Origin of the sequence: Burkholderia sp. Leaf177 (assembly GCF_001424345.1) — a bacterium.
Lineage (GTDB): Bacteria > Pseudomonadota > Gammaproteobacteria > Burkholderiales > Burkholderiaceae > Caballeronia.
On sequence record NZ_LMPF01000002.1, the window covers coordinates 229253 to 286533 of the forward strand.

Sequence of the window (57281 nt, forward strand, 5' to 3'; positions counted from 1 at the left end):
TCCCCGAATAACCGTCCGAGCCGCCGCATTGCAGACCGATCACGAGATGGCTTGCATCGACACGTTCACGCACGATCTCGTTCGCTTCCACGAGCATGACCTTGATCGCTTCAATACCCGCTGCGACCGTGCGCGCCGTGCCGCCCGTTGCCTGGATCGTCATGGTCTTGAGACGCGCGCCGGTCTCGAGATGCTGCTCCTGCAAAAGCCCGTCGATCTGATTGGTCTCGCAACCGAGTCCGACCAAAAGTACGCCGGCAAAATTCGGATGCCGCGCATAACCGCCGAGCGTGCGGCGAAGCATTTGCAGCGCTTCGCCTTCCGAGTCGACAGCGCAGCCCTGACCATGCGTGAGCGCGACCACACCGTCCACATTTGGAAACGCCGCGAGCGCTTCAGGATGCACATCGCGACGAAAATAATCCGCAATAGCGCGCGCGGCCGTGGCCGAGCAATTCACCGACGTCAGCACGCCAATATAGTTGCGCGTAGCGATACGTCCATCGGGACGGCGGATGCCGAGAAACGTTGCTGGTTGCACCGCGCGTTGCGTCGGTTTTGCATCCTCGCCGAATGCGTAATCGCGGTCGAAATCGCCCATCGCGAGGTTATGCACGTGCACGTGTTCGCCGGCTTCTATGTCGCGTTTCGCAAACCCTATGATCTGCCCGTAACGGCGGACTGCTTGCCCTTGCAATACCGCTTTGACGGCGACCTTGTGCCCCGCCGGAATCAGGCCGCGAACGGTGATGCCGCCATCGGCGAGCTGCATGCCCGCGACGAGCTGATGACGCGCGATAAGGACATCGTCGATGGAGTTCAGACGAACCGTCGCCGAGTTTGATGGTGTTGTTTCAACTGCCGATTTCATATTCGTTGCTCCGTCAATTTAGCGGGAAGCCGTCTTCGATGCCGATATCTGACTCGCTTCCTGCCGGCGCCCTTTCATCCCGATGCTCAACAGCAACAGCACGCCGATCACACCCGCTACCGCCAACGCGCCCATGCCTGCACGCTGGCTCTCGAAGAAGGTCTCCACGGCGGTCTTTAACGTCGGCGCAATGAACCCGCCGAGGTTGCCCAGCGCACCGATCATCGCGATACCGCTCGCAGCCGCGGTGCCGCTCAAATAGGCTGTTGGCAACGTCCAGAATAGCGGCTGCACGACGACGAATCCCACCGTCGCAATGCAGAACGCGAACAGCACGGGCACGAGATGCGTGCCCATTGTCGAAAATCCTATGCCCGCTGCCGCCATGACCAGCATCAGCACCGCGACTTCGCGATGCTTGCCGCGGGCATCGGCGTAACCGGTTACAAAGCGCAATGCGACCAGCGCGCAGAACCATGGAATGGCGGTCAGAAAGCCGACCTTCGCGCCGATCGCCGTGCCCGTCAATTCGGAAATACGCGTCGGCAGATAGAAGATCACGCCATACACGCTGACCTGGATTGCAAAATAGATGGCGACGAAACGCAGCACGTTCCAGTTCGCGAGAGCGGCGAGCGCGGTCGATGGACCATGCGCGACCTTCTGCCGGTCCTCAGCCGCAATGGCCGATTCGAGCGCATCTTTCTCGGCATCGGTCAGCCACTTCGCCTGACGCGGTTTGCTCACGAGATAGAAGAACGCGATCACGCCGACTATTGAAGCCGCGAGGCCTTCAATCAGGAACATCCATTGCCAGTTGCGCAAGCCGAGCAGACCGCCCATGACTTCCATCAGATACCCGGACAAGGGGCTGCCGAGCACGAGCGCGACGGGTACGCCGAAGTAGTAGATGCCGAGCGCCTTGCCGCGTTCGCGCGCGGGAAACCAGTACGTCGAATAAAGGATCACGCCGGGCGAAAAGCCGGCTTCTGCCACGCCGAGAATAAAGCGCAATACATAGAACGCGGTTTCGTTGTGCGCGAACATCATGGCCGCGGATGCAAGGCCCCATGTCACCATGATCCGGCTCAGCCAGACTTTCGCGCCCACGCGATGCAGCATCATGTTGCTCGGAATCTCGAACACCGCATAGCCGATGAAAAAGATCCCCGCGCCCAGCGCGAACGCCGCGTTACCAATGTTCGAATCGACCTGCAATGCTTGCTTGACGAAGCCGACGTTGGAGCGGTCGAGCATTGAAAGCGCGAACATCAGCGCGAGAAATGGCGCAAGGCGCAGCCGCGCCTTGCGCACGGCGCTCGCCAACGGCTGGGACGAGAGGGCTTGAGTCTGCATGTGTGGTGTCTCCATCGTGAGGACGCCGGATCCGCCCCGGTCTATTTCATCTGCACACAGTAAGCCAGCCGCCAATAAACATCCAATCGCTTATTGGCTACAATCGATTCCATCCGGTTATGAGTCGATGCGCGTTTACCCCTCCTTTTACTTTCCATGTCACGACCTTCCTCCGTGCTTCCATCGACCATTCTTGGCCGCCTGCGATACCGGCACCTCCAGCTACTCGACAGTCTTGGACGAACCCGCAACATGCGCGTGGCCGCCGAGCAGATGCATATGACGCAGCCTGCAGCCACGAAAATTCTCAGCGATATAGAAAGCCTGCTGGACGCCCAACTCTTCGAACGCTTGCCGCGCGAGATGCGTCCGACCGAACTTGGCCAGCTCGCGCTGCGATATGCAAATACCGCGCTGGGCGATCTCGGCCGCTTCATGGGCGAATTCACGACGCTGAAAAATGGCGGTTATGGGCACATCACGGTCGGCGCAATATCTGCTTCGGCGGCGCAACTGGTGACGGCGGGTATCGGCGAGATCCGGCGGCAGCGGCCGCAACTCGTCGTCAAGCTGTTCGAACTGAGCAGCGACCAGCTTGCAATCTGGCTCGATGAAAAGAAGATCGATGTCATGGTCGGACGCCTGACCGAGCCACGTCATCATGCGCTGTTCGACTTCGAGGTCCTCGCGGCGGAACCAGTGTGCGTGGTCGCGGGAAGCCATCATCCGTTATTGAAAAAGCCCAAACTGGAATTGGCCGATCTTGCTGCGTGGCCGTGGATTCTTTATCCGCAGGCCACGGCGATCAGGCAGTTGTTCGAGGAGACGTTTGCGGCGGCGGCCATTCCCGTGCCGGTCGGGATGGTGGAACTGACATCGATTTTTTCGGCGCTGGAACTCTTGCAGGCCACCGACATGATCTCGCTGCAGCCGCAAGCGGCAGTGGAGAAGTACGTGAACAACGGCTTGCTGGGACAGATCCCGATACCCATTCGCCGCGTCATGACCAGCTATGGAATCGTGACACGCAAGCACGAATTGCCTGCGCAGCCGGTGCAGGAATTCATCGGTATATTGCGTTCGCTCGCGGTCCGGAAAGAAGCGCCCTGAAAGCCATTCCAATGCCTTATTTCGACGACACCTGAACCAGCGCGTCGATTGCGATTGCGTATCCCTTCACGCCCAGTCCCACGATAATTCCGCGTGCCGCCGGCGATATAAACGAGTGATGCCGGAACGATTCGCGTGCATGCACATTCGAGATATGCAACTCGATCAACGGAACGCTCGCGCCCTTGATTGCATCGTGCAACGCGACCGATGTGTGCGTGTAGGCGCCTGGGTTCATCACGACGCCAAGCATGGTGCCCGCAGCGACTTCGCGGCCGGCCTCATGAATCCAGTCGATCAGCACGCCCTCATGGTTCGACTGCCTGCACTCCACCGCTACCCCGAATTTGTCGCCGGCTTGCCTGCACAGCGTCTCCACGGTCTCGAGCGTGTCGTGTCCGTATTGATCGGGCTCGCGCAAACCGAGCAGGTTCAGGTTGGGACCGTTGATCACCAATACCTTCTTCATGGTTCAGCCTCAATATTTGATCGTGGAAACCGCGCGCAATTCATCCGCCGTGGCCGTGCCGAAACCGAAGAATTCCAGATACGCGGGGATCATCTCGAAGAGCATGTCCGTGCCGACCTGAACCGCGCAGCCCTTCTCTTTTGCTGCACGCAGAAGCGGTGTGTACTCCGACTTCATCACGACCTCGCCAACAAACGTGCTCGGCGAAATCCGGTCGATATCGAACGGTAGAGGATCGCTCTCGTTCATGCCGATAGGCGTTGCGTTGACCACGACGTCGAAGCCTGCCGGATCTTTCGAGCCCGTCGACACTTCGAGTTCAGGATAGTGTTTGCGCAAGCGTGAGGCGAGTGCGTCGGCGGATGCGGTGTTGGTATCGAAGAGCGCGAGTGCACATACCCCCGAAGCTGCCAGCGACGCCGCGATGGCGGAACCCACACCGCCGCTGCCTAGCACAAGCGCTCGCGCGCCCTTCAACGAACGGCCCTTGCGCTCGATACCGCGCGTGAACCCGGCGCCATCGAATTGATCGCCGAGCAAGGTACCGTCCGGGCGCAGCAGGATTGCATTGCAGGCGCCCGCGATTCGCGCGGTAGGCGTGAGTTCATCGACGAGACGGGTAGTCGTCACCTTGTGCGGCATGGTGACGAGCGCGCCGCGAATGTTGCTCAGCCGGAACAACGACTTCAGGAACACAGCGTAGTCGTCGGGCTTGACGCCCATCGGCACCACCACCGCGTCGATGCCCTTCTGCTCGAACCAGGGGTTGTAAATCATCGGCGCCTTGAACGTTTCCGTCGGGTAGCCGAGATGCGCAATAAGGGTCGTTTTTCCGCTGATCATCGTGCATGCCTCTCAGTAAATCAATCTGCAATTTCAACGCGGCGCACATCGCCGACAATGAATATGTACGACAGCGCGCCGACGATCGCCGCCGCGCCCACGTATGAAAGCGCGTAGAAGAACGAACCTGTTTTTGCCACGATCAGGCCGATCACGAGCGGCGTCACGATGCCCGCGAGGTTCGCGCAAAAGTTGAAGATGCCGCCTGTCAGTCCCATCAGGTTCTTCGGCGCAATGTCCGAAATCAACGTCCAGCCAAGCCCGACCATGCCTTGTCCGAAGAACGCAATCGAGAGAATGGTGATCACCAGTGCGTCGCTGCTGACATAGTTCGCTGCGATGATCGTCGATGCCCCGAGCAAGCCAAAAATGATCGGCAACTTGCGTGCGATGTTGGCGGAGCCGGTGCGCTTGAGCAGGAAATCGGAGACCCAGCCGCCGAACATCACGCCAACGGCCGCGGCAAGGAACGGCATCACCGCGAAGAAACCCACCTTCAACCAACCCATATGCCGCTCGGTAGCGAGATAGGTCGGGAACCACGTGAGGAAAAATACCAGCGTGGTATTGCCCGCGAACTGGCCCAGGCATGCACCCGCAATCTGACGGCGCTTGAGCAGCTTGCCAACGTTGCTCCACGAGAACGCCATCGTCTGCTGGCCGCCTGCGGGCTCGAGACCGCCGCCCGCTGAAATGTAGTCGAGCTCGGCCTGATTCACCGTCTTCGAATCATGGGGTTCGCGATAAAAAAGCCACCAGACGATCCCGAACACAATGCCGACAACTCCCACCACGATAAACAACGCGCGCCAGCCGAAGTTGCCCATGATCCAGAACAACGCCGGCGCAAAACACGCGAGGCCCAGGTATTCGCCGACGGTATAAATACCGGTTGCGCGCGCCCGTTCATGTTGCGGGAACCACGTGGCGACTACACGGCTGTTGACCGGAAAACAGGGCGCTTCACTTATACCGAGTCCGAAGCGAAACAGCAGCAACGACTTGAGCCCGACAGCGAAGCCCTGCATCAGCGTGAAGAACGACCAGAAGGTCAGCGCGAGAAAGTAAGTGACCTTGCTGCCGAAGCGATCCAGAAAAACACCGCCCGGAATCTGCGCCAGTGCATAGGTCCAGGAGAACGCGGAAAAGACGATCCCCATCACGGCGGCATCGATACCGAGTTCCTTCGTCATGGTCGGAGCGGCAATGCCGAGCACGGTGCGGTCGAGATAGTTGATCATTGTGCCGACTGCCAGCAGCGCGAGGATCACGAACCGCGTGCGCGATCGCGTGCGAACCGCCGCGGGCGCGGCCGTATGAACCGCGTGGGATTGATGAACGTCTTGCATGGCGCGTCTCCTGGATCAAGGTGTTGAACCCCGCTCTGCGGTGCAATCTGCGAGCGATGTGGTTGGCTTGATGACTCGAATATTAGAATCGGTGAATGATACCCACGCCCGCCGCGAACTGCCCTTGTGACGACGACGGCGCCGCCTGGAAGCCATCGCCGAGAACGGCAGTCGCATTGATCACACTTGCCGCGCCCGGCGTCCCCAGCGTCTGACCATGGGCACGCTGATAGGCTTGCAGCGAATACAGGCCCGTGCGCTTCGAGAGCGAGTAGTACTCGGACAAATTGAACTGATGGTATTGCGCCACGCTGTTGATGCCGTTCGCCTTCGTCGCGCGCGTATAGCTGTAGCCGGTCGCCAGATCGAGCGTCGTGGCCGGGCGCCAGTGCAGCACGGCGCCGGCGGTATTGAAGATGGCGGTATCGTGGAAACGCGAATTGATGCCCGGGATGTACTGCACATTTGAGTAAGTCGCCGACACGTCCCACGAACTGTTGAACGTGTAGCCGCCACCGACCGCAATGCGCTGTTGCGCCTGTGCGGTCTGATAGCCGTTCGTCACCGCCGATACCCCCGACTGTCCGCCAGAGTTCGTGGTTGAATCGGCACCAAAAACGCCGCCGCCCGGCGTCGAGTTATTGATGCGCGTGATGCCGGCCGCAATCCCGACCGGACCATTGGCGTACTGAATCGCGCCGCTCCACGTCGAGCCCTGGTTCACGCTGCCCGGAACGCCCGCGAATGAATAAGAACCGCTGACGGTGATCCCATACAGTTTCGGCGACGTATAAACGAGCGAGTTATTCGCGCGATAGATGGTGTCGAGTTCATCCAGATCGCCCGGATGCGCGCCGAAGAAACCGGTGAGCCAGGTGGTCGGGCTATACGGCGAAAGCAGCGTGTAGTACGACGTGTATTGACGGCCGGCCGTGAACGTACCGTATGCGGGGTTGGTCAGGCCGACCCACGCTTGCCGGCCGAACATGGCGTTGGTGTATTGCTGGCCGCCCGTTGCGCTGTTGAATCCGGATTCCAGCTGGAAGATCGCCTTGTTGCCGCCGCCGAGGTCTTCGGCACCCTTCAGGCCAAAACGGCTGCCGGCCCAGACGCCCGATGTCATGCGGATATTCGAGCGGCCGCCTTGCGTTGAACCGAGCGTTGTCGAACTGTTCTGATACGTGATCGAATTATCGACAATGCCGTAAAGTGTCACGCTGGTTTGCGCATGCGCTGACGCCGCTGCGGCGACAGTAAAGACAACAGCCGTTCCCGCTTGCTTGATTTGCTTCATAGGTGTCTCCTCCGGACTTCGTGTTTTTAGGTGAATACATGGAACGCTTGAAGAACAGTTATTCAGCGTTCCTAATCTATTGAACTGGCTTTTCGAACCATGGGATAGCCGGGAGCGCGTCGAGCGGCGTTTATTGCCGTGCCGCTTTCTGGACGCGCCGGTATGTGTTCACAATAAAGTGACGTTGAAATGGGAGCAATGGAATAATGTGGAATGCGTGTGTTTATCGGACGCGTTCGTTCGATAATCGCGCATTACTCGGGTTTGCACTGAGCTTTTTTCTTGCTGGAAAGGCTAGAACGAATCAGGCCTCGCGCGCCTTCCCCAGCGCGATCAGATTGCCTTCGCCGAACCCTTCCCCTCCGCGCCGTTCAACGATTTCAAAAAACATATCGCCGGCTTCGTGCTGAATGAACGTCTGCAGGAAGAGCTTCGGCGTGCCATCGTCGGTAATACGGCCGTCGACCAAAATGCCGCGCGCGCGCAATGCGTCCACATCCAGGCCGTGACCGGGCAAGCGTGCATCGAGTTGTTCGTAGTATCTGGACGGCGGCTGCACGAAGCGCATGCCGCGCGCACGCAGTACGTCGACGGAAGCGAAGATGTCCTTGGAAGCCAGCGCAATATGCTGCACGCCCTCGCCGCTATGATCGGGCAAATAGTCCCGCATCAGGCTCGTGCGGTACGTGCCTTCTTCATACACCGGGATGCTGAACGTCTGGCATGGCGACACGATCACGGGCAGATCCTGCGCGACTTTCCAGTCGGGATGGATTGCGTGGAGCTCCTTGAAATGCAGGACCTGCAGATAAAATTCGAGCCAGTCGGCAAGCCGCCCTGCGCCGACCGTCTGCGTGAAGTGATCAACTTTGACAAGGCCCGCGTCGTTGTCATGCAGCGCGGTTTGTGCGGTCTGTGCGTCGAGCCATTTGAAATCGATATCGTAGATCGACTTCGCTTTTTCGCTCGGTGGCGCATTCCGGCCTTCCCAATGATCGACAAAATAGATATGCGAATCGCCGATTCCCTGTATGGCGGGAATCATCAGTTCGTTCGGCCCGAGACGTTCGCCTTCGAAATCCCAGGCGCCGGAATCGACGGCGCGCTCGTGCGATGTAGGCGCATCGAACACTCGCAATCCGATTGCGCAGATGCCTACGCCGTGCGTTTCTGCAAAGCGTGTGGCGAACGAATCGTCGTCGGCGTTGACGAGGAAATTCATGTTCCCCTGCCGATACAGCGTGACGTCCTTGCTTATATGACGCGCCACGCGAGCAAAGCCGAGTTGCTCGAAAAGAGCGCGCAGGCGTTCAGGGTCGGGGCTGGAAAACTCAACGAATTCGAGGCCCGCGACGCCTAACGGATTGTCCCCGTCCATGGGCGGTTGCGCCGAGGCAGCGTCAGGCAGGGAAGCATCGTTGTTCATCGAAAATCACCTCAGGGAAAGTCCGCGCACATTCGCCTGCCGCGTGGTCACCGGTCGTATTCGGTGTCGAGCTGCAACAGGCGCGTGGACAGATTATCGCTTGAGGCGGCGAAGCGTCAAACTCTCCTCGCGGCGTCTTGTCATTGCGAGCGGCGCTGTGCGTGCGCGGCAAGCCGCACGGGTGCGTTGGCTGCGCCGTATCCCTCGTAGCCGCCACGGCGTTCCACGATCTCGAGAAAGAAGCGTTCGTTGAACTGCTCGGTGTAAACGTGGAGAAACTCTCGGCCCGCCGAGTCGCGGTCGTAAAGAATGCCGCCCTCGCGCATGAGATGGATCCGTGCATCGTCGAATCCGAAACGCGCTTGCAGGTCGTCATAGTAATTGCGCGGAATGCGCAGCAACGCAACGTCCTGCCGACGCAACGCGGCAACGGTCGCGAAGATGTCGTCCGTTGCAAACGCAACGTGATTCAATCCCGATCCGCGATAAGTCGATAGCGACTCAACCACGGACGTGTGCCGGTCCGCCGATGCATTCAGCACGATCCGCACGGACCCGTCGCGGCTGCGCAACGAACGGCTCCTGACCAGGCCATAGGGGTCGGGCAAAAGCACCGACGCTTCTGCATCGAAACCGAACGCCGCCTTGAAATACAGCACCCAGGTGTCGAGCGTATCGGCGGGAAGATTCAGGCACACATGATCGATACGGCGCAGCAGATCGGCGCCGCTTGTGTTCCGGGCATCGGTGAGATTGAAATCGGTTTCGTAGAGCGTGGGCTCGCCGGGCGCTTCATCGACGAAATATTGCAGGCTGCCATCCGGCGCCTGAACGCTCGGCACCACGCGTTCGTTCGGGCCCACTCTGCCGGAAAACGGCGCGAAGCCGAACGCGGCGGCACGTCCGAAGGCTTGCGCAGCGTTATCGACCCGGTACGCCGATGCACACACGGACAAACCATGTGCCTGATGAAAGTCGCTCGCAAACGAGTTGGCTTCCTCGTTGAGCAGGATGCTTGCGTCGCCTTGCACATAAAGCGTGACATGCTTCGACCTGTGCCGCCCCGCCGCGCGAAAGCCCATGCGTTCGAGCCATTGCGCGAGGGTCGGACCGCTGTTGGCATCGACGGCAAATTCGAGGAATTGAAATCCCGTATGTGCAGGCGCGGCCGGCGGAAGGAACAATGTTTCCTTCGATGCGCCCGCGCATTGTTCCTCGAGAAACAGCAGCGAACGATAGCCATCCACAGCCGTTGCCGCATTCGGCGCCGCGCGAAAGCCATCGTTGAAAATTTCCAGCGAAAGCGGTCCTGCATAACCCGATGCCAACACTTCGCGCGTGAAGCCGGTCACATCCAGATCACCTTGCCCGGGAAAACAGCGATAGTGCCGGCTCCATTCGAGCACATCCATGGCCATCTTCGGCGCATCGGCGATCTGCACGAACGTGATGCGATCGGCGGGAATGCTGGCGATTTCATCGAGCGAATCGCCGATGGAGAGCGTATGGAAGCTGTCGAGAATCAAGCCGAGGTTCGGATGATCGAGCGTATCGACGAGACGCCACGCGTGCTTGTACGAGTTGACGTGGCGGCCCCATGCAAGCGCTTCATAACCCGCGATCACACCTTCGGCGCGCGCGAGTTCGGCGAATCTTCCAAGCTGGTCGATTGTCAGCGCGTCGTCGCGAATCGTATCCGCCGATGCATTGCTGCAGACCAGCACGCGGTCCGTACCCAGCGCGTGCATCAGCTCGAATTTGCGGCGAGCGCGTTCCAGATTCCGCACGAGCTGGTCGGCGCTGACGCCTTCGAAGTCGCGGAACGGCTGGTACAGCATAATTTCGAGGCCGAGATCCACGCAGATCTTTTTTACGTCGGCGGGCGAGCCATCGAAGTACAGCAAATCGTTTTCGAAGATCTCGACACCGTCGAATCCGGCTGCGCTGATGGCCTTCAGTTTTTCAACGAGCGTGCCGCTGATTGATACGGTGGCGATGGATCGTTGCATCGTGCGCTCTTAATGTTGCGTGGTGATGGCAGGGAGATGCAGCAATTCGCGTGCTTGCGCAGCGCTTGCAACCTCGCGTCCGTATTCGGCGCAAAGGGCCGCAACGCGCCCCACCAGTTGCGCATTGCTACTGGCAAGCGTGTCCTTGTCCCAACGAATGTTGTCCTCCAGACCCGTGCGGCAATGTCCGCCAAGCTCGAGCGTCCAATGGTTCACTTCGAGCTGATGCCGCCCGATCCCCGCCGCTGTCCACGTGGCATCGGGCAACTCGGCGCGCAAGCGCTCGACTTCGAACGCGAGGATTTCGCGCTTCGCAGGCAGCGCATTCTTCACGCCCATCACAAACTGCACATGTACCGGCGATACGAGCAAACCTTGTGCAACGAGATCCACGGTGCTGTAAAGCATCGCAAGGTCGAAGATCTCGATCTCGGGCTTGACGTTGTGATCAAGCATCGACTTTGCCAGCGACCTGACGAAATCCGGCGGATTTTCGTAGACGGTCGTCGGGAAGTTGACTGAGCCGGTTGCAAGCGACGCCATGTCGGGACGCAAGTCGAGCATCGCGCCGCGTTGTTCGAATGAACGGCCGCGACCGCCCGTCGAAAACTGGATGATGATGTCCGGGCAATGCTTGCGGATGCCCGTTTGCAATTCGTCAAAACGCGAGCGGTCCGAACTCGAATTCTCCTGCTCGTCGCGAACATGCAGATGCACGAGCGACGCGCCTGCTTCATACGATTCGTGCGTGCTTTCTATCTGTTCGGCAATCGATATGGGCACGGCGGGATTGTCTTTCTTGCGCGGCACGGAACCGGTAACAGCGACGGAAATGATGCAGGGATCAGTCATGACTACGTCCATTGATTGGGTCTTCGTTTGCCGGGCATCGCTCGAACAATCGAGTCACGCCCGCTCTCGGATTCCAGGCCAGACCTTCACATCAGGTCTTTTTCATCTTCGCGGCAACGAGCACCGACAGCGCGCATCCGATGGCAAGATACGCCGCGACCGGATGCCACGAGCCGCCGGCGAAACTCACCAGCGCCACTGCGATGAACGGCGTGAAGCCGCCGCCAACCACGCTCGCCACCTGATAACCCACGCCCGCGCCGCTATAACGGTATTCGGTGCCGAAGAGTTCGGTGAACATCGGCTGCTGGACGCTCACGATCATGTCGTGCGCAATGTTTGCGAGCATCACCGAGAAGACGACGATCCAGACTGTCGAGCGTGCGTCGAGTGCGAGAAAGAACGGCACGGCGCTCAACATGCCGATCACCGCGCCGATCATGTAGATCCGGCGACGGCCGAAGCGATCAGCGAGGATGGCGAAACACGGAATGGTCAGGATGCTGATGGCGCCCACCAGCAAGCCGATGTTCAGGAAGAACTGGCGCGGCATGCCCAGATTGCTCGTGGAGTAGCTCAACGCGAAAGCGGTGACTATGTACATGGTGAAGAGCTCGGCGAGACGCAGCGCGATGATCAGCAGGAACGCTTTCGGATGTTGGCGCAGCGCTTCGAAGATCGGCATGCGTTTGGCTTTTTGGCCCTTTTCAATAACCTTGTGCACGAACTCCTGCGACTCTTCCATGCTCGATCGAACCCACAATCCGATCAGCACAAGGACAACGCTGAACACGAACGGAATGCGCCAGCCCCAGCTCTTGAACGTGGCGTCGTCCATGGTCTGGCTGAGAATGGACACAATGCCCGTTGCAAGGATCAGCCCGACGCCATAACCGACCTGCACGCCGCTGCTATAGAACGCTTTCTTTTTGCTGGGCGCGCTTTCCACGGCCATGAGCGCCGCCCCGCCCCATTCACCGCCTACGGCAAATCCCTGGATCGCACGCAGCGCGATCAACAGCACCGGCGCCCACCAGCCGATCGACGCAAACGTCGGCAACAACCCAATCAATGCCGTCGACAAACCCATCATCATCACGGTCAGCACGAGCATGCGCTTGCGGCCGAGCCTGTCGCCGTAGTGGCCGAACACGAACCCACCCAGCGGCCGGAACAGGAACCCTACGCCGAACGTGCCGAATGCCGCTAGCGTGCCCATCGCCGGGCTGACCTTCGGGAAGAACTCGGTGTTGAACACGATCGCGGCGATGATCCCGTAGAGCAGGAAGTCGTACCAGTCGACCACTGCGCCTACAAAACTGCCGAGTGCCGCCTTGCGGGCGCGGCTCTTGTCGAGGTCGATTCTGGCGACATCGACAGGCTGGATTGCGATAGTCATTGCGTTGTCTCTGATCTGTATTGGTTTGACTGTCCGATGTTTTTTGCGTGCCGCCCACTTGGGCGAGCCGATCGGTTCAGCGGTGAATGGAGCATAGGTTGGCGTGATTCGCGGATCAACGGTTTCATGCGAATGCAACGCGATTATCGAACGAGAATGTGCGATTAGCGATCGTTTATGGGGTTAGCACTAAGGCATTCGATCTCCTTCGGGATGCAAGCTGTGCGGATTCCGCGATCGAACCGCACATGACAAAAACGCATCCTCGTGAGCGATAATCGCCCGTACGTCATCACTGATCGCACACCATCCAAGGGTTATTGCTCATGACCAAACGCCCGCCGCTCGACAAACGCGACTGGATCGCGGGACTCGAAAAAGGTCTTGCGATACTCGAGGCCTTCGACAGCGAACATGCGCGCATGACGCCGACCCAGGCCGCGACGCGCACAGGCATGACACGCACGGCCGCGCGCCGGCATCTGCTAACGCTGGAACATCTCGGCTATGTTGAAAGCGACGGCAAGCTCTTTGGGCTCACGCCGCGCGTGTTGCGGGTTGGTTGGTCGTACTTCGATTCCGCGCGCCTGCCCAAGCTGGTTCAGCCCTACCTGCAACAACTCAGCGCAACGCTCAACGAGTCGGTCTACATGAGCGTGCTCGACGAATGGGAGCTTGTGTTCATCGCGCGCAACGGGACCTCCCGTGTGATGACGACCGGCTTCGTGCTCGGTGCGCGCGTCCCGGCGCCACTGACTTCGCCGGGGGTCGTGCTGCTCGCTTACAAGCCCGATGAAGACGCGGTCCACGAGTGGCTCGACACCACGTCGCTCGCACCGTTCACGCCGCATACGCTGACCAACAAGGTCCGGCTGCAGGAGAAGATCCGTCAGGCACGCGCCGATGGTTATGCGGTCATCGAACAGCAATTGCAGGTCGGCGTGCGTGGCATTGCGGTGCCGGTGAAGGACAGGCATGGTGAAGTTGTCGCGGCGCTCAGCACCAACATGCCGATAGGACGCGAAACCACGGAAGCCGCGGTCAACCGCGTGGTGCATCATCTGCAAGAGACCGCGCTTGCCATGCTGAATGTGGTCTGAGCGAGCAGGGACATCATGAATCTCAGGCACTTGCACGCGTTTGTCGTCCTCGCGGAGGAACTCAATTTCAGCCGCGCGGCGGACCGGTTGCATATTGCGCAGCCCGCGCTCAGCCAGCAGATCCGCGCGCTGGAGGAACGGCTCGGCACGCAACTCGTGGATCGCGGCAGCCGGCCGCTGCGCCTGACCGAAGCAGGAAGTTATCTGTGCATCGAGGCGCGGCAGATACTTGCTTCGTACGATCAGGCCGCGCTCGGCACGCGTGAAATCGGACTCGGCTTGCGCGGGTGGCTCGGCATAGGATTCACACGTTCGTCGATGTACAGCGTGCTGCCTCCCGCCCTCAAGGCGTTTCATCGCGCATACCCGAACGTCGAGTTGAAACTCTACGAGATGCTTACCGAAGAGCAGACCGACGCGCTGCACGAGACGCGGATTCATGTTGCGATCGGGCGGCAGGTCCAGGCCATTGCAGGCTGCACCACGCTGCCGCTTTTGCACGAACGGGTAACGGTCGTGCTCGCTCCGGATCATCCGCTTGCACGCAAGAAGTCGGTGCGCATCACGCAACTCGCCGATACCCCGTTGGTGCTTTACCCGAAGCATTCGAACGGGCTTTACTCGCGCTTCGTGGAGTCGCTTTATCGTAATGCCGGCGTGACGCCGCACATAGCGCATCAGGCTTATGAAATCCAGACGGCTATTGCATTGGTCGCGGCGGGACTGGGCGTGACGTTCGTAGGGGAATCGGTCGCGCGCCACGGACGATCCGACGTGGTCTATCTTCGTCTTGATGCACCGTTGGCTTCGCAGACCACCACGCTTTCAGCGAGCTTTCGAAGCGACGATACATCGTCTCATCTTCAAGCTTTTTTGAAGTGCCTGACGCCTGTACCTGCGCTTAAGGCGGGTTCGGCGCCCGCACTATAAGAAAATCATTATAAAAAGATAAAAACACCGTCTTGGACGCGCGGCGTTCAAATTCTTAAGATCGAATCATCAGTCAGGCATCCCGTGCGGCGGCACGATCCGCCGCAGTCCTGAGCGCTCGCTCGGCAACACATTCCAGACTTGAACAATGCCAACGCGAGCGTCAGCAGGCGCGAATACGGTCGCTCGCAGTAAACCGTACTGAACCATATGCATATACGACACCCGGTCCACGGGCGCTATAAAGACAGGAGACATTGATGATCGATCCGATCGAAAGCTCGACCATGCGCAAAGTGTACGGCCGCTTGATGCCGCTGCTTTTCGCAATGATGTTCTTCAATTACCTGGACCGGATCAACATCGGTTTCGCCGCGCTCGACATGAACAAGGAGCTCGGCTTCAGCCCCGCCGTGTTCGGTTTCGCGGGCAGCATCTTTTTCTTCGGTTACATGCTGCTGGAAGTGTCGAGCAATCTGCTGTTGCATCGGCTTGGCGCGCGGCTCTGGATCGCGCGGATTCTTCTGACGTGGGGCGCGGTCGCGGCCGCCACTGCTTTTGTCTTCAATGAATCGAGCTTCTACGTACTGCGTTTCCTGCTCGGCGTCATGGAAGCGGGATTCCTGCCCGGCGTCGCGGTGTATCTGACGAAATGGTTTCCGCTGCGTTATCGCGCGCGAGCGGTCGGTGGCTACATCATCGCGGGATCGTTTTCGGCGGTGCTTGGCGGCCCGATCTCGACCGCGCTCATGACCTACGCGAACGGGCCGCTTGGCCTGCAGGGATGGCAGTGGATGTTCATTCTCGAAGGCGTACCTGCAATGCTGCTCGGCTTGCTGACCTTGCGCCTGATGACAGAACGTCCGTCGGAAGCAGCGTGGCTCACGACCGAACAACAGCACTGGCTCGAATCCACGCTTACGAAAGAACGCGAAGCACTCGGCGCCGATAAACATTTTCCAATGCTGCGCGTGGCAAGCGATATCCGCGTGTGGAGCCTTGCCTGTCTCTTCGGCTGTGCGCTCGTAGGCATCTATGGTCTCTTTCTTTGGCTGCCGCAGATCGTGAAAAGCCTGGGTCATCTGAGCAATCTCGAGGTCGGGTTTCTCTCAGCCGTGCCACCGCTTCTTGGTGTTGTCGGCACACTCGTGATCAGCCGCAGCTCGGACAGAACCGGCGATCGGAAGAAGCATCTTGCCTTCGTGTATGGAATGAGCGCACTCGCGATTGCAGGCAGCGCTTATGCGCCGAACCCGGTGATCGCCTACGCGTTGCTCTGCGTGACGGGGCTCTTCATCTATGCAGGCAATCCGCTGTTCTGGAGTCTCGCTTCGTCGTTCAGGACGGGCGCCGCGGGCGCCGCGACGATTGCGCTGATCAACACCATCGCGCAGTTCGGCGGCCTGGTTGGACCGTGGAGCATTGGCCTCGTGCGCAGCGCAACGGGCAACTTCAAACTCGCGCTCCTGACCATTGCGGCCTTCCTCGTCGTGGCGACCGTCATTGCGCTGGTGATGCGCGTGAAGCCCGCGGAAGACGAACTCGATGCCATGCCCGCCGGCGATTCACCCGCGGGACATCTTCATTAAGCCCTGATCTGGAACCCAGCGATGATTATCGATTGTCATGGTCACTACACCACGTCCCCGCCCGAACACGAAGCATGGCGCGCGGCGCAGATTGCAGCGTTGAAGGAGGGCTTGCCGCCGCCTCCGCGCCCGGTTATTTCCGATGACCAGATACGCGAGAGCATAGAAACAGGACAGTTGCGCATTCAGCGCGAGCGTGGCACCGACCTCACGATCTTCTCGCCGCGCGCGGCCGGCATGGGCCATCACCTCGCCGGCGCCGATGCCAACGCGCACTGGTCGCAAGAGAGCAACGACCTGGTTTATCGCGTGTGCACGCTTTTTCCCCGCAATTTCGTCGGCGTATGCCAGCTGCCGCAAGCACCGGGCGTGAATCCTTCGAATTGCATTGCCGAGTTGCGCCGGTGTGTTCAAGAACTCGGATTCGTGGGATGCAACCTGAACCCCGATCCATCCGGCGGTCACTGGACCGGCTTGCCCTTGACCGACCGCTCCTGGTATCCGCTGTATGAAGCGATGGTCGAGCTCGACGTGCCCGCCATGATCCACGTTTCATCGTCGTGCAACGTGAATTTCCACGCGACCGGCGCGCATTACATCAATGGCGACACCTCCGCGTTCATGCAGTTGCTGAGCGGCGACCTGTTCGCCGACTTCCCCACTTTGCGCTTCGTCATCCCGCATGGCGGCGGCGCCGTTCCGTATCACTGGGGCCGGTATCGCGGGCTGGCGCAGGACATGAAAAAGCCTTTGCTGAAGGACTATTTGCTCAAGAACGTGTTCTTCGATACCTGCGTGTATCACCAGCCCGGCACTGATTTGCTCGCCAAGGTGATACCTGTGGAGAACATCCTGTTTGCATCGGAGACGATCGGCGCCGTTCAGGGCATCGATCCCGAAACAGGTCATTACTACGACGATACCCGCCGTTATATCGATGCCATCGAATGGCTCACCGCCGCCGACCGGCAACGCATTTATGAAGACAACGCGCGCGCCGTCTATCCGCGTCTTTCAAACCAGATCACCCGCCAGTTTTCCTGAAGGAGAAGAAGTCATGAATCAACCTGGATGGCGCCGGAATGCGTCCGGGCCGCAAGCGAGTCCCGATGTGCTCGAGACGTTGCGCGGCCTCGCTGTGTCGCTGTTGAGCGACAACATGGCGCGTGTCAGCGGCACGATAGGACTTCTGCCCTATCACAAGGCGAAGCCGATGGCCGGCACCGCGGTGACCGTGCGTACGCGCCCCGGCGATAACCTCGCGATTCATCGGGCGTTCGATTTTTGCCGCCCTGGCGACGTGCTCGTGATCGATGGCGGCGGCGATCTCACTCAAGCCCTGATGGGCGAGATCATGGCGACCTACGCCGAGAGTCTCGGCGTGCAGGGTCTCGTGATCGATGGCGCCATCCGCGACGTCGGCGCGCTGAGCGAGCACGACTTTCCCGTCTATGCACGCGGCGCGACGCATCGCGGACCGTATAAAAACGGGCCCGGCGAAGTGAACGTTCCGGTGACCGTGGGCGGCATGGTCGTGCATCCGGGCGACATTATTGTCGGCGATGCGGACGGCGTACTTGCCATTCCGCCGGACGACGTGGCTGCCGTCATCGAAGGCGCGAAACGTCAGGCAGACAAGGAAGCCGCTGCGCTGCGATCCATTGCCGAGGGGCGTTTCGATCGCGACTGGATCGAAGCGCAAGAGAAAAAAATGATGGGCGTTTAAACCGCGCGGCGCCGCTCGAACGATTCAATGAACATGGCGTTGTCGGCGGCGCTTCCTATGGACACCCGCATGCAGGTCTCGTAACCGGCTTCGCGCCACGGCTTCACGATCACGCCATCGGCAAGCATGCGCTCGGCGAGCGCGGCGGCATCTTCACCGCAATCGAAGAAAAGGAAGTTGGCGAGCGAACGCGCCGGATTGATGCCGAGTGCAACGAGCGCCGCGCGCATCTGCTCTCGTCTAACGCGCGTGTCTTCCACGCTCGCCGTCACGTGCGCCTGATCGTGGAACGCAGCGGTCGCTGCTTCCTGCGCAATCTGATTGATGTTGAATGGCGTACGCACACGATCCATCAATCCGGCAAGTTCCCTCGACGATGCCACGCCGTAACCAACGCGCAATCCGGCGAGCCCGTACGCTTTCGAAAACGTACGCAACAGCAACCACGGCACGCCGGATTCGCGCAGTACGGCTAAGCTGTCGGGATACCCCGCTTCATTTGCGGCATATTCGAAATAAGCTTCGTCCCACAGCACGAGCGTATTCGGTGAGACAGCGCCTAACAACCGGCGCATTTCATCCGTGTTCATTGCACAGCCGACCGGATTACTCGGATTACTGATAATCACCATGCGCGTTCGCGGGGAGATCGCGGCGATCAACGCATCGACATCGAATTCCAGATCGGCGCGCATGGGAACCGTGATGACTGTTGCGCCGACGCTCTGCGGATAAATGATATGCAATCCGAACGATGGAACCACGGTCACCACTTCATCGCCCGGAGCGAGGAACGCATGCGCGGCGATGGCAAGCAAGTCTTCCGAGCCATTGCCGAAGAGCAGCTGTTCAGGCGCGGCATTCAGCTTTTCAGCGATCCTCGCGCGCAACACGCTGCACGATGGATCGGGGTAAAGCGCGAGCGAAGCGGCGGTGGTCCACTGCGCCACATGAGCGAGAACCGATGCACTCGCCCCGCGCGGATTCTCGTTGCTGCCGAGCTTCGCAACATGTGGGACGCCGTATCGTGCGCGCACGAGATCACTGGATAGGCCCGCGTTATAAGCAGGCAAATTGCGTACTTCGGCACGCACGCCGTCGATGAAACTCATTGCGCACCTTCCGCAGGCAACACCTTGCCCGGATTGAGAATGCCGCGCGGATCGAGCGCTCGTTTGATCGCATGCATGCACGCAAGCTCGGCGGCGCTGCGCGAGTAACCCAGGAACGGCCGCTTGAGCAAGCCGATGCCATGTTCCGCCGAGATCGATCCCTTGTAGTCGCGGACCATGCCGTACAGCGCGTGATCGACCTCTTCCACGGTGACGCCAGGTATCGATCGCGCGTCGAGCGTGACGTGCAGATTCGAATCGCCGATATGACCGAAATACAGACCGTAATGCGTCGGCCAGCGCGCGCCGAAATCCTTGCGGCAGGCATCGACGAAATGGCCGATCTCGCCTATGGGCAAGCTCACGTCGAAGTTGATCGGTTCCAGTTTTACCGGCAGTTCCGCGGTTGCCTCGCGGATCGACCAGAGCGCCTGGGTCTCCGCTTGCGATTGCGCGATGACCGCGTTGAGCACCACGCCCGCTTCGAGCTGCGCGTTGAGCGCGGAGGCGAAACGCTCGCCGTGGTCATCGGAGAAACCGGCTTGCTCGATCAGCGCGTATAGCGGATACGCCTGGCCGAGCGGCGATTGTCCCGAACGCGTCAGTGCCACGCCAAAGTCGTAGAACTCCGGCCACATGATTTCGAATGCACCGATTTCATCGCCGAAAGTGGATTGCAGCGAACGCAGCAACGCGACCGCACCGTCGTAATCGTTCAACGCGCAGAGCGCCGTGCTGCGTGCCGCGCGACGCGGCTTGAGGCGCAACACCGCACGCGTGATGATGCCGAGCGTTCCCTCCGATCCAATGAACAGGTTGCGCAGATCGTAGCCCGTGTTGTTCTTGACCATCTTGTTCATGGAACTGAGCACGGAGCCATCGGCAAGAACCGCTTCCAGTCCAAGCACCTGCTCTCTCGCCGTGCCCGATTGCAGCACACGAATGCCGCCTGCGTTCGTCGCGAGATTGCCGCCGATCTGACACGAGCCGCGCGCGCCGAGATCCAGCGCAAACTCGAAACCCGCGGCCTGTGCCGCGTCCTGAACGGTCTGCAAGGTCGTGCCGGCAAGTACCGTCATGGTGGCCGATGCTTCATCGAGTTCTTCGACGCCCGCGAGACGTTCCATCGAAATGCAAATGTCGCCGCCTGATGGAATGGAACCGCCCGCAAGACCTGTCATGCCGCCTTGAGGCACGACACTTTGATGCGCTTCATTGCAAAGCCGCAAGACGGTCGCGACTTCATCGGTTGAACGCGGAAGAACAACCGCCATTGGCGCAACGGGCGAACGCCCGCTCCAGTCGCCGAGATAACGCGGCTCGATGCCGTCGCCCACACGCACCGACTGCGCACCCAAAACATCGATCAATATTTGTACTATCTGGTTCATTTTGATCTCAGCCATTCGCGCGCTTTTTTCGGTAGCCCATCGAGTCGTTGATGCGCCCGAGAATGTAGTCGCCTGCCGGGACTGGATCGTAGAGCGGCGGCGCGTCGCTCAGGCCGAGATCGCGAGGATCGACACGTGCGCCATAGGTTGGATCGTAGAAAGTCGCGATCGAATAGCGCTCCTGTCCTGAACTGTTGATCACGCGATGCAGCGTGGAACGAAATCGGTCGTTGGACCAGCGCGCGAGCAGATCGCCGACGTTCACCACGAGCGTTCCGGGAATCGGTGGCGCGTCGATCCAGCTATCGGTTGCAAGTTCCTTCACTTGCAGGCCGCCCACGTTGTCCTGCCACAAGAGCGTGATGCAGCCATAGTCGGTATGCGGCGCGACGCCGAACTGATCGGCATCGGATTTAGGCGCTTGCGGCGGGTAATACACCATCTGCGTGCGCTGCATGCGCTTGGTGTATTTATCGACGAAAAACGCTTCATCGATATCGAGGCTCACCGCGACCGCGCGCAACAAATCCGCACCGCATGCGCCGATGGCTTCGTGATAGCCATATAAAGCGGGTCGCAGCGACGGCATGAAGTCCGGCCAATTGTTCGGCCCGCGCAAAGCCTCACCCGCGAGCACGCTCGGATCGTCCTCGGCGAGTTCCAGACCGATGCTGAAGAATTCCTTGTAATCGGGTTTGGTCGCTTGATACATGACCGCGTCGCCAAGCGCATTAAAGCCGCGATGCCGATGATTCACCGCCACGCGACGCTTCACTTCCGGCGCATGCGCGAAGAATTCGCGTGCGCCTTTTATAGCGCCATCGAGTATGTCGGCAGGCACGCCGTGATTGCTTACATAGAAAAATCCGATGCTCGTGCAGGCATCGCGAATCGCCGAAGCGGCTTCGCGCAAGCCGACTGGATCATGCGCGCGAACGGCCGCCATATCGACGACAGGAATGTGAGAAGCCGGGCTCATTCATGACTCCAGGGTTTGAATTCCGATCACAACACAGTCTGTATATACCGCCAAATCCACGAGCGCAACTCAGCGTTTATTCGAGCTTGAACTCGGCTTCGTACAGGGCCGACACTCATCCTCACGAAGTATTTTTGACACGCTTGGCACCGCAAATTGACGGTATATACTGAATCGCACCACCGGGATTTCAACGTCGCCGCTTAGTCGAAGTCCGTCGCACCGCTCACCAAACCGCTTGCTCGCCTGCACTCACTTGAAAGCCGGGCGCTCTTAAATCAGGGGATTTCATTGATGAATTTGTTCTCGAAGTGGAAAGGCCGTGCGCTCGTGGCCGCGCTGATCGCGACCGCGGTTTCAGTGTCGGCCCACGCGGAAGACCAGCTGGCGAAGGTCAAGAAAGCGGGTGAGCTCGTGGTTGGAACCGAGATGCAATTCGCGCCGTTCGACTTCCTGGAAAACGGACAGCAGCAAGGCTTCAACAAGGATTTTTTTGCCGAACTGTCGAAGGAAATGGGCGTGAAGATTCGCTCCATTGACCTGCCTTGGCCGAGCGTGTTGCCGGGCCTCGAAGCGGGCAAGTTCGACATTGTCAGTGGCCCTGTGACCATCACGAAAGCGCGCATGGAACGCTATGAATTCATGCTGCCGATTGCCGACGGCACGGTTGCGCTGCTCAAGCGTGCGAACGACACGAGCATCAAGACGAATGCCGATGTCGCTGGCAAAGCCGTTGGCGGCGGCAAGGGCTCGGCGCAACTCGATCAGCTGAAGCAGTACGTCGCGACGCTGCCGGGCAAGACCAGCGTGCGTGAATACATCGACAACAATCAGGCTTATGCGGACCTCGCAGCCGGCCGGATTGTCGCCGTGGGCAACTCGCTGCCGAACATTGCGTATGTGGCGCGCCAGCGTCCCGATACCTTTGCGGTGGTGCAGCCGCCGTTCGGCACGAAGGTTTATTTTGGCTACCTCGGCCGCAAGGACTCGGACAGCAAACCGCTGATCGATGCCATCAACCAGGCGATCATCAAGATGCATGGCGACGGCCGGCTCGCTGCCCTGCAGAAAAAGTGGTTCGGTGTACCGATGGAAACGCCGACGACCATGCCCACGCCCAACTATTGATCCTGGAGCCGATGGCGCCTCGGCGCCGTCGAATCATTTGCCGGACAGCCCATGTTCAGCCTTCATGCATTGTTGGACGCCCTGCCGCTTCTGATCAAGGCCGCGCAAGCCACGGTCCTGATTTCGCTCGTCGGGCTGGTGGTGGGGTTTGTCGTTGCGATCGGCGTGTGCAGCGCGCGGCTGTCGAAGAACGTTTTTGTTTCGAAGCTCGGCGGTGCGTACGTCGGATTTTTTCGCGGCGTACCGCTCCTCGTGCAGCTTCTGCTGACGTACTACTTCCTGCCTTTTATCGGCATCAACGTTCCGCCGCTGGTCGCGGCCGCCGCGGCTGTTTCGCTGTGCGAGGCCGCTTACCTCGCCGAGATCTTGCGCGGCGGGTTTATTGGTATTCCGCACGGGCAACTTGAAGCGGCGCAATTGCTCGGGTTGTCGCGCGTGCATGCCGTGCTGCGCATTCAGGTGCCTCAGGCGTTGCGCATGACATTGCCTTCGCTCGTCAATGAAATGGTGATGCTCGTGAAGGCGTCGTCGCTGATCTCGGTTGTCGGTGTAGCCGATGTCACGCGTACCGCGCAGAATATTGCAGCAAGCACGTATCGGCCGCTCGAAGCGTATGTGGCAGCCGGACTTGTCTATCTCGTGATCAACGGTGCGTTGTCGCTCGCCGGTCATCGCGCAGAAAGACGTCTGGCTCAGGGATAGGCGTCAAGCATGGCTCTTCATTTCGATGCATCGGTTCTTACCGGTTCCCTTCCCGCTCTCGCCGAAGGTTTCGCCACGACCATCGCCGTATGGATGGGCGGCGTGCTGATCGGCATGGCGATCGGCTTTGCCATCGCGTTGTTGCAGATTTTCTGCGGCAAATGGGTACGTGTTTTCTTGCGCGCGTATATAGAGATCTTTCGCGGCACACCGTTTCTGGTGCAGCTCTTCGTGCTGTATTACGGCGGTCCTTCGTTCGGCTTGTCGCTGGAGCCGCTGACTGCGGGTATCGTGGGATTGGGCCTGTATGGCAGCGCCTATTTCGCGGAGGCGTTTCGCTCGGGCTTTACATCGGTGCCGCGCGGTCATATAGAAGCCGCACAATGCCTGGGTTTCACGCGGCTTCAGGTCATCATGCGCGTACAGTTGCCGCAAATGCTCGTGATCATCGTGCCGGCGCTGACCAATCTGATCATCGTGCTTAGCAAGGAAACCGCGGTACTGTCGGTGGTTACGGTGCCGGAATTGACGTTCGTGCTGACCGGAATCGGATCGGAGAAATTTGCTTTCGTCGAGACATTGCTCGCGTTGTGCGTGTGTTATCTCGTGCTCGTGGAAGTGGCGTCACGCGCCGGGCAATGGGTCGAATTACGCGTCGGCCGATTCCTGACACGATGACAGCAATCAACCCGGTGGCCTCTCAAACTGAGTGCTGAATCATGAAGAAACCGATGAATGGCAACGCGCCGGCACAGGCTGAATATATTGTCGATGCCCGGCATGTCGGCAAGCATTTCGGCACGCTGAAAGTGCTCGACGACGTTTCGCTCGCCGTGCGCAAGTCGGAGGTGACATGCATTATCGGGCCCTCGGGTTCAGGCAAAAGCACCTTGCTGCGATCGCTTGCGTTCCTCGAGGAATATAGCGAAGGCGAGATTTTTATCGAAGGCGAATTGCTTGGTTATGTAACGGACCGCGGCGGCAAGCGTGTGCGTGCGCCGCAAGCCGAGATCAACCGCGTGCGCCGCAATGTGGGCATGGTGTTCCAGCAATTCAATTTGTGGCCGCATATGACGGCCATGGAAAATGTAGCCGAAGCGCTGGTGCGCGTGCGCAAGCTTCCAAAGGCCGAAGCGCACAAGCGCGCGCTCGCCATGCTCGATAAAGTCGGCCTCGCGGATCGTGCGAACAATCATCCCGCGCGCCTTTCGGGCGGCCAGCAACAACGTGTGGCGATTGCACGCGCGCTCGCCATGGAACCGCACATCATGCTCTTCGATGAACCCACGTCCGCACTCGATCCCGAACTGGTCGGCGAAGTGCTGCAGGTCATGAAGGACCTGGCGAACGACGGCATGACGATGGTGATCGTCACGCACGAAATGGGGTTTGCGGCGCAGGTGGCGGATACGGTCGTGTTTATCGATCATGGCAGGATTGCCGCGCACGGTTCGCCCGAAGACGTGTTCCACAACGCCCAGCAGCCTCGGCTTCGCCAGTTTCTGCAAAATTATCTCGACCGGAATGCGTTCTGGGCGCGCCGTGAGGAACCCGCTTCCGGCACTGTGCCGGTCGCGACCGAATCCAGCAGGATGTAAAACATGAATACAAACGGGCTTTCGAACCCAGCATCTGCAACGCAGGAACCAGCCGTACCGCTCGCACGCTACGAGCGCGTGAAGGAACATATCCGCACGCGGATTCTCTCGGGGGAATGGCGGCCGGGCGACCGGATTCCATCGGAGATGACGCTGGTCGGCGAGCTGGGTGTATCGCGCATGACGATCAACCGTGCATTGCGCGAGCTTACGGAACAAGGGGTATTGACGCGCTTTTCGGGCGTGGGAACGTTCATCGCGGAAGAGAAACCGCAATCCACGTTGTTGATGATCGCGCATATTGGCGACGAGATTCGCGCTCGCGGTCACGAGTACGGTTATTCGATCATGCTCGCCGCGCGCGAGGCGGCCGCGAGCGATGTGTCGGCCGCTTTAGGCTTGGCGCCGGGCGCGTCGGTGTTTCATGTGGTGTGCGTGCATCGTGAGAACGGCGTACCGGTGCAGCTCGAAGACCGCTACGTGAATCCGGAAGTTGCACCGCAGTTTCTCGAGCAGGATTTCTCGACGGTGCGGCCATCGGAATATTTGTACAACACCGTGCCCGCGCATGAGGTCGAGCACGTGGTCGATGCCGAGTTGCCCTCTCGCGCCGATGCCCGGTTGCTAGAGATCGGACCCGATCAGCCGTGTTTGACGCTCGTGCGCCGGACGTGGGCGAACAACGTGGCGGTGACGTTCGCGCGCTTCGTGCATCCCGGCACGCGATACCGCCTGGGATGCCGCTTCAGCAGCGACAACGTGCAGCGGCAAAGCTGAATTGAATACGCTCTGACCGCTGCACGTTCAAGACTTAAACCGTACCGTGCGAAGCAAACAGCAGCGGGCAGAATCCGGCGATCTTGCCGCTTGCGACCTGCTTCGCCACCGCCACGATATCCGGCGCGAAATAATGATCGAGCTCGTAATGCTCGACATCGGCGCGAATGGATTGCATGACAGGCTGCAAACGCGGGCTTGTCATATGCGGCGCTCTGAGATCCACGCCTTGCGCTGCCGCGAGCAATTCGATTGCGAGGATATGCGTCACGTTCTCGGCAATATCGCCGAGCTTGCGCGCGGCGAACGTCGCCATTGAAACGTGATCTTCCTGATTCGCCGATGTCGGCAGCGAATCCACCGAAGCCGGATGCGCGTAAGTCTTGTTCTCCGACGCAAGCGCTGCCGCCGTCACATGCGCGATCATGAAGCCCGAGTTCACACCACCATCGCGAACGAGGAAAGGCGGCAAACCCGAAAGGGTTGCATCGATCAGCAAGGCAATGCGACGCTCGGCCAAGGCGCCAATTTCAGACGCGGCGATGGCGAGGTTATCGGCGGCGAATGCAACCGGTTCCGCGTGGAAATTGCCGCCTGAAAGCACTTCGCCCGTGTCCGGGAAAATCAGCGGATTGTCCGATACGGCATTCGCTTCGATCAGCAGCACGTTGCCTGCATGACGGATCTGGTCGAGACACGCGCCCATGACTTGCGGCTGGCATCGAAGGCTGTACGGGTCCTGAACCTTGTCGCAATCCTGATGCGAGAGGTTGATGTCCGAGCCTTCCAGCAACGTGCGATACGCGGCGGCTGCATCGATCTGACCTTGATGGCCGCGCAACGCGTGAATGCGGGCATCGAACGGAACGACGGAACCCTCGGCCGCGTCCACCGACAACGCGCCCGACACCAGACCCGTGCGATACAGCTCTTCGATTGCAAACATGTTATACAACGCGAGCGCCGTGGAAGCTTGCGTGCCGTTGAGCAGCGCGAGCCCTTCCTTGGCTTGCAGCGTCAGCGCTTCCAGGCCGACGGACTTGAGGCCATCGAGTGCGGGCGCGAGCTTGCCATCGAGAAAGACTTCGCCGATACCCATCAGCACGCCCGACATATGCGCGAGGGGAGCCAGATCACCCGATGCGCCAACCGATCCCTTGACCGGAATGACAGGCAGCACGTCTGCATTGAACAGCGTGATCATGGCGTCCATCACCTTGCGGCGAATCCCGGAATGACCGCGTCCGAGGCTCGACAATTTCAGCGCCATCAACAAGCGGACGACGGGCGGCGACATCGGCTCGCCCACGCCGACCGCGTGCGACAAAACCAGATTGCGCTGCAGGAGTTCGAGCTGGTCGGCGGGAATGTGGGTGTTCGCGAGGCGGCCAAAACCGGTGTTGATGCCATAAGCCGGAAGGCCTTTTGCGGCGATGTCCTCGACCGCTTTCGCGCTGGCGTCGATCGCGGCATGGCTTGCGGGATCGAGTTCGAGCTGAACACGTTCGCGCGCGATCTGGCGCAGTTGCGGAAGAGTCAGTTTGCCGGGGGTGAGCTTGATCATCGGTGTTGTCCTTGGCTGGGTCAGGCTTGCGCGTCTTCACGCGGGCTATCTTGTCTATACAAGAGCATACCCGCGAGTCTAGGACAACAAAATCGGTATATACAAGTATTTTCTGATGTTGGGAATGCAAAAATAGGTCACGAATGGGCGTTAAACCGTGCCGCAGCCGGATTTCGAGCGAGAAGCGAGTTGAAAGATGCAAACCGTTAAATACTAAAACTGGAGCATTCGCTCCGATTGTTTTCGCGTGTCTTGGAATTCCTGTCTATACCGAATTTTGCCGAAGCTGGAATGTTGTCGCGGCCGCATCGCGATCAGATCCCTGCTTTATGTGCCGCGAAAATCAGGCGCAAGCCGAGCACGGCGACGGCAGTCGCAGCGATTCGATCCACCCACTTCTTCCCGCGAAGATATATCTCACGCGGACGGCGGCTCGAAAAACATAACGCAACCACGGTGTACCAGCCCGCTTCGATAGCAAAAAGCAGCGGCGGCAGAACGAAGTAGCACCAGAGCGGCGGATGTTGCGGCAACAAGGCGGCGAAAATACTGCCGTACCAGATCGCCGTCTTCGGGTTGCTGAGTTGCGTGGTGAGCCCGATCCAGAACGATTTCCGCAAGTTGCCGCGCGGTGCAGAAGCCGCCTGATCGACGGACAGCGTGCTCGTTGCGCCACGCCAGATATTGAACGCGATGTAAATCAGATACAGGCCGCCAGCAATTTTGAGCGTGACGTAGAGCCACTCGACGGCTGACAGCAGCGTGTACAAGCCCGCCAGCGCGACGCCGCTAAAGAAGGCTCCGCCAATGCCCATGCCGAGCGCAGTTGCGAGTCCATCGGCGCGGGAAAGGCCGATCGCGTTGCGCGCGACCAGCACGAAACTGGGGCCGGGACTCATTGCACCCATCAGGATTGCGGCGAGTATGGCCAGAACGGCGGCTGAGGCAGTCATCGGGATGCTCCTTCCAGGACGACGAAGCGAATCGGGATATCGAAAATAACACGATGGTGTTGCGTGTGCTTTTTTGGCTGTAGTGCATTCATACGCAATGTTTCTGGCGGCCGAAAACGCGAGCGTCCGTCATGCAACCAGGCGCGCAATGCTTCTGCTCAACAAGCGCAGTGGAAGAATCTGCCTTTGGTGGAGATAGGTTGAGACACTCTGACTAAATGTATATACTCGTCTATACATATGGAGTATTCATCATGCCAAAAACAGCCACACTTACTATTCAGCAATGGGGCAACAGCCTCGCTGTGCGTATTCCTGCGGCGGTCGCGCGTTCTGCTCATTTTGAGGTTGGCCAGGAAGTCGAAGTAACGACGGAAGAAGTCGGCGTGTCCGTCAAACCGATAGGTCCGCGCAAGCTGACTCTGGCCGAAAAACTAGAGCGTTTTGACCCGGCAATGCACGGTGGGGAGTCCATGAAAACCTCCGCTGTCGGCGCGGAGGTTTGTTAATGGTGCGAGGCTCGTGGTTACCCGATCGGCGCGACGTCATATGGATCGATTGCAATCCACAGGCCGGGCGAGAAATGAAGGATTTTCATCCAATGCTCGTGCTTTCGCCGAAGGCGTTCAACGACCGGACAGGCATAGTGATCGGATTGCCGATGACTACAGCGGCATTCAACGAATCCAACCCCTTCGCCATCAAGTTCGTTGGCCCAAAAAACGTAACGAGCTACGTCCTGACACATCAACCGAAGTCGTTCGACTGGCGTGCGCGGGGAGCCAAAGCCCACCCTTTGAAGCAAGTCCCGGAGGACGTGTTCGCAACCGCGTGCGAGCAACTGAACCAGATCATCACCCTCTGCGTTTGAGTCATCTCCTTCGTTCGATCGCGTTTGCGAAGTCTCGTTGAGTCATGAAAGTCGATCAGCGCACTACAGGCCGCGCATCGGCGTCACCGGCAAGCCACTGCGTGAGGGTTCGTGCATCGGCGAGATTGTCCAGATCGAGCACCGCCGTTTCCAATGCTTTGACCGATGCACTTGTAAGCGCCATGCCCGCCAGCGTGCGGAATTTTGCGGCGAGGTTCGCATCGGAAACAGGATTGCGTGGATCGCCTAGCGGCACGACGACCTGCTTCGAACGCGGCTCAGCGCCGGACATGGCGAGCGTGATGACAGGCTCGTCCAGGTCAGACATGTCAGGATCGATTTCAAGCGTGATGCGTGCCATCGCGGCTGCAATGCGCGGATCGTGACGCTGTGCATGGAGATATGCGCCGATGCCGGCGTGACCATTCACGAGCACCGTGGCGATTGCATACGGCAAGCTCATCTGGGCCGATGCAAGCGTGTTCAGATCGCGCCCGCCGCACATCTGGTTGACGAACGCACTGAGGCTCACATGCACGCTAATTAGTTTGTCCAGGTGCGCCGCGCGTCCTTGCAAGAGTTCGAGCGTGGCATCGACCGCTGCATGCGTGCTCCGGCACGCGGCATGCGGTTTGATGGAACAGCGCATCAGTTTCCAAACCTCGCCCAAGTCCACGAGCAATGCATCGGGTTGCTGCGTTTCCCGCGCGAAGGCGTTGAAAAAACCGCCCCATACATCTTCGAAGACTTGCGTCGGTCCGCTGACACCTTCGCGCGCGAGCAACGCGGCAAGCAATCCGCTTTCCGCGGCGCGACCCGTGTGCATTCGTTTGGTCTGCGATGCATCGTGGATGAAACCCCACAAGCCACCGCTGAAACTGCCCGCATGACCGAGTGCGGCTGCGGTTTGAATGGCATCGAGTCCAAGCAACCGCGCGCTTGCAGCGGCCGCGCCAAACACGCCGCAGGTCATGGTGGAATGCCAGCCATGATTGTTGTGCGGCGAATATCCGCCACATGCTTCGAGTACGCGGCGGCCGACGTCGTACCCCAAAACCACTGCCATCAGGAATTCCTTGCCTGAAATCGGACGATCCGTGCATGCAAGCGCCGCAAATGCCGCAGGCAAAACGACGGCGCCGGAGTGATCGCAACCGCCGGCGTCATCGAGTTCGAAAGCATGTGCGGCGACGCCATTGACGAACGCCGCGTCGCGCGCATTGAAGCTCTGCGATGTACCCCATGCGCGCACTTTTCCTCCACTGCCCAAGCTCATCACCGCACGCGCGCTCCGTGCTTCGACGGCGGTTGCGCCGCCGAGCGACGCGCCGAGCGTATCGAGGATATGACGCTTTGCCCTGTGCGTCACGGCAGGCGGAAGCACGTCAGCAGAGGTCTCCGCGACGAACCTTGCGAGCCGCTGAGACAGCGTCGATTCGCGGGCGTTCATGCCTGCTCCTGCTTGTGTCGTGCAAATACTTCAACCGGATGACCGGGCTCGTTGCTCGCGACACTTCGACGCCACCATGCCGCCATTTCCGCACCGGTCGCGAACCAGACATCGTTGTGTGACTGGATGTCGGCGAGCAATTCACGCAATACGTCGATGCGCCCCGCCGTGCCGATAATCTCCGGATGCAGCCTCAGCACGAAGCACAATCCGAACCGATGAAACGCCGCGAAATCATGCTTCCAGTTCTTGAGCACTTCACCGTACGACGGAATGCGCGGCTGCCCGACAGGAACCGCCGGCGAGAGGTTGTAAGAAAAATAGGGCTCGTCTTCGAGTTCGTAGTGCAATGGCAATTCAACGAGCGGTTTGTTCAAAGCCTTGCCGTTATCCGGCAAATGAAAGTACGGCAGATCATCGCCCCGCCACGACGATGACCACGTGACGCCTTCATCGCTGAGAAAGTTTGCAAAGCCCGGCGCCCAGTTTCCCGTGAACGACCGGAAGCCTTCGGCGCGTATGCCGAGCGCTTTTTCAAGCGCGGCTTGTCCTTGCTTGAAAACGTTCTTTTGTACATCGAGCGTGAGGGTGTCGAAGTCTTCGCAGACGTAGCCGATGTTGCCTGTCTCATGCTGCTGCGCATGGATACGCGCGACCAGTTCGCCATGTGTTTCCACGACACGGCCAGGCACGAACCAGCTTGACCGGACGTTGAATTCTTCGAGCGCATCGAGCACGCGATCCACGCCGCGTTTCGCGCCATAACGCCAGACAGATAGCGACTTTTCCCTGCCCGCTATACGCGGTTCCTGCGTGAGGATGCCGTGTTCGTCGTTGAAATCGACCGTGATCACGACCGCGCTGCGTGCGTTGTTCGGCCAACGTGAATGGTTCATTGGTTAGGCCTCCGCATGAGTATCGAGCCACCATTGCGCGACATCGCGGCATGTGGCAAACCACACGTTGCCTTGCGCGTGCATATGATCGAGCAGGCTTTCGAGCAATGCGATACGCCCAGGTTTTCCCGAGACCTTCGGATGAAACAGCGTCGTCAGGCACAACCCGTCGCGATGCGAACCATCGAATTCACGGCGCCAGTTATCGAGCGTCGTGTCATAGCTCGCAATGCGATCGAGGCTCGCCGGGAAGTTCGGATTGCGGTGATACGCAAGCGACGCATAGTCGTCCATCTCCCAGCGTCCGGGGATTTCGACCATGGGTGTGCCGCCGTTTAATGCGGGCAAGAAGTACGGCCGATCGTCGCCGCGCATGGAGCTTGAATAGCGCACGCCGGCTTGCATCAGGACGTCGATAGTGTCGGGACCCCAGTCGCCCGAGGGCGTGCGAAAACCGACCGGGCGCATGCCGAGATATTTATCGAAGACTTCGGCCGAGCGTTCCATCACCGCGCGTTGCCCATCGCGATCGAGCGTCCAGAACGCTTCATGCTTGTAGCCGTGATAGCCGATCTCGTGGCCACCTTCAATTATCGCCGCGCATTGCTTCGGCCAGTTTTCGAGAACCCACGCGGGCACGAAGAACGTGGCGGGCACCTTGCGTTCCGCGAGCATGTCGAGCAAACGGCCCAACGCGCGCCAAGGTCCGTAACTGCCCAGGGTGAAGTACGACGGGTTGTTCCAGATCGAACCGTCGAGCATTGCGTCGCCGGTGGGGCCGTCGAGATCGAAGGCAAGCGCGAAGCAAGATTTTTTCCCGGTCGGCCAGCGCGGTGTGCCGGGATCAGTGCCTGGTTCAGTCATTGGCATCGATGACCGCGCCCACCCCACAGCCGGTCTGAATGTTGGCTCATGCGAAATCTCCCTGGAACGGATTGTTTTGCAGCGCGGCGACAATCAAAAAACCCAAACCGCCCGCACGATTCAACCGATTTTATGAACGCCAATTTTTTACCGACAAACGGTAAAATCTCATGGTTACCATGCACAACTTGCATAAATGAAAATCGAGCGATATCCGCCGTTCAATGTGCTGCAGTCGCTACTGGTGGTCGCACGCTGCGGCAATTTCACGGCCGCTTCACAGCAGCTGTTCCTGAGCCAGAGCGCCGTCAGCAGGCACATTCAGCAGATCGAGGAGTATTTCGGCTGCGCGCTGTTCGTGCGTCATACGCGTTTGGTCGTGCCGACGGCGGAGTGCCAGCGGCTGGTTCCCATCGTCGAGGAATTGCTGGCAACGGCGCGCCGATCCATGCACGTCACGAGCACCGGCGGCCAGACCGTGACCTTGCGCGTGACGCCCACGCTCGCCGCGCGCTGGCTGATGCCGCGTCTGCCGAGTTTCTATGCGGATGTGCCGGGCACGCAGCTCAATATCGATACCGCGTGGTTCCTGCCGACGAATTTCGGCGAAGGCACGCTCGATGCCGCCATTCTTTTCGGCAATGGCCGTTGGGATGGACTAGAGGCAACCTGCTTGATGCGCGAACGTTTGACGCCCGTATGTTCGCCGCAGACGGCGCACGGTGAGCCGCCTTTGCGCACGCCGGCGGATCTGAAGAAACACACGCTGCTGCATTCGAGCTTCGGGCGACGCGGCTGGATGTTATGGCTGCAGCAGGAAAGCGACGAACTCGCGGCTCATACGTATCGTGAGCAAGTCTTCGATACGCTCGACCTCGCGTTCGGCGCGGCTGTTCGCGGCATGGGCGTGGCGTTGGGGGATTTGAATCTGGTGCAGGAGAATCTTTCAAACGGCGCGCTGGTGGCGCCGTTCGAACGCGTGCTGGAATCGGGCTCGGGGTATTACCTCGTGCATCCGCCGCGCAATGAGTATCGCGAGAAATTGAGGCCGCTTCTCGCGTGGCTGCAGGAGATTGCAGTTGAATAAAGGTTACGCTGGCGCCTGGCTCACGGTTGTTTCAAGATATTGATGCTCAATTCACATCAAAAAGCACGCACAAATAACGTCATACTTAGCCAGTGAATCGTGCACGGCGCGCCTGATATTAGGCGATGCCGATGTGCGGGCAACGGAGCGTAAGCGCCATTCGTCTAGCCTTCGATGAATTCAATACTTTCCAACGTGCGAAGCACCTTCTGCAACGTGCTTTTCTCCGGATGAGACAAATGCGTGACAACGTCGCTCCATCCGCAAAGCGCCTTGGCTCCCCGGACAATACAAAACTTAAATCGTCTGTAACGGTCAACGGGCTCGCCAGTAGTACTCTCCGTCACGCTCCCAGCACCGGTCCAATTCGACCCGCGTAGAACAATAAGCTTCGCGCGTTGCTCACTAATAAGGGCGCTACTCAGCACATAAGTACCGTCCTCGCGTTGGACACCCGCCATTCTAGGGAGGAGATCAGCAGTATAGGCTTCACATGCGAGTTGAACGGCCCAAAAGTCTGGGTCACCGGTGTGCCCGACTCCAAATGCACCAAAGCGACTCTCTTTGTCCGTTTGAAAACGAAGGCCTTGGGTCTTCGCAATACGAAAAACACATTCGCCAATTGCATGGTCGTCTGTCGGGACAGCCATAGGCTCTGCTGACATCGCCGAGACCGATAAAAACACAACCAATCCCAAAGTAACGATCGATTTCTTCATAAGTCTTACTTCCTGCGCTCAAAACTTTCAGGTATCGACAACAGTCTCCCAGCTCCATCAGGAAACTGCGGCGTATCGGCTAACACCACAAGAGCATTCGTAAAGCCTTGATAGCGAGCCACGATTCCATTAACTCTTTCTACGCTTGCAATGTTGCTCACGGGGCTGCCGAAATTGACAGTCGCAGCTACTTGACCGAATGATTGATTCTTGTAATAGATTCCCCGCCCGCCTTCAACAAGTTTTCCCGCTCGTTCCATTTTTGATGGTCGATCGGCAAACCTTGATGCTTCTGTCCACGCCCAATAAGCGCCGGCACTGTCCGATCTTTCATAAGTCGTACTCGTCAATATTCCGGCGATATCGTCCCGCCATTGCTTCATCATCGTTGTTACTCCTACATTTTTGGCGTCTTGCAGCGCAGCGTGGTCCTTTTTGTTGTACGCCTCGACCAAAGCAGATTCAACATCTTTCGCTATGTCGCGCCCCCTCCATCGCCAGTATTTAATGTAGTTGCCCGGACCGGTAAGTTGCAACAAACCACGACCGTCCCAAGGGTAGTACCACTGACTGGAAGCATTCTCGTAGAGCTTTCCAAACCATTGTATTTCCTGCATCGCATTCCCGAAAAAAGCGGCCATGCGATCGGCCGTCACGATTCCGTACTTACGCAACGCCCGGTTTAGGTCTGGGCGGAACTGATCGATGATGCTCTGATCTACAACGACTTTCTCCGAAACAAATGCCCCCTTATGAGGGCGCATAGCGCTAACTGGCAATAGCTGGATCGTCTCCCTTTGACTCAACCAACTGCATTTTTTAATGCATTCTATAAATTTCAACGGATGAAAATGCCAGACCTTCGTCGGCAGTCCCGTTGTATCCCAGAACTGAAATTTCTCGACGAACTGAAGAAACTCGTCCAGCCCTTCCGGGTTGCCTTCGTAGTGCTCACCTGCCTGCGTCAGTCGATCAAAGCGCTTGTGGTTAGTGCTTCTATCCCATTCAGTCGGTGCCTCACAAATCAAGCCGCGCAACTTCTGCCTTACTTCTTCGTGATCGCGGAGATACAAAGCCAGGCGATCCAGACTCGCGCCTGCTTTAGGCACATCAACGCCATTCGCTTCCTGAAGCAGATCGAGGATGACTTTCGAATCGCACAACCCATCGTCGGACAATGCACCAGCACCTTCACTGACTTTTGTCCAACCCATGAACCAAGGAAAATCGGCATCGGACAATTTACAAACGCGAGCGTCGCTCAAATTGATGTAACCCGATTGCTGCGCCGCGAAGGAGACAGACTGCCAGTTCGCAGATTTATCAGCTGGAAGTCGATCCTTGTCGGGTCCCACCACGCGGCCAAAGCGAAGCAACTCGTAGCCCGCACTGGCGCAATCCGGGTATTGTTTTGTCGCAGTTTTATAGAGATCGTATTCATAATTGGGCATNCGGACGCCGCCGTGATCGCCATCTGACAGACTGCCAGTTCGCAGATTTATCAGCAGGAAGTCGATCCTTGTCGGGTCCCACCACGCGGCCAAAGCGAAGCAACTCGTAGCCCGCACTGGCGCAATCCGGGTATTGTTTTGTCGCAGTTTTATAGAGATCGTATTCATAATTGGGCACGGCAACGCCGGCTGCGGACGTAATCAATGTAGGTGCCTTTCCGTTGCCCTCATCGCGCCAAACAGTTGTGTACTTCGTCCCGCGATCAAAACGAATGCGCACGAACAACGCGTGCTCGGTTCTACCGGCTTCGGCGCTCGACTTATCCGGCTTCGATAAAAACGGACCTGGTGGAATCACGAAATAACAATCGCCCCACGGCTCTTCGCTACTGGTGGCACTGATCGTGCGATTGTCCAATTGAGTCTTATCGAAGTACGCCTTGAAGTCGGCATCGGTCATGAAGATTTCAAAATGAATCATGCGATGCCCAAACATCTGGCCCGGATAGCCGAGAATATCCTTGCGATAAACCTTTATTTTTTCGCCTTGACGGGCGGAGGCTGTTGCCGTTTGCATAAATTCAGCCATTTGCTGCTTCAACGCTGGCCTAGTCTTCAAGTCCGCCTGATTCATAAGGTGCATATACAACGAGTAGAACGCTATTGATCGCCCGGTTCCTGTTTCCGTCTCATGCTTTAGCAAGACAAAACTCGTGTCATGACCATCCAGAGAATCCTGCGCGACTCTGTATGCGACCACAACTCCATCTGCGACAGCTCGAACCGGTTCATTAACCATCTTTGGCGTTAAGTGAACGCCACCGTGCCACCGGCGATCTCGGCTTATCGGAAAGATGCCGTGTGGTGACTCGTACTCGTCAAGAGTGACGATCTCGTTCAACGCGGATTGCTCAAAGATATCTACGTTGCCGTTGCTGGATCCAGGCAGGAAAGGAAAGCTAATCAACATGGATATAAACCTGTAGCTATCCGAATCTTCGGATCTTCTTAACTTATTAGGGGGTTTTATGGAAACTACTGCCGCGCTACTCGCTGACGCCATCGACAGCTGAAACGTTCCGCAGCAAGTTCTCGCGGGAGCACTTGAACATGAATCGCATCGGCACGCGTGAAGCTATTATCCCAACCGCTTCCCACTCCCAAACATCTTTTATCGAGGAAAATTGGCAGTCAATTTTTGAGCATATTCATTAAATAAACGGTTCGAGTAAGCAGAACCGCCAATTTATTAAAACAGCTTGAAATAATTCAAGTCAAGAAAAATCCTTCGGATATCTTATTAAGATAACCAGTGGGTATTTTTGAGAAACACCAATTGCTCGGGAACCCGAGACTCCCCGGCCAACATGCATATCTCTACGCTGACACCGACAACCTGTCGACCACAGATGGTCTTTTTCGGGACAATAACAAGGTATTTCTAAGACTAGAAAAAATGGAGAGTGATCATTCTCGCAAGCCCACCCATATGAATTTTGGCCAAGGATTCACCCTCGACCTCGCGTTCGGCGCGACCGTTCGCAGCATGGGCGTGGCGTTGGGAGATTTGAATCTGGTGCAGGAGAATTTGTCGAACGGCGCGCTGGTGGCGCCGTTCGAACGCGTGCTGGAATCGGGCTCGGGGTATTACCTCGTGCATCCGCCGCGCAATGAGTATCGCGAGAAATCGAGGCCGCTTCTCGCGTGGCTGCAGAAGATTGCAGCAGTGGATTAACGCGTCAAAACATCGTCCACCGCTTTCAGGACCAGACCAAAAAACTCATCGGCGTAAGTGGAATTCAGCCAGCGAACCACCACTGCCATCTTCCGCTCCGGCTCGATCCACATGAACGAACTCCCGGCGCCGATCGCGAAATAACTCGATGCCGGCACGCTCGGAAACACGCGGCGTTCGTGATTGAGCCACACGAGATAACCGTAATAAGGCGCAAGGCCGCAAGGCGTTTGCATGCGCGTAATCCAATCGCGCGAGATGACCTGCCGTCCGTCGATCTTGCCGTCGTTAATTAAAATCTGCGCTACCTTCAACTGATCGTTCGCGCTGATCGACAAACCCCCGCCCCAGTGCGTGCCGCCCGGCACCGATTGCACGCGTTGACCGTTTATATCGACCCATGCGTTGTCATACCCGACCCAGCTCCAGTTATCGCTGGCACCGGCCGGTCGCGTGATCGCCTCGCGGAACACATCGGGCAACGGCCGTCCAAACAGATGCAGCAGCGCAAGCGACAACTGGTTGATGCGCACATCGTTGTATTCCCAGTACGTGCCAGGCGTCTGCAGCGGGCGCAGGTCGCCCTTCTTGCCATCGGGCGGCGTGCCGAACGTGACCGCCCGATAATGATCCGCCTGATCCGGAAGACCGAAATAATCGCCCGTCCATTCGCTGGTCTGCTGCAGCAATTGCGCCCACGTTACTCGAGCGTTGTGTTCATCGTCGAAACCGATGCCAGGCACGCGAACATGCACCGGTTCATCGACATCGGGAAGCAGGCCGCGATCGTGCGCCACGCCTGCAAGCAACGCCAGATATGTCTTGGCGATACTGAACGTGAGGTCGGCGCGATCCGGTTCGCCCCACGACGCCAACAGACGGCCATCGACGGAAATCGCGCCCGACACCGGCCCGCGATCATGCACCGGCCCGAGCAACTTGTTCCATGGCGGAGGATCGTTCGGATGAACGCCCCACACGCCTTTCACACTGCGATCCCAGAGCGTTTCGTGGTCGTTTGAAAACTGGATGGCGTCCTTCATGGCCTGCGGTAAATCGTTTTGCATAACGTTCATTTCCAAGGTGTTCATCGAACTGAATCAGTGCACTTTCAGGCGTTTGCGCGCCCAAACGAGTGTGAAAAGACTGATGATGGCGGCGAGCATCAGGTAGAAACCCGGCGCGAGATTGTTACCCGTCAACGCGATCAGCGAGGCAACCGCAAGCGGCGTGAAACCGCCGAATATCGTCGTGCCGACGTTGTAGCCGACCGCCATGCCCGTGGTACGCGTGCGGGTCGGAAACAGGTCCGACATCAGCGCGGGAATCGGCGCGAAATAAATGGCCTTGAGCACCGCGACCCAGACCACGGCGGCGAGCAGCGTCAGCATGGACGGATGCGCGTTCATGAACATGAAGGCCGGATAAATGGTGACGAAAAAGAGCGACCCGGCGCCCAGCATGATGCGCGTGCGGCCGACTTTATCGGACCAGTGTCCAACCATTGGCGTGAGCACCATCACGATAAAACCTGCTGCGAGCGTCGCGATAAACCCCGACGACGGCGCAAGGCCGAGCTGGCGCGACGCATACGTCGGCATGTACAGCAACATGTAGTTCGCAGTCGTGGTCAGCACCAGCGAGCCGATGGAAACCAGCAGCCGTTCCTTCTGCGTCGCGAGCACTTCACGGATCGGCGACGCTGCCGTTTCGGTGCGTTCGAACTCCGGGGTTTCATCGACATGACGGCGGATATACATTCCCACCGGACCAATCAGCAATCCGAACAAAAATGGAATCCGCCAGCCCCAGCCTTCGAGTTGCGCGGGCGTCAGCGTGCTCGTCAACACCGCGCCGAATGCCGATGCAACCAGCACGCTCGCGCCCTGACTCGCGAACTGCCAGCTCGCCATGAAGCCGCTGCGGGCGGGCGCATGCTCGGTCAGGAACGCCGTGGAACTACCGAACTCGCCGCCCGCGGAAAAGCCTTGCAACAGCCGCGACGCAAAGATGCCGATGGGCGCGAGCACGCCGATCGTCGCATAGCTCGGCATCAACGCGACCATGCCGGTGCCGAGCGTCATCATCGCAATCGACAATGTCAGCGAAGCCTTGCGGCCCTTGCGATCGCTGTAGGAACCGAGCACGAATGCGCCGACGGGGCGCGCAAGATACGAGAGCGCGAACGTGCCGAGTGTCAGGAGCAGCGAGACGGTTTTATCGGAGGTCGGGAAAAACAGCTTCGAGAGCGTGGACGCAAAATAGCCGTAGACCACGAGATCGTAGAACTCGAGCGCGTTGCCTATCGATGTTGCGGCTATCAGCTTGTAGATGCCCGTGTGCGGCGCTGATTTCGGAATGACGGTCGTGGCCGTGTCGGTGCTCATCGCGTATTCCTTGATGCTTGGTTCACGTTGGCTGTACTCGGAACGTCTTGCTCGCCGAGGTCCCAGAAGAGCCCGGCCATGATGCGCAAGCCTTCCTCGACTACTGGCCCGAGCATGTGTTCATCGGGCGCGTGTTGCGAGCAGCCAGGATACGAGTGCGGCACCCAGAGCGTCGGCATGCCGATGATCTCCGCGAAGACATCGTTGGGAAGCGTTCCGCCGAGATTCGGCAACAGCACGGGCTTCTTGCCAGTGGTGCGGGCAAGCGAATTCAGGCCCCACTGGACCCACGCGTTGTCCGGGTCCACGCGGGTCGCCGGCGCGCCGCGGTCGACATCGATTTCGACCATGCCGAAGCCATGCTCGTCCAGATGACGGCGCACGATCCGCTCGAGATCCTCCCAGTTCGTGCCCACCACGAAGCGGATCTGCATGAACGCGAAGGCATGCGGCGGGATTGCGTTGACGGGTTTCTCGGGATTGCCGGTACGGAACGCGAGCACTTCGAGATTGTTCCAGCCGAACACGCGTTCGGAAGGCGTGAGACCTGGTTCGCCGTAATCGGTATCGACTTCAGGCTCGCCCGGATTGCCGCCCACGACGATTCCATCCAGCGCGCGCCGCACCGCTTGCGGCACTTCGGGCGGACGCAAACCTTCGATCAGGATGCGGCCGTTTTGATCGACCATCGATGCAATCGCGTTCGCCAGCACCACGCCCGGATTGCGCAGCAGGCCGCCCCAGTTACCCGAATGATGACCGCCCTCGCGCAGGTTCACAGTGAGCTTGAAGTTGACGAGGCCCCGTGAGCCGAGAAAGATCGTGGGACGCGCTGCGCCGAGGCGCGGGCCATCGGACGCAATCAGCACGTCGGCCTTGAGTTCATCGCGCAAGGTTTCGCACACGGCGTGCAGGCCAGGCGAGCCGACCTCTTCGCCGGTTTCGAAAAGCAGCTTGAGATTGAAGCCGAGCTGTCCATCTCGTGCGTCGAGCACGGCTTTTAGCGCGGCGAGATTGATGCTGTGCTGGCCCTTGTTGTCGGCAGTGCCGCGGCCGTACCAGTGGTCGCCGTCAACGGTGACGTTCCACGGCGATAAACCCTCGCGCCACTGCGCGTCATATCCTCTGACGACATCGCCGTGACCGTAAGTCAGCACCGTAGGCAACTCGTCGCTTTCCTTGCGATGCGCAACCAGAAACGGCCCCGCGCCCGGCGCAGGGTTATCGACCAGCCGCGAGGTGAAGCCCAGTTCGGTAAGAAGCGGCACGATTTCATCGGTCAGATACGCGCTTAGCAACGGACCGCTTTCGGGCTCCTGACTCTCCGTACGGAACGCCACGCGGCGGCGCAGATCTTCGAGGAAAGTGCCGGAATCGTACAGGTCGGCAGCGGCTTGAATGGCGGACTCGCGTGTCACTTCTTTCTCCGGTGAAGCGCGCCATCAGGCAAACGAGGCACGCCGGTTCTTCAGGCAGAAAAAACCGATGACGCGATCTTGATACCGCCGATATTTATGGACAATGACAATATTTGGCGGTTTCCGTTGCCGAAAAGGCAAAGCTCCCGACCATCGATTCGCCCTTGAAAGAGACGCATCATGCAAACCACCGCGCTGCGGTATTTCCTGGAAGTCGCCCGAAGCGGCTCTTTGAGTAAGGCATCCGAGCGCCTGTTCGTGGCGGTATCGGCGATAAGCAGACAGGTTGCGAAGCTGGAGGACGAGATGGGCGTGCCGCTGTTCGAACGAAGGCCGCGCGGCATGGTGCTGAGCGAAGCCGGCCGCCTGCTTGCCGCGCATGCGCACCGGAGCCTGATGGAACAGGAACGCGTCACCGAAGAAATTCGCGGCCTGACAACCGAAAGCCGCGCAACGATTCGCGTGGCGAGCTCGGAAGGCGTGGCGCGGGATTTCCTGCCGCAGGTCTTCGCGCACTTTCTGAAGAGCTGGCCCGCCGTGCATTTTCAGCTCGATGTCGCCGCGCCCACCGAGGCGACGCAACACGTTCGCGAAGGCACCGCCGATATTGCGGTGTGCTTCAGCGTCGCGCCCGAGAAAGACGTGAACGTGCATTACGCGCAGCGCGCGCCGATTTTCGCGCTGGTCACGCAGGACCATCCGCTGGCGAAGAAGGAGTCGGTATCTCTCGCGGATCTCACGCCGTGGCCGCTTGCCATCTACGGCGAAGGCGTGACCGTGCGGCAATTATTCGATATCTCGTGCAGCCTCGAAGGCCTCAACTTCGAGCCAGTGTTCGTGAGCAACTACGGCGGCGCGCTGCAGAGCTTCGTCCAGCAAACTCAGGCCGTGACGTTTGTGGGTTATCTGACGGTGCGCAGCCGCCTCCAGGCGGACAAGATGGCGGCCATTCCAATCAGCAACCCGGAGTTGCATCAGCGCACGCTGCAAGTGCAGACCATGGCTGGGCGCACGTTGCCTAAAGCCGTAGCCGCATTTCTGGATTTGCTGATTGCGGCAATCCACGATCCTTCGTGTCTTGAGTGACGGTGCGCGAAGCAGCAACAGGACGCGCGACAGGAACCGTTGCGGGAACGGCCGCGCGACGTGCGCCACGTAGTGCGCGCAACGGCATGAATCGCCAGATGAGCAACAGCAATGCAAGCAGCGCGGGACACCAGCTGACGTTCGTTGCGGCAGATTCGCGATGCGTCAGGTTCGGATCCAGCATCGCGCTGGTCAACGACGATGGATCGCGCAAGCGCGCATAACCAAAACCAATACGCGATGCCACCGAAGCCAGATAGTCCGCGCGCAACGACGACAACTCCTCGTGACTCTCGGTGGTGGTCGGCTTGCCGGGAATGGTCGGAACCTGGATGACCTGATCGGCACGCCAGAACCCTGTCTTGTTGCCGTTTGCGTCGGTCTTGGGAATATTTACGGGCTGGTCGCCGCCCACGCCGATCAGCCAGCCGTGTACCTTGCTGTCGGCGATCGCGCGCACCCGATCATTCGATGGCAACACCGGCGGCGCTTCCTGCCCGTCGGTAAAAAAGATGACAGCGGTATTCGATCCGACTTCCTGCGCCGTATGCACCGCCGAATAAATTCCGCCTTCGGCCACGCGGCTCCAGTTGGTCCAGCGCATGCGGCCATCGATCTCGTTGAGCGACGAGAGCAGCGCGTCGAAGTTGCCGCAAACCTCGATAGGCGGCATCAACAACAAGGTCCGTTGACCGGTGAAAACGCTCCATCCGACCTTGGATCCACATTGCAATTTGCCGAGCGTTTCACGCATGGCGGCGCGCGCGAACTCAAGGCGGCTCAATGGCGCTTGACTCGTGCCGACATCCTCCGTGTCCATGCTTTGCGTGATATCGAAGGTGACGATGTAATTCGCGTTGTCGCGCGGCAGCTTCATTGGCGGCATGACGAGCGCGGCGATCAGCAGTAACAGCGCGAGCGTGACAGGCCATTGTCGTTTGCCAAACAAGCCGCGCATGAGCGCCAGGATTTTCACGGCAAATCCTCGGCTTGTGCACCGCGCAACTTTACGTCGTGCTGTTCCTTCACGTCGGGTTCATCGGCGCCTTGCGCTGCCTCCGGCGCAAGCCACAACGCACGCTCGAGGTTGTAGCGGGCATCCCAGTCATCGGGATTCGTGCGTAGCAACTGGCGGTATCGCTGCTTGGCTTGCTCCAGAAGCGGCAGGGATCTGACCGGACCCGTGCTGCCCTCGCCCGTCGCCTGACGCACGTACATGTTGCCCAGATTGAACAGCGCATCTTTTGCGACGCCTGCGGAATCTTCGTCCTGGATCAGGGCGTCGTAGAGTTTTTGCGCATCGGGATATGCGCGTGACTTCGATAAAACCATCGCACGCGCGAGCCGGACTTCGGGCGCGTCGATCATTTGATTCCCCGCGTTCGCACTCGAATTCAAACCCGCATTCACAACGGCTTGCGCGATGTCGTTTGCACGCTTCAATTGCAGCCCGTCGTATGCGGCCACGGCTGCACAACACAGCGCGACCACGCCGAAGGCAATGTGCGTTGTCGAGCGTTTCATGCCCAGCTCCTGACCTGAATGAGATGCAACGCAAGAAGCAAGGTGCAGCACACCAGCGCGGCGGCGAAGCAATACGAACTTCTGTCCTGGCGCGGCAATTGTTCGACGAACGACACCTGGTATTTCTGCTGCCGGCTGATGTCGGCCATCGCGGCGGCCATGGCGTCGGCATCGCTTGCCTGATAAAGGTGGTACGGCGACTTCAGCGTCAGGAAGAACCGATGCAACTCGGCTTCCGCGGATGCGTCGTTGGCGGCGACCGCCCGCAGGTCCGGGCTATAAACCCCGCTGCGCAAATAGATGAAATACAGGTCGATGCGATTGCGCGCGAGTCCTTCCTCAATGTTTCGCCGGGCTTGTGCGTCGAGCCGCGCACCGCCGTCGGAGACGAGGACGATGGCGCGGCGTGCGTCGAAGCTGCGGCCGTCGAACTGGCCGATAGCCGCCTTTAGTCCGCGATCGAGCTGCGTGTCCGCCATGCCTCGCCCAATGCCCGTGCCGCTGATTGCATCGAGAATGATCTGGTGATTTGCGGTGAAGCGCACCACGGGGATCGGGCTGATGCCGAACATCATGAAAGCCAGGCGGTCGTTGGGGCGTTCGTCGACGAAACGGCTGATCGAACGCCTTGCCACTTCGTTCTTCGACATTCCGCGCGAATCGATCGGCTGTCCGCCCATGGCGTCGTCCATGCTCGAACTGCGGTCCATCAGGATCAGGATTTCAGCGCCCGTGCCCGTGCGCAGCGCTGTCAGATTCGATCTGCCAGGGCCGGCTAGACCCACGATAATCGAGAAAATGGTCAGCACGGCGCACGCTCTCCAGAGCCAGCCGATCGCGCGTCCGAGTCGATCGACGGGCAGCCATCCGATGTACGAAAAACTCAGTGTGTCGCCACGGCGGCGCAGCAAAGGCAAAAGCGCCAGCGGCAAAAGCACGAGCGCCCAGGGATGCGCGAAGTCGATGGCCGATGTCATCCCTGTTTCCTTTCCGCGCGGTACAACGTTCGCGACAAGTCGCGCAGGGAAAATTGGGTATCGGGTGCAGACGTTTCCGACGATGCAAAAAACCGCTCGCTGGAGTGCTGATAAAACCGTTCGAGCTGCGATTGAAGTGGCTGCAGATAAGGCGCTTTAGCCAACAACGGCGCAAGGGTTCCGCCATGCACGACCTGCCCCGCCGTCTCGTTCAACGCACGATGCAAGCACAACCAGCCATAAGCGCTGGCATCTTTACCAGAGGTCTTTTCACGCTGCATTTCGTTCCATGCGCGCGCGAACGGCAGGCGTTCGGCATCGCGGCGGTTACGCCATCGCCACCAGCCGATCCACGCCAGCAGTGTCAACGCGAGCAGACCCATCGCCGAGGTCATCTGTTTGCGCAGCGGCGCGGTCGCCGGAGCTCGGGCCTGCCTGTCAGGAAGCAGCGCCTGAAGATCGCCCGTTGAAAATGCCGTCTGGGGCGTCAGCGGACTCACGCTTACGGGCCATTCGGGAACTTGCAGCGCGCTGCCGCCGGGAACCATCAGGCTCAGTGAAGGCAGCATGATCGTGGTCAGCGTTTGCGGCGCGTTTGTGATCTGGTAGTCGATGCTCAGCCATGAACGGCCCCGCGCATCGTGTTCGATTCGCGGATTGCGACGCTCGAACCATATGCCGACACGTCCGGTCGATGGCATCGCGACGTTGCCGTCTTGAGCCAGCAAGATGCGCTGCGTGAGTACATCGCCTATCACATGGCCGAATGCACGTGGCTGCTCCACGGTCGCCGCGTGCACCGTCGAGATGATCGAGCAAAACATGAGAGCCGCAAGCCCGCGCGCGAAAAATCTCATGCGGCTGCTTCCAGGAAGTATCGCGACAACGCTTCGGCGTCGAATGCTCCTTCAATGTAGAACGGCCGCAAGCCGCGTTTGCCGAAGAGCGTATTTATTTCAATGCGCCGGCGCTGCACGGCGTCGCGCCAGTCGTTGCGCGTCTTGTCACGCAGCCATAAAGTCCGCCGCGCGCCCGTTTCGGAATCGTCCACGCTCAACAGCGAACCGTGAGCGGGCGGCTCGATCTCCGAGCGGTCCCATACGATCATCGGAATCACATAGGCATGCGTGAGCGTATCGAGCACCTTCGGCAAACGTGTGAGCGGCCAGTGAAAGTCCGACACAATAAAAATGATGCCTTGTCGTCCGGCCAGTTTTGCCACCGACTTTTCCAATCCATCGATACCACCCGCCACGCCCGCTACTTTGGCCGCCTCGCGCACGCTGCCCGCCATGACGTCGCCCACGCCCTGGCCGTAGCGCGCGGGAGAATAAAGTTCTTCGCGCTCGGTTGCATCGAAGGCGAGCATGCCGACCTGATCGCCTGCGCGAAACGCGCTGTACCCCAGTGCTTCGACAAAATCCGCCGCAATATCGAGCTTCGTTTTGGCCTGGCCGAAATGCATCGACGCCGATACATCGATCACCACGTACACCGGCACCGCGACTCTTTGCAGATGCACCCGCACGAGCCATTCAGCCGGAATCGCGCGCATGCTCGCACGCAAATCCACGCGGCGCGGATCGGGATGATCGAAAAGGCGCGCGTGCATGGCGAACGCCTGACCCGCGCCGAAGCTCGAACCAGGATGCGAACCGGGACGGGAACCACCGGCGCGCGTTGGCAACCGGTAGTGAAATTCTGGCATCGCGTTCAGGGTATTCATGACTTCACGGCACCGCGACTCTTGCCATGATCTGCGCGATCAAACCTTCCGCGAGTTCCTGGCGGCGTAGTTCGTAGATGGGCGTGAAGAACACCCTGTGTCCGAGCGCCGGCAACAGCACGGCGTGAACGTCCTCCGGTATCAGATGCGTGCGGCCGGCAAGCCATGCGATCACACGGGCGGCGCGAAGCAGCGCGCTCATGCCGCGCGGACTTGCGCCTACGAGAATGAGCCGCTGCATATCGACACCTTCGAGCGCGATATCGAATTGCTGCGGGTTCTCGGTTGCCTGCCAGATGTCGAGCACGTATCGCTCGATGGTCGGACTTGCACTCACGCTGCGCTGGATGGTCGCGCCGATGCTGTTCAGCTCTTCCCATCGGACCACGCCCGGCGTGACTTGCTCGAGTAACGCATCGACGTCGTGAAAGACCGGATCGAACACCAGCGCGCGGCGTACCTCGGCATCCGATGGCGTCGGCATGTTCAGCTCGAAGAGAAAGCGATCGCGTGCCGCCGATGCCAGCTCGAACGTTTCTTCCCGTTCGACCTTGTTGCGATCGGCGAACACGATCATGTGCGGAAAATGATATTCCCGGTCGAAAGCCGAGACGGAGCGCTCGGCCATTGCGCGCAGCAAGAGCGATTGCACTTGCGGCCTGGCGCGGTTGATCTCGTTGAAGAAGAACGTAGTGAGTCTTTCGCCGTGCCGCAGCAAAGGACCCGGATCGATACGCGGTTTGCCCTCGGCATCCACATACGTGTGATAGATCAGGTCGCCCGGCATCATGTCGATGGTGCCTTCCACGCGCCCGAAGTCGCCGCCGATCGCCCGGGAAAATGCGCGCAGCACGGTGGTTTTCCCAACCCCGACACCGCCCTCCAGCAACACATGTCCGCGCGCAAACAGCGCCACGTTGATGAGCCGAACAGTTTCGTGCTGACCGATCACCGCCTTCGTCACGCTCTGTTCGACGCGCAACGCACTCTCGCGCCAGTCCTGAAGCTGCTCTTCAAATGCCATCGATCGGGTCTCCTGTTGCACAGCGGCACTGTGCCGGAATCAACGCGCCGATCAGGCCATGCATAAGTCGTACCGGGCAATACATACTGAGGTTACGAAGCAATCTGGAGGACTGACGAATCGCGGCCGGGAAACACATTGTCACCGTCCGCGATACACCTTGTGCCTGCGTCGCCGAGATAAGAACCGCACTGCAGCAACGCGGGTTGGGCACATGGGATGCTGAACAATAAAGGCGATGCAGCGCCGGACAGCGCCGCGCAAACTCGATAAACCTGGGAGGTCATCATGAAGAGCATGATCGTGGCAGCGTGCCTGCTTGCGAGTATCGGCGGCACGAGTGCTTATGCGCAAAACAGCGGAAACAAGACCACAAATGGAAATGCGACCGCCGCGCCGGGAAATCCCGCGAGCGCGGGAGAATCGATGGCCCAGCCGGCGAGCGCAGGCATGAGCACATCGGGTAATCAGGGGACGCTGATGCAGCAACGGCAAAAAGCGATGTCGCCTCAAGGGGCGTCGGGTGGCGCTGCGACCGGGACAATGAAGCAGTAGGATGCGCGGCGCAGCAAAATTATTCCGCGCTTATATCAAGCTTCAGGCGCCAGGCAGTTTCGGCTTTCGCGCGGTACATGGAGAAACCTTTGGCGGCTTCGCGCTCAATGCATGTGTCGATGACATCATTAGAAACCGTGTTGAAGTCGAAGAGGCCGAAGTGATGCGCAATCAACGCACTGCTGCCGCTTTCCTTTGCGAGTGCAATGGCTTCGTCCAGCGTGAAGTTGCCGGGCACGCCGTTGCCGCTGCGCTCGGCGTCGCGGCCATTCACGGGAAGCATCGCGACGTGCGGCTTCATAGCCGCCACGGTTTCTGCAAGTCCTGCATAAGGCACGCAATCGCCCGAATGATACAAGCGTATGCCGCTCGCTTCGACGACATATCCTAGCCACGGAAAACGCCCTTCGTCGTCCATATCCAGCGACTCGTGCGCCGAAGGAACCGGTGACACGAAACAGCCAGGAAAAACCTCGATGCGCTCACCGGCATTCACCGGAAACAGCCGTTCTACGCCGACGCCGCATCGCTTGATTGCTTCGTCCGTGACCGCTGCGGGAACAACGAACCTGAGATCGGGAAATCGTTGCGCAAGCGGTTGAAGCGTCCCCGGATCCATATGATCCGTGTGCCTGTGCGTACACAGCACGAGGTCGAGACGGTCCAGTTCGCCGGGCAAGACGGGTGCCTCCATCATCCGCATATGCGGGAACTTCGTACCCTTGTATTTTTCCGCGAGCGAGTCGGACAGATACGGATCGATCAACATCCTGAACTCGCGCCACTCGATCACAAACCCCGCTTGCCCGAGCCAATACAACACGACTTCCTCATTGCGAGGCGCGGCGGCCGAATCGGTCAGCCGCTCGCGCAAGGACGCGGAAAAACGCTCGTCCTGCAGCGACAGATCACCAGCAGACATAACCGCCATCGGCGAGAACGATTGATCCCGTCATGAGACTCGATGCGTCGCTTGCGAGAAACAGGATCACGGACGCGACTTCGTCCATGCGTCCGAGCCGGTTCATCGGCGTGCCGCCAACCCATTTGTCGAACATCTCCTTGTTCTCGTACACGTAAGTGTTCATCTCGGTATCGATATACGTCGGCGCAACGGCATTCACGCGCACGCCTCGCGCGCCCCACTCGGCCGCGAGCGACTTCGTCAGGTGATGCACGCCGGCCTTGGACGCGTTGTAGTTCGCCTGCTCCTGCGGCCGGTTCACGATAAATCCCGACATCGATCCCACGTTCACGATGCTTCCCGTGCCGTGTTCGAGCATGCCTTTACCGAACGCGCGGCAGGCCCAGAACACGCCGTTGAGATTGACATCGATAACCTTGTTCCAGATCGCATCGGTCATGGTCTCGGCGGGATGATTCGAGATCGCGATGCCCGCGTTGTTCACCAGCACGTCAACGCGGCCATGACGCGCGACAACCGCGTCGTTCACGCGCTGCGCCGCGGTCGAGTCGGTGACATCGAGCAATTCGGTTTCAACGCGATGCCCCTTCGCCGCGAGATCCGCCGCGGCTTTGTCGAGCAATTCCGCGTTCATATCCGTGAGAACCACGAGCGCGCCCGCTTCCGCGAGCGCCTCGGCCGTTGCAAATCCGATACCGCGTGCAGCGCCCGTGACCACGGCAATCTTGCCGTCGAGCTTGAACTTGTCGAGATACATGCCTGGGTTTTCCTTAAGCTTATTTGGCGGGCACGGGTTTTCCCGCTTGCGCCGCAATGCGGCTGATTTCATCGAAGCCGGGACCGCTTACCGGAATGTCGACGTGGAACACTTCCGCGATCACGCGCGTCCATCCGTAAATGAAGTAGGTCCAGCCGTCCTCTATTTGAAGCTTACGCGTGCTTTCCTGCGCGCGTGCCTGATCGAGGAAAATCAGGTCGCCACGATAATTCAGGTCCCACACAACCGCGCGTTCCGGAAACACGGCAGCGTTGCTCAACGGCGAACCCGGCGCATCCTTGCCCAGACCCGTGGCGTTGATGACGAGCGCGCCCGGCAACAAACGCGCGAGTACGGCGTCGTTGTCTTCCGGCTTCGGCGCGACGACATATTCGCACGGTACATCGAATTTCAGTTCGCGATGAATGCGCTCGATCTCCTCCAACCTACTCGCCGAGCGGTTCGATACGATCACCTTCGACGGCCGGTTCGCGCCGCGTTCCTTCTGCATCAGATGCCAGGTCAGCGCGATGGTCGAGCCGCCCGCGCCCATTGAAAAGACTTCCGCGCCGGTATCGGCAAAATGATTCGCAGGCAGGAATCCATCCAGCGATAAACCCGATGTGATCGGATCCTTAGCATGACAAATGAATTTTCCATTCTGCTTTGAGAGGCAACTTGTCTCGCCCATGACCTTGGCGGTTGGATCGATGACATCGAAAAGATCCTTGCACGCCGCGTACAGGTCGATCTTGTGCGTGGTCACGAGCGCGCCGACCGACAACGGATCGTGCTTCAGGAATTCAACCGCCTCGCGATACGCCTCGGGCGCCGCGTGCGGCTGAAAATCGATGCCTTTGATCTCCACATTGCCGAGACCGAAATGCTTCGCCCATTCGGGAAACACACGCATGATGGAACTTTGCGCCGTCGTCACGCCGATGAAGTAGAACGTGGGACGGTTTGCCGCCTGATACTTCGTGGAAGCGTTCATCGCGTCGCTCCTTCGGCTGCCAACGCACCGCGCGCAAGCAAGGCTTCGATCTCCTCCTGCGTGCGCTCCTTGTATTCGGGGTTCGGCACGCTGCGCCAGGACCCCGCGCCGTCATCGACGATCCGCAGTTTCATGCCATTCGATTGCTCGATGATCGCGTAATCCTGACCCGAATCCGCCGGATAGCAAAACAGCATCACGAAGTCTTCCTGGCCCAGATTCACCGATCGATGAATCCAGCGCGGCGGCACATAACACGCCGTATTCGCCTTGATCTCGACCACGCGTGTATCGCCCGATGGTGACTCCATCAACATCACGCCGTATCCCTTCAATCCGAAATAAAGCTCGGGCCTGTCGATGGCCGCGTGGATGTGGCCGCGCGTCATGAAAAATTCGTCGCCGACCTTGCCCGGGCTCATGCGCGTGACGCCGGTAATCAGGTCGCCAGGATTGCTGTTTGGCTTGTGATCGGTGACTTCATAGACAACCTCGTCGCTGCGCGTAGCAGCAAGCGCGTCGAAGGCGGCGCTGTCGGCATAAAGCCCGCCCAGGTCGCGCAAGAACTTCCGGTAGCGCGAGCCGGTGCCGTTCATCAGGCCCGACTGCAAGTCGACATCGAAGGAACGTGGTTCAGGCCATTGCATCGGGTCCATCTCCTGGAAAGTGCAAGTCGCTTCACTGAACGATACAAAGCAAAGCGAACGTTAGTTTTAATAATGATAGCTTTAAGTTAAATGCAAAACATCAGGGTTTTCCCCGCCGTTTCGATCCTGTTTTTCTCGTTAATGATAGCTATACTATCGTTCAAGGTATGCGGAGACAACGTTATTTCCGCTCAACTGTTTAAGCAATACACCGCTGTACAAACATGTTTCGCCACCGCTGGAGAATTCGATGCAAGACAAGCAGCCCTCTGAACGCACTCAGCCCAATGCCGCGGTTGCGGCGCTGCGCGAAGCGCTCGGAGCCGACGTGGTCAGCCTTCCTGATGAATTCGCGGGTCGCAAGAATTCGGATTCGAGCCGCATGCCTTGCGATGAACCGCTTGCGCTGATCCGCCCGCGCACGACCGAACACGTCGCGACGGCACTGCGGATCTGCCACGAACACAAGCAGGCGGTCGTCACGCAAGGCGGACTGACGGGTCTTGCCGGCGGCGCGTGCATGCTCGGCGGTGAGGTGGCGTTAAGCCTGGAGTTGATGAACGGCGTTGAGTCCATCGATGAAATCGGCGCCGCCATGACGGTCTGGTGCGGCACGCCGCTGCAGGTCGTGCAGGAAGCCGCCGACGCAGCCGGTTTCATGTTTCCGCTGGACCTGGGCGCACGCGGAAGCTGCACGATCGGCGGCAATCTTGCGACGAACGCCGGCGGAAACCGCGTGATCAAGTACGGAATGATGCGGGACCAGGTGCTGGACATAGAAGCCGTGCTCGCCGATGGCAGCATCGTCGGCGGCCTGCGCAAGATGATCAAGAACAACACCGGTTACGACCTGCGCAATTTGCTGATCGGAAGCGAAGGAACGCTCGGCGTCATCACGCGCGCCGTGCTGCGTCTGAGGCCCAAGCCGCGAGCGGTATCGACGGCATGGTGCGGATTGCCGGACTACGACGCGGTCACCACGTTGCTGCGCCGCGCTCAGGAAGGTCTGCCCGCGGGCGTGTCGGCGTTCGAAGTCATGTGGCCGGGTTATTACGACTTCGTGTTGTCGCGCCTGCCGGAATTGCGCGCGCCGCTGGAAGGCAAGCACGCGTATTACGTGCTGCTCGAAAGCAGCGGCGCGGATCCCCAACGGCAAGCGGACGCGTTCGAGGATTTCTTGGCGGAGATGCTTGAAGAAGGCCTTATCACGGACGCCGCCCTCGCCTCGTCCGAGTCGGATGCCGCCGCGTTCTGGGCCATTCGCGATGCCCCCGGCGAGTATCAGCGACTGATTCCCGGCCGCGTTTCCTTCGACGTGAGTTTCCCCATTACCGACGTCGGCCGCGCCGCGCACGAATGCGACAAGCAGCTTCGCGAGCGCTGGCCCAACGCCACGATCCTGATCTACGGACATCTCGGCGATGGCAATTTGCACATCGTCGTGCAGGAACCCGACTGGCCGCCGACCACCGCGCCGCAAGTGCAGGAAGTCGTCTACGGCGTGACCGGCGCAATGGGCGGATCGGTATCGGCGGAACACGGCATCGGCACGAAAAAACTGAAGGTGCTCGCGTTATCGAGGACACCGGCTGAACTGGCCGCCATGCGCGCCGTGAAAGCCGCGCTCGATCCGCTGAACATCTTGAACCCGGGCAAGTTGTTGTTGAACATCGTTTAAAACCGCCAAACCCTAACAAAAGGAGGAGACATGACGCGGTTCGTGAAGAAGGTGATGTGTGGTGTGGCGCTGGCAGTCGCAGGTGTGATCGCGGCATCCCCGGCAATGGCAGCCGACAAGATGAAAGTGGGCATTTCCATGAAGGTGCTCAACGCGCCGTACTTTTCGGCCGCGATGGAATCGGCCAAGGCGCGCGCGGCCGAACTCGGCAACGACGTGATTACCGCCGACGCACAAGGCAAGATGGGCAAGCAGATCTCCGACGTGGAAGACATGCTCACGCGCGGCATCAAGGTGCTGATCATCGATCCGGCTGATCCGAAGGGTCTCGTCAACGTGGTCAACACGGCGACCGCGGCCGGCGTGAAGGTTGTCGTTATCGACAGTACGCTCGATCCGAAAGCGAATTACTTGACGCTCGTGCAATCGTCGAATCGCGAGAACGGTGCGCTGGTCGGCTCGTGGGTCGTCGATACCCTGGGCGACAAGCCGCTGAAGATCGCGTTGATCTCGGGCGAGAAAGGCAATCCGGTCGGCAAGGAACGTCGCGATGGCGTGATCGAGGGGATCGTGGAAGCGCAGCTCGCGAAGACCGGCAAGGTCAACTTGCAGATCGTGGGACAAGGCTGGGGCAACTGGTCCGACGAAGGCGGCCTGAAGGCGATGGAAGATCTGCTCGTCGCGAACAAGGACATCAACATGGTGCTCGGCGAAAACGACAGCATGGTGCTGGGTGCACGCCGCGCGATCGAAAGTGCGAACCGTACCGGCATCACGCTCGTGGCCGCCGCCGACGGCCAGAAAGAAGCGCTCAACCTGATCAAGCAAGGCAAGTACGGCGTAACCGCGCTGAACGACCCGGCGCTGGTCGCGCGCACCGCGGTCGATATCGGCGTGAAGGCGGCGAAGGGCGAAGCCACCAGCGTGCCGAAGATTTCGTACACGCCGTCCGCCGCGATCTCCAAGAGCAACGTAGACAAGTACTACAACCCCAAGGCGATTTTCTAAAGCCCGCGGGACCATGCAAGCGCGCCGGTTCGTCCGGTGCGCCTCGCATTCCGGAGACACGTTCATATGATTCCCTTTATAGCGCTCGACGGCGTCGACAAACGCTTCGGCGGCATTCATGCCATCGAGGGCGTCGACTTCGACGTGATGAGCGGCGAAGTCCACGCGCTGGTCGGCGAGAACGGCGCGGGCAAATCCACCTTGATGCGCATTATCGGCGGCGGTCATCAGCCGGATTCCGGCACGATCAAGGTCGAAGGACGCGAGATGTCCTTCCGCAACCCGCACGCTGCAATGGAAGAAGGCATTGCGGTGATCCATCAGGAAACGGCTTTGGCGCCGGATCTTTCGGTGGCGGAAAACGTATTTCTGGGCGCGTTGCCGGCGGTGATCGACTGGGGATCGCTGCGCAAGAATGCGCGTGCCTTGATTGCGAGTCTCGGCTTCGATATCGATCCGGCAGCGCTCGTCGGCGATCTCTCGACGGCGCAATGCCAGGTGATCGAAATTGCGAAGGCGCTGAGCCGTCAGGTGAAGCTCCTCGTACTCGATGAACCCACGGCCGCCCTCGCGCCATCGGACGCGAACAAGCTGCTCGAGATCGTGCGCGAGTTGCGTTCGCGCGGCGTGGGCATCGTCTATATCTCGCACCGGCTGGAAGAAGTTTTTGCGATCGCGGACCGCATCACCGTATTGAAAGACGGCAAGCGCGTGGACACCATCAAGCCCGCCGATGTCACCATGGACGGCCTCATCCGCAAGATGGTCGGCCGCCCTCTTTCCGTGCTGTTTCCAGAACGTCACGCAACGCTCGGCGCCGAGGTGCTGAAGGTCACCGGCCTGATGCGCGGCCACGCCGTGCGCAACGTGTCGTTCACGCTGCGCGCCGGCGAAGTGGTCGGTCTGGGCGGCTTGATCGGCTCGGGACGCACCGAAGTCGCGCGCCTGATCTTCGGCGCCGACACGCGGGATTCCGGCACTATCGAATTGAATCAGAAGGTCATGTCGATCCGCTCGCCGATGGCCGCGGTCAAGGCCGGTATCGGCTTCGTGCCGGAGGACCGCAAGGGCCAGGGCGCGGTTTTATCGATGCCGATTCGCGTCAACGCCACACTCGCCGCGCTGAAATCTGTAAGCAGTCCGGGCGGCTTCCTGGCGTTCGGCCGCGAGCGCGCGTTCGTGCAAAAGCTGATGGAACAACTGCGTATCAAGGCGCGTTCCATGGACGCGGATGTCTCCACGCTGTCGGGCGGCAACCAGCAAAAGGTCGTGCTCGCGAAGTGGTTCCACGCGGACGGCGATCTCATCATCCTCGACGAACCCACGCGAGGTGTGGACGTCGGCGCGAAGGTCGAGATCTATACGCTCATCAACCAGCTTGCCGAACGCGGCAAGGCGGTGCTCGTGATTTCATCCGAGCATCAGGAACTCATGGGCTTGTGCGACCGGATCCTCGTGATGGGCGAAGGCGAGATTCGCGGCGAACTGCAACCCGCCGATTTCAGCGAAGAACAGATCCTTTCGCTCTCGTTGCGCCGCGCGCCGGATGACGTGTCCGATCGAGCGCTGGCCACGCTCACTCATTAAATGCATTGTGAATAACCCGGAGACTCGCATCATGAATCCCAGCGCCGTCACCCCGAAAACGCATCAGGCGAGCTCGGCACAGGCCCACGCAAAACAATGGTGGTCCGTCGCGCGCCGCTTCAACACGGTCGCCATCCTGATTGTGCTCGTGATCGCGGCATCGTTTGTATCGAGCGACTTTTTCTCCATACCGAACCTGTCGAATATTTCGCGGCAGGTGGCGGGCGTCGGCATCATGTCGGTCGGTATGCTGCTGGTCGTGCTGACGGGCGGTATCGACTTGTCGGTGGGATCGATCGCGGCGCTCGGCAGCGTGTTGTCGGCGTTGCTGATTCCACAATACGGGCTGACGGTCGCCCTGCTCGCCACGCTCGTGGTCGGCGGATTCTGCGGTTTCATATCGGGCGCGCTGATCGCGTGGTTCCGTCTGACGCCGTTCGTGGTCACGCTCGCCATGATGACCGTTGCGCGCGGCGTTGCCATGATCGTGTCGAACGGTTCGCCCATTCTCGTCGATGACCCCGGTCAGGCCCTGCTCGACTTCGGCCGTCATTCGTACTTCGGCATTCCGGGTCCGACGCTCGTGATGCTGATCGTGTTCGTGATCGGCGGCATTGCGCTGAACCGGTTGCGCGCGGGCCGCGTGGTTCGGGCGATCGGATCGAACGAGGAAGCCGTGCGGCTCTCCGGCGTGCCGGTCGCGCGCCATGTGCTCGGCACGTATGTCAGCTCGGGATTGCTCGCGGCGCTGGCCGGGATTATCTCGACATCGCGTGCGGGCGTCGGCGCGCCGACCGTTGGCGTGGGCGACGAACTCACCGTGATCGCGGCGGTGGTGATCGGCGGCGCGAGTCTCGCGGGTGGCAAGGGCGGCGCGCTGAACACGCTGATGGGCGTGCTGATTCTCGGCGTGATCGGCAACATCATGAATCTGGCAAGCGTGCCGGGATACCATCAGCAAGTGGTGATGGGCGTGATCATTGTCGCGGCCGTCCTGTCGCAGCGCGGCGCGCGTTTTTGGCGGCGGTGATTGCAGGCACTGCCGTTCCGCTACACTTGGAAAGCTTGGCCATTTGCATGAAGCTCGGGGCGCCGCTTGCGGCGCCCCGTTCATAATGAACGAAGGAATATCGAGTGCCTGATTACAACATCCTCGAACTGATCGACCGCGCGCGACCCAATCTACGCCGTGGCAGCCGGCAAGTGGCCGAGTACATTCTTGCAAACCTCGGTTCCATCTCCGATATCAATCTCGCGGAACTCGCGCGCAACGCGAAGGTGAGCGAGCCGACCGTCCTGCGCTTTTGCGCGTCGCTCGGATGCAGCGGCTTCAAGGACTTCAAGATTCGCGTGGTGCAAAGTCTCGCGCTCGGCGCGCCCGCCACGCA

General features: G+C 59.5%; 54 protein-coding genes and 1 pseudogene (2 of these 55 running past the window's edge). 22 read left to right on the plus strand and 33 right to left on the minus strand.

All coding sequences use genetic code 11. The features are described 5' to 3' along the window. On the minus strand, positions 1–871 hold the 5' portion of the coding sequence (locus ASG35_RS04810; RefSeq protein WP_056353354.1) for a UxaA family hydrolase. It extends 683 nt beyond the left edge of the window; only the first 871 of its 1554 coding nucleotides appear in the window; the start codon lies at positions 869–871; its stop codon lies off the left edge, out of view. 18 nt (positions 872–889) lie between these two features. Continuing rightward, on the minus strand, positions 890–2227 hold the full coding sequence (locus ASG35_RS04815) for an MFS transporter (protein ID WP_056353356.1): 1338 nt from the start codon (positions 2225–2227) through the stop codon (positions 890–892). A gap of 156 nt (positions 2228–2383) precedes the next feature. Between ASG35_RS04815 and ASG35_RS04820 the strand changes: the two genes are divergently transcribed. Next, on the plus strand, positions 2384–3337 hold the full coding sequence (locus ASG35_RS04820; RefSeq protein ID WP_056353359.1) for a LysR family transcriptional regulator: 954 nt from the start codon (positions 2384–2386) through the stop codon (positions 3335–3337). Positions 3338–3353: 16 nt separating this feature from the next. Here ASG35_RS04820 and aroQ read toward each other — a convergent pair whose 3' ends face one another. The 8 genes from aroQ to shiA form a co-directional block, all read right to left on the minus strand. Then, positions 3354–3806, minus strand: coding sequence for a type II 3-dehydroquinate dehydratase (gene aroQ, locus ASG35_RS04825; protein ID WP_056353361.1), 453 nt, complete (start codon positions 3804–3806; stop codon positions 3354–3356). A 9-nt stretch (positions 3807–3815) separates the two neighbouring features. Further along, positions 3816–4649: a shikimate dehydrogenase family protein gene (locus ASG35_RS04830; protein WP_056353366.1), complete on the minus strand. Its 834-nt coding sequence runs from the start codon at positions 4647–4649 to the stop codon at positions 3816–3818. A 20-nt stretch (positions 4650–4669) separates the two neighbouring features. After that, positions 4670–5998 (minus strand): MFS transporter, encoded by a 1329-nt coding sequence (locus ASG35_RS04835; protein WP_056353368.1) that lies wholly within the window; start codon positions 5996–5998, stop codon positions 4670–4672. A gap of 82 nt (positions 5999–6080) precedes the next feature. Beyond that, positions 6081–7292 carry a porin gene (locus ASG35_RS04840; protein ID WP_056353372.1) on the minus strand — a complete coding sequence of 404 codons (1212 nt, stop codon included), beginning with the start codon at positions 7290–7292 and terminating at the stop codon, positions 6081–6083. Positions 7293–7596: 304 nt separating this feature from the next. Further along, a complete protein-coding gene (locus ASG35_RS04845) occupies positions 7597–8718 on the minus strand; it encodes a 4-hydroxyphenylpyruvate dioxygenase family protein (protein ID WP_056353375.1) in 1122 nt (373 codons plus the stop codon). Between the two features lie 140 nt (positions 8719–8858). Next, positions 8859–10727 carry a bifunctional sugar phosphate isomerase/epimerase/4-hydroxyphenylpyruvate dioxygenase family protein gene (locus tag ASG35_RS04850; RefSeq protein WP_056353377.1) on the minus strand — a complete coding sequence of 623 codons (1869 nt, stop codon included), beginning with the start codon at positions 10725–10727 and terminating at the stop codon, positions 8859–8861. A 9-nt stretch (positions 10728–10736) separates the two neighbouring features. Next, the gene (locus tag ASG35_RS04855) at positions 10737–11579 is read right to left on the minus strand and encodes a 3-keto-5-aminohexanoate cleavage protein (RefSeq protein WP_056353811.1); all 843 of its coding nucleotides are present in this window, start codon (positions 11577–11579) and stop codon (positions 10737–10739) included. A gap of 91 nt (positions 11580–11670) precedes the next feature. Continuing rightward, positions 11671–12978 (minus strand): shikimate transporter, encoded by a 1308-nt coding sequence (gene shiA / locus ASG35_RS04860; protein WP_056353814.1) that lies wholly within the window; start codon positions 12976–12978, stop codon positions 11671–11673. A 326-nt stretch (positions 12979–13304) separates the two neighbouring features. Between shiA and ASG35_RS04865 the strand changes: the two genes are divergently transcribed. The 5 genes from ASG35_RS04865 to ASG35_RS04890 all read left to right on the plus strand — a co-directional run bounded on the left by ASG35_RS04865 (position 13305) and on the right by ASG35_RS04890 (position 18323). Continuing rightward, a complete protein-coding gene (locus ASG35_RS04865; RefSeq protein WP_056353380.1) occupies positions 13305–14078 on the plus strand; it encodes an IclR family transcriptional regulator domain-containing protein in 774 nt (257 codons plus the stop codon). Between the two features lie 15 nt (positions 14079–14093). Further along, positions 14094–15008, plus strand: a complete 915-nt coding sequence (locus ASG35_RS04870; RefSeq protein ID WP_056353382.1) for a LysR family transcriptional regulator — start codon at positions 14094–14096, stop codon at positions 15006–15008. A 260-nt stretch (positions 15009–15268) separates the two neighbouring features. Then, entirely contained in the window at positions 15269–16597 is a 1329-nt protein-coding gene (locus ASG35_RS04880) for an MFS transporter (RefSeq protein ID WP_056353387.1), read from the plus strand. A 21-nt stretch (positions 16598–16618) separates the two neighbouring features. Continuing rightward, complete coding sequence (locus ASG35_RS04885; protein ID WP_056353389.1) at positions 16619–17641, plus strand: amidohydrolase family protein; 1023 nt, start codon at positions 16619–16621, stop codon at positions 17639–17641. A 13-nt stretch (positions 17642–17654) separates the two neighbouring features. After that, positions 17655–18323 (plus strand): RraA family protein, encoded by a 669-nt coding sequence (locus tag ASG35_RS04890; protein WP_056353392.1) that lies wholly within the window; start codon positions 17655–17657, stop codon positions 18321–18323. Here ASG35_RS04890 and hisC read toward each other — a convergent pair. Genes hisC through ASG35_RS04905 form a run of 3 tightly spaced genes read right to left on the minus strand, consistent with a single transcriptional unit; the run spans position 18320 to position 21805 of the window. Next, on the minus strand, positions 18320–19435 hold the full coding sequence (gene hisC / locus ASG35_RS04895; RefSeq protein ID WP_056353394.1) for a histidinol-phosphate transaminase: 1116 nt from the start codon (positions 19433–19435) through the stop codon (positions 18320–18322). The two genes, ASG35_RS04890 and hisC, sit on opposite strands and share 4 nt — an antisense overlap. After that, on the minus strand, positions 19432–20826 hold the full coding sequence (locus ASG35_RS04900; RefSeq protein ID WP_235527445.1) for an FAD-binding oxidoreductase: 1395 nt from the start codon (positions 20824–20826) through the stop codon (positions 19432–19434). Before ASG35_RS04900 ends, hisC begins: the two co-directional genes overlap by 4 nt. A 7-nt stretch (positions 20827–20833) precedes the next feature. Further along, positions 20834–21805: an isopenicillin N synthase family dioxygenase gene (locus ASG35_RS04905; RefSeq protein WP_056353398.1), complete on the minus strand. Its 972-nt coding sequence runs from the start codon at positions 21803–21805 to the stop codon at positions 20834–20836. A 294-nt stretch (positions 21806–22099) separates the two neighbouring features. Here ASG35_RS04905 and ASG35_RS04910 point away from each other — a divergent pair, with 294 nt between their 5' ends. Genes ASG35_RS04910 through hutC form a run of 5 tightly spaced genes read left to right on the plus strand, consistent with a single transcriptional unit; the run spans position 22100 to position 26010 of the window. Beyond that, positions 22100–22933 (plus strand): transporter substrate-binding domain-containing protein, encoded by an 834-nt coding sequence (locus ASG35_RS04910; RefSeq protein ID WP_056353400.1) that lies wholly within the window; start codon positions 22100–22102, stop codon positions 22931–22933. Between the two features lie 51 nt (positions 22934–22984). After that, positions 22985–23635: an amino acid ABC transporter permease gene (locus ASG35_RS04915; protein WP_056353402.1), complete on the plus strand. Its 651-nt coding sequence runs from the start codon at positions 22985–22987 to the stop codon at positions 23633–23635. A 9-nt stretch (positions 23636–23644) separates the two neighbouring features. Further along, positions 23645–24313 carry an amino acid ABC transporter permease gene (locus ASG35_RS04920; protein WP_056353405.1) on the plus strand — a complete coding sequence of 223 codons (669 nt, stop codon included), beginning with the start codon at positions 23645–23647 and terminating at the stop codon, positions 24311–24313. 53 nt (positions 24314–24366) lie between these two features. Beyond that, the gene (locus ASG35_RS04925) at positions 24367–25233 is read left to right on the plus strand and encodes an amino acid ABC transporter ATP-binding protein (RefSeq protein ID WP_056353817.1); all 867 of its coding nucleotides are present in this window, start codon (positions 24367–24369) and stop codon (positions 25231–25233) included. Between the two features lie 3 nt (positions 25234–25236). Further along, entirely contained in the window at positions 25237–26010 is a 774-nt protein-coding gene (hutC, locus tag ASG35_RS04930) for a histidine utilization repressor (protein WP_056353410.1), read from the plus strand. A gap of 34 nt (positions 26011–26044) precedes the next feature. On the opposite strand, the gene hutH is transcribed toward hutC, so the two are convergent. Together hutH and ASG35_RS04940 are read right to left on the minus strand one after the other, a co-directional pair. Next, positions 26045–27574, minus strand: a complete 1530-nt coding sequence (gene hutH / locus ASG35_RS04935) for a histidine ammonia-lyase (protein WP_056353413.1) — start codon at positions 27572–27574, stop codon at positions 26045–26047. Between the two features lie 314 nt (positions 27575–27888). After that, complete coding sequence (locus ASG35_RS04940; protein WP_056353416.1) at positions 27889–28527, minus strand: LysE family translocator; 639 nt, start codon at positions 28525–28527, stop codon at positions 27889–27891. A 254-nt stretch (positions 28528–28781) separates the two neighbouring features. Between ASG35_RS04940 and ASG35_RS04945 the strand changes: the two genes are divergently transcribed. Together ASG35_RS04945 and ASG35_RS04950 are read left to right on the plus strand one after the other, a co-directional pair. Then, a complete protein-coding gene (locus ASG35_RS04945; protein ID WP_056353820.1) occupies positions 28782–29036 on the plus strand; it encodes an AbrB/MazE/SpoVT family DNA-binding domain-containing protein in 255 nt (84 codons plus the stop codon). Positions 29037–29110: 74 nt separating this feature from the next. Beyond that, positions 29111–29398, plus strand: a complete 288-nt coding sequence (locus tag ASG35_RS04950; RefSeq protein WP_442854807.1) for a type II toxin-antitoxin system PemK/MazF family toxin — start codon at positions 29111–29113, stop codon at positions 29396–29398. A 55-nt stretch (positions 29399–29453) separates the two neighbouring features. Here ASG35_RS04950 and ASG35_RS04955 read toward each other — a convergent pair whose 3' ends face one another. From ASG35_RS04955 to ASG35_RS04965, 3 genes are read right to left on the minus strand one after another with little or no spacing between them, the layout of a single operon-like run. Then, the gene (locus tag ASG35_RS04955) at positions 29454–30848 is read right to left on the minus strand and encodes an MmgE/PrpD family protein (protein WP_056353422.1); all 1395 of its coding nucleotides are present in this window, start codon (positions 30846–30848) and stop codon (positions 29454–29456) included. Further along, entirely contained in the window at positions 30845–31744 is a 900-nt protein-coding gene (locus ASG35_RS04960; protein WP_056353426.1) for a polysaccharide deacetylase family protein, read from the minus strand. Before ASG35_RS04960 ends, ASG35_RS04955 begins: the two co-directional genes overlap by 4 nt. A gap of 3 nt (positions 31745–31747) precedes the next feature. Beyond that, on the minus strand, positions 31748–32608 hold the full coding sequence (locus ASG35_RS04965) for a polysaccharide deacetylase family protein (protein WP_056353428.1): 861 nt from the start codon (positions 32606–32608) through the stop codon (positions 31748–31750). A gap of 196 nt (positions 32609–32804) precedes the next feature. Here ASG35_RS04965 and ASG35_RS04970 point away from each other — a divergent pair, with 196 nt between their 5' ends. Further along, positions 32805–33695 carry a LysR substrate-binding domain-containing protein gene (locus ASG35_RS04970; protein WP_056353431.1) on the plus strand — a complete coding sequence of 297 codons (891 nt, stop codon included), beginning with the start codon at positions 32805–32807 and terminating at the stop codon, positions 33693–33695. Positions 33696–33859: 164 nt separating this feature from the next. Here the strand turns inward: ASG35_RS04970 and ASG35_RS04975 are convergent, their stop codons facing one another. Further along, complete coding sequence (locus ASG35_RS04975; RefSeq protein ID WP_056353434.1) at positions 33860–34414, minus strand: hypothetical protein; 555 nt, start codon at positions 34412–34414, stop codon at positions 33860–33862. Positions 34415–34419: 5 nt separating this feature from the next. After that, positions 34420–35865 (minus strand): annotated as a pseudogene (locus ASG35_RS04980) (hypothetical protein); the annotation flags it as partial. A gap of 1489 nt (positions 35866–37354) precedes the next feature. On the opposite strand from ASG35_RS04980, the gene ASG35_RS04990 reads away from it, so the two are divergent. After that, entirely contained in the window at positions 37355–37600 is a 246-nt protein-coding gene (locus tag ASG35_RS04990; protein WP_056353442.1) for a hypothetical protein, read from the plus strand. Here the strand turns inward: ASG35_RS04990 and ASG35_RS04995 are convergent. Genes ASG35_RS04995 through ASG35_RS05005 form a run of 3 tightly spaced genes read right to left on the minus strand, consistent with a single transcriptional unit; the run spans position 37597 to position 41405 of the window. Then, on the minus strand, positions 37597–38667 hold the full coding sequence (locus tag ASG35_RS04995) for a serine hydrolase domain-containing protein (protein WP_056353823.1): 1071 nt from the start codon (positions 38665–38667) through the stop codon (positions 37597–37599). The genes ASG35_RS04990 and ASG35_RS04995 overlap by 4 nt on opposite strands. Positions 38668–38700: 33 nt before the next feature. Beyond that, positions 38701–39987: an MFS transporter gene (locus ASG35_RS05000; protein WP_056353446.1), complete on the minus strand. Its 1287-nt coding sequence runs from the start codon at positions 39985–39987 to the stop codon at positions 38701–38703. After that, a complete protein-coding gene (locus ASG35_RS05005; RefSeq protein WP_056353448.1) occupies positions 39984–41405 on the minus strand; it encodes a M20 family metallopeptidase in 1422 nt (473 codons plus the stop codon). The genes ASG35_RS05000 and ASG35_RS05005 overlap by 4 nt, the downstream gene beginning before the upstream one ends. Positions 41406–41585: 180 nt before the next feature. Between ASG35_RS05005 and ASG35_RS05010 the strand changes: the two genes are divergently transcribed. Next, positions 41586–42491, plus strand: a complete 906-nt coding sequence (locus ASG35_RS05010) for a LysR family transcriptional regulator (protein ID WP_056353452.1) — start codon at positions 41586–41588, stop codon at positions 42489–42491. Here ASG35_RS05010 and ASG35_RS05015 read toward each other — a convergent pair. The 6 genes from ASG35_RS05015 to ASG35_RS05040 are packed head-to-tail and all read right to left on the minus strand — an operon-like array spanning position 42424 to position 47742. Continuing rightward, the gene (locus tag ASG35_RS05015) at positions 42424–43449 is read right to left on the minus strand and encodes a vWA domain-containing protein (protein WP_235527462.1); all 1026 of its coding nucleotides are present in this window, start codon (positions 43447–43449) and stop codon (positions 42424–42426) included. The two genes, ASG35_RS05010 and ASG35_RS05015, sit on opposite strands and share 68 nt — an antisense overlap. Positions 43450–43463: 14 nt before the next feature. Further along, on the minus strand, positions 43464–44015 hold the full coding sequence (locus tag ASG35_RS05020) for a hypothetical protein (protein WP_056353454.1): 552 nt from the start codon (positions 44013–44015) through the stop codon (positions 43464–43466). After that, on the minus strand, positions 44012–44992 hold the full coding sequence (locus tag ASG35_RS05025; protein WP_056353457.1) for a vWA domain-containing protein: 981 nt from the start codon (positions 44990–44992) through the stop codon (positions 44012–44014). Before ASG35_RS05025 ends, ASG35_RS05020 begins: the two co-directional genes overlap by 4 nt. Then, entirely contained in the window at positions 44989–45849 is an 861-nt protein-coding gene (locus tag ASG35_RS05030) for a calcium incorporation protein MxaA (RefSeq protein WP_156393006.1), read from the minus strand. The genes ASG35_RS05025 and ASG35_RS05030 overlap by 4 nt, the downstream gene beginning before the upstream one ends. After that, positions 45846–46709 (minus strand): DUF58 domain-containing protein, encoded by an 864-nt coding sequence (locus ASG35_RS05035; protein ID WP_056353825.1) that lies wholly within the window; start codon positions 46707–46709, stop codon positions 45846–45848. The genes ASG35_RS05030 and ASG35_RS05035 overlap by 4 nt, the downstream gene beginning before the upstream one ends. Positions 46710–46722: 13 nt before the next feature. Further along, on the minus strand, positions 46723–47742 hold the full coding sequence (locus ASG35_RS05040; protein ID WP_056353463.1) for an AAA family ATPase: 1020 nt from the start codon (positions 47740–47742) through the stop codon (positions 46723–46725). Positions 47743–48030: 288 nt separating this feature from the next. On the opposite strand from ASG35_RS05040, the gene ASG35_RS05045 reads away from it, so the two are divergent. Continuing rightward, positions 48031–48297 carry a hypothetical protein gene (locus tag ASG35_RS05045; protein ID WP_056353465.1) on the plus strand — a complete coding sequence of 89 codons (267 nt, stop codon included), beginning with the start codon at positions 48031–48033 and terminating at the stop codon, positions 48295–48297. Between the two features lie 19 nt (positions 48298–48316). Here the strand turns inward: ASG35_RS05045 and ASG35_RS05050 are convergent, their stop codons facing one another. Genes ASG35_RS05050 through ASG35_RS05065 form a run of 4 tightly spaced genes read right to left on the minus strand, consistent with a single transcriptional unit; the run spans position 48317 to position 51620 of the window. Next, positions 48317–49219, minus strand: coding sequence for an MBL fold metallo-hydrolase (locus ASG35_RS05050; protein ID WP_056353468.1), 903 nt, complete (start codon positions 49217–49219; stop codon positions 48317–48319). Then, the gene (locus tag ASG35_RS05055; protein ID WP_056353471.1) at positions 49206–49979 is read right to left on the minus strand and encodes an SDR family NAD(P)-dependent oxidoreductase; all 774 of its coding nucleotides are present in this window, start codon (positions 49977–49979) and stop codon (positions 49206–49208) included. Before ASG35_RS05055 ends, ASG35_RS05050 begins: the two co-directional genes overlap by 14 nt. 19 nt (positions 49980–49998) lie before the next feature. Further along, positions 49999–50973 (minus strand): shikimate dehydrogenase family protein, encoded by a 975-nt coding sequence (locus ASG35_RS05060; RefSeq protein WP_056353474.1) that lies wholly within the window; start codon positions 50971–50973, stop codon positions 49999–50001. Continuing rightward, the gene (locus ASG35_RS05065; protein WP_056353828.1) at positions 50970–51620 is read right to left on the minus strand and encodes a glucose-6-phosphate isomerase; all 651 of its coding nucleotides are present in this window, start codon (positions 51618–51620) and stop codon (positions 50970–50972) included. Before ASG35_RS05065 ends, ASG35_RS05060 begins: the two co-directional genes overlap by 4 nt. A gap of 250 nt (positions 51621–51870) precedes the next feature. Here ASG35_RS05065 and ASG35_RS05075 point away from each other — a divergent pair, with 250 nt between their 5' ends. The 5 genes from ASG35_RS05075 to ASG35_RS05095 all read left to right on the plus strand — a co-directional run. Beyond that, positions 51871–53298 carry an FAD-binding oxidoreductase gene (locus ASG35_RS05075; protein ID WP_056353480.1) on the plus strand — a complete coding sequence of 476 codons (1428 nt, stop codon included), beginning with the start codon at positions 51871–51873 and terminating at the stop codon, positions 53296–53298. Between the two features lie 30 nt (positions 53299–53328). After that, a complete protein-coding gene (locus ASG35_RS05080) occupies positions 53329–54306 on the plus strand; it encodes a sugar ABC transporter substrate-binding protein (RefSeq protein WP_156393009.1) in 978 nt (325 codons plus the stop codon). A 66-nt stretch (positions 54307–54372) separates the two neighbouring features. Next, the gene (locus ASG35_RS05085) at positions 54373–55893 is read left to right on the plus strand and encodes a sugar ABC transporter ATP-binding protein (RefSeq protein WP_056353483.1); all 1521 of its coding nucleotides are present in this window, start codon (positions 54373–54375) and stop codon (positions 55891–55893) included. Positions 55894–55924: 31 nt separating this feature from the next. Continuing rightward, positions 55925–56923: an ABC transporter permease gene (locus ASG35_RS05090; protein WP_056353486.1), complete on the plus strand. Its 999-nt coding sequence runs from the start codon at positions 55925–55927 to the stop codon at positions 56921–56923. 104 nt (positions 56924–57027) lie between these two features. After that, positions 57028–57281 carry the start of an SIS domain-containing protein gene (locus tag ASG35_RS05095; RefSeq protein ID WP_056353489.1) on the plus strand. It continues 604 nt past the right edge of the window, so 254 of the gene's 858 nt are visible here — the first part of the coding sequence; its start codon is at positions 57028–57030; the stop codon falls past the right edge of the window.

Coding starts and splice junctions, on each gene's coding strand:
- ASG35_RS04915 (WP_056353402.1), top strand. CDS start 22,985: ATGTTCAGCCTTCATGCATTGTTGGACGCCCTGCCGCTTCTGATCAAG.
- ASG35_RS05030 (WP_156393006.1), bottom strand. CDS start 45,849: ATGAGATTTTTCGCGCGCGGGCTTGCGGCTCTCATGTTTTGCTCGATC.
- shiA (WP_056353814.1), bottom strand. CDS start 12,978: ATGACTATCGCAATCCAGCCTGTCGATGTCGCCAGAATCGACCTCGAC.
- ASG35_RS05090 (WP_056353486.1), top strand. CDS start 55,925: ATGAATCCCAGCGCCGTCACCCCGAAAACGCATCAGGCGAGCTCGGCA.
- ASG35_RS04995 (WP_056353823.1), bottom strand. CDS start 38,667: ATGCAAAACGATTTACCGCAGGCCATGAAGGACGCCATCCAGTTTTCA.
- ASG35_RS05050 (WP_056353468.1), bottom strand. CDS start 49,219: ATGTCTGCTGGTGATCTGTCGCTGCAGGACGAGCGTTTTTCCGCGTCC.
- ASG35_RS04820 (WP_056353359.1), top strand. CDS start 2,384: ATGTCACGACCTTCCTCCGTGCTTCCATCGACCATTCTTGGCCGCCTG.
- ASG35_RS04965 (WP_056353428.1), bottom strand. CDS start 32,608: ATGACTGAACCAGGCACTGATCCCGGCACACCGCGCTGGCCGACCGGG.
- ASG35_RS05065 (WP_056353828.1), bottom strand. CDS start 51,620: ATGCAATGGCCTGAACCACGTTCCTTCGATGTCGACTTGCAGTCGGGC.
- ASG35_RS04850 (WP_056353377.1), bottom strand. CDS start 10,727: ATGCAACGATCCATCGCCACCGTATCAATCAGCGGCACGCTCGTTGAA.
- ASG35_RS04840 (WP_056353372.1), bottom strand. CDS start 7,292: ATGAAGCAAATCAAGCAAGCGGGAACGGCTGTTGTCTTTACTGTCGCC.
- hutH (WP_056353413.1), bottom strand. CDS start 27,574: ATGATCAAGCTCACCCCCGGCAAACTGACTCTTCCGCAACTGCGCCAG.
- ASG35_RS05010 (WP_056353452.1), top strand. CDS start 41,586: ATGCAAACCACCGCGCTGCGGTATTTCCTGGAAGTCGCCCGAAGCGGC.
- ASG35_RS05020 (WP_056353454.1), bottom strand. CDS start 44,015: ATGAAACGCTCGACAACGCACATTGCCTTCGGCGTGGTCGCGCTGTGT.
- ASG35_RS04865 (WP_056353380.1), top strand. CDS start 13,305: ATGACCAAACGCCCGCCGCTCGACAAACGCGACTGGATCGCGGGACTC.
- ASG35_RS05080 (WP_156393009.1), top strand. CDS start 53,329: ATGACGCGGTTCGTGAAGAAGGTGATGTGTGGTGTGGCGCTGGCAGTC.
- ASG35_RS04905 (WP_056353398.1), bottom strand. CDS start 21,805: ATGAGCCCGGCTTCTCACATTCCTGTCGTCGATATGGCGGCCGTTCGC.
- ASG35_RS04925 (WP_056353817.1), top strand. CDS start 24,367: ATGAATGGCAACGCGCCGGCACAGGCTGAATATATTGTCGATGCCCGG.
- aroQ (WP_056353361.1), bottom strand. CDS start 3,806: ATGAAGAAGGTATTGGTGATCAACGGTCCCAACCTGAACCTGCTCGGT.
- ASG35_RS04910 (WP_056353400.1), top strand. CDS start 22,100: ATGAATTTGTTCTCGAAGTGGAAAGGCCGTGCGCTCGTGGCCGCGCTG.
- ASG35_RS04990 (WP_056353442.1), top strand. CDS start 37,355: ATGAATTTTGGCCAAGGATTCACCCTCGACCTCGCGTTCGGCGCGACC.
- ASG35_RS04835 (WP_056353368.1), bottom strand. CDS start 5,998: ATGCAAGACGTTCATCAATCCCACGCGGTTCATACGGCCGCGCCCGCG.
- ASG35_RS04955 (WP_056353422.1), bottom strand. CDS start 30,848: ATGAACGCCCGCGAATCGACGCTGTCTCAGCGGCTCGCAAGGTTCGTC.
- ASG35_RS04845 (WP_056353375.1), bottom strand. CDS start 8,718: ATGAACAACGATGCTTCCCTGCCTGACGCTGCCTCGGCGCAACCGCCC.
- ASG35_RS04890 (WP_056353392.1), top strand. CDS start 17,655: ATGAATCAACCTGGATGGCGCCGGAATGCGTCCGGGCCGCAAGCGAGT.
- ASG35_RS05055 (WP_056353471.1), bottom strand. CDS start 49,979: ATGTATCTCGACAAGTTCAAGCTCGACGGCAAGATTGCCGTGGTCACG.
- ASG35_RS04815 (WP_056353356.1), bottom strand. CDS start 2,227: ATGCAGACTCAAGCCCTCTCGTCCCAGCCGTTGGCGAGCGCCGTGCGC.
- ASG35_RS04870 (WP_056353382.1), top strand. CDS start 14,094: ATGAATCTCAGGCACTTGCACGCGTTTGTCGTCCTCGCGGAGGAACTC.
- ASG35_RS05040 (WP_056353463.1), bottom strand. CDS start 47,742: ATGGCATTTGAAGAGCAGCTTCAGGACTGGCGCGAGAGTGCGTTGCGC.
- hisC (WP_056353394.1), bottom strand. CDS start 19,435: ATGAGTTTCATCGACGGCGTGCGTGCCGAAGTACGCAATTTGCCTGCT.
- ASG35_RS04960 (WP_056353426.1), bottom strand. CDS start 31,744: ATGAACCATTCACGTTGGCCGAACAACGCACGCAGCGCGGTCGTGATC.
- ASG35_RS05085 (WP_056353483.1), top strand. CDS start 54,373: ATGATTCCCTTTATAGCGCTCGACGGCGTCGACAAACGCTTCGGCGGC.
- ASG35_RS04855 (WP_056353811.1), bottom strand. CDS start 11,579: ATGACTGATCCCTGCATCATTTCCGTCGCTGTTACCGGTTCCGTGCCG.
- ASG35_RS05000 (WP_056353446.1), bottom strand. CDS start 39,987: ATGAGCACCGACACGGCCACGACCGTCATTCCGAAATCAGCGCCGCAC.
- ASG35_RS04945 (WP_056353820.1), top strand. CDS start 28,782: ATGCCAAAAACAGCCACACTTACTATTCAGCAATGGGGCAACAGCCTC.
- ASG35_RS04885 (WP_056353389.1), top strand. CDS start 16,619: ATGATTATCGATTGTCATGGTCACTACACCACGTCCCCGCCCGAACAC.
- ASG35_RS04975 (WP_056353434.1), bottom strand. CDS start 34,414: ATGAAGAAATCGATCGTTACTTTGGGATTGGTTGTGTTTTTATCGGTC.
- ASG35_RS05060 (WP_056353474.1), bottom strand. CDS start 50,973: ATGAACGCTTCCACGAAGTATCAGGCGGCAAACCGTCCCACGTTCTAC.
- ASG35_RS05015 (WP_235527462.1), bottom strand. CDS start 43,449: ATGCGCGGCTTGTTTGGCAAACGACAATGGCCTGTCACGCTCGCGCTG.
- ASG35_RS04950 (WP_442854807.1), top strand. CDS start 29,111: ATGAAGGATTTTCATCCAATGCTCGTGCTTTCGCCGAAGGCGTTCAAC.
- ASG35_RS04940 (WP_056353416.1), bottom strand. CDS start 28,527: ATGACTGCCTCAGCCGCCGTTCTGGCCATACTCGCCGCAATCCTGATG.
- ASG35_RS04880 (WP_056353387.1), top strand. CDS start 15,269: ATGATCGATCCGATCGAAAGCTCGACCATGCGCAAAGTGTACGGCCGC.
- ASG35_RS04920 (WP_056353405.1), top strand. CDS start 23,645: ATGGCTCTTCATTTCGATGCATCGGTTCTTACCGGTTCCCTTCCCGCT.
- ASG35_RS04970 (WP_056353431.1), top strand. CDS start 32,805: ATGAAAATCGAGCGATATCCGCCGTTCAATGTGCTGCAGTCGCTACTG.
- hutC (WP_056353410.1), top strand. CDS start 25,237: ATGAATACAAACGGGCTTTCGAACCCAGCATCTGCAACGCAGGAACCA.
- ASG35_RS05045 (WP_056353465.1), top strand. CDS start 48,031: ATGAAGAGCATGATCGTGGCAGCGTGCCTGCTTGCGAGTATCGGCGGC.
- ASG35_RS05075 (WP_056353480.1), top strand. CDS start 51,871: ATGCAAGACAAGCAGCCCTCTGAACGCACTCAGCCCAATGCCGCGGTT.
- ASG35_RS04830 (WP_056353366.1), bottom strand. CDS start 4,649: ATGATCAGCGGAAAAACGACCCTTATTGCGCATCTCGGCTACCCGACG.
- ASG35_RS04900 (WP_235527445.1), bottom strand. CDS start 20,826: ATGAACCAGATAGTACAAATATTGATCGATGTTTTGGGTGCGCAGTCG.
- ASG35_RS05025 (WP_056353457.1), bottom strand. CDS start 44,992: ATGACATCGGCCATCGACTTCGCGCATCCCTGGGCGCTCGTGCTTTTG.